The sequence below is a fragment of the Gilliamella apicola genome (assembly GCF_003202915.1).
GTDB lineage: Bacteria > Pseudomonadota > Gammaproteobacteria > Enterobacterales > Orbaceae > Gilliamella > Gilliamella apicola_Q.
The window spans coordinates 1-57,671 of the sequence record NZ_QGLP01000005.1 but is presented as its reverse complement, the minus strand read 5'-3'; the positions used below and the strand labels follow the sequence as shown (position 1 = coordinate 57,671).

Annotated in this window: 67 protein-coding genes, 1 tRNA gene and 4 pseudogenes (1 of these 72 running past the window's edge); 18 read left to right on the top strand and 54 right to left on the bottom strand. The window is 33.4% G+C overall.

Going from position 1 to position 57,671, the window contains the following annotated elements; genetic code table 11:
• Positions 1-86, bottom strand: the start of a protein-coding gene (gene trhP / locus DKK79_RS06375; protein ID WP_110424042.1) for a prephenate-dependent tRNA uridine(34) hydroxylase TrhP. 1,252 nt of this gene lie to the left of the window's left edge; 86 of the gene's 1,338 nt are visible here — the first part of the coding sequence; it begins with the start codon at positions 84-86; its stop codon lies beyond the left edge, outside the window.
• Between the two features lie 427 nt (positions 87-513).
• Between trhP and DKK79_RS06370 the strand changes: the two genes are divergently transcribed.
• From DKK79_RS06370 to DKK79_RS06360, 3 genes are all read left to right on the top strand, one after another.
• On the top strand, positions 514-1,818 hold the full coding sequence (locus tag DKK79_RS06370) for a GntP family permease (protein ID WP_110423372.1): 1,305 nt from the start codon (positions 514-516) through the stop codon (positions 1,816-1,818).
• 17 nt (positions 1,819-1,835) lie between these two features.
• Positions 1,836-2,981, top strand: coding sequence for a glycerate kinase family protein (locus DKK79_RS06365; RefSeq protein WP_110423371.1), 1,146 nt, complete (start codon positions 1,836-1,838; stop codon positions 2,979-2,981).
• A gap of 215 nt (positions 2,982-3,196) precedes the next feature.
• Positions 3,197-4,345 carry a sugar diacid recognition domain-containing protein gene (locus tag DKK79_RS06360; protein WP_110423370.1) on the top strand — a complete coding sequence of 383 codons (1,149 nt, stop codon included), beginning with the start codon at positions 3,197-3,199 and terminating at the stop codon, positions 4,343-4,345.
• A gap of 16 nt (positions 4,346-4,361) precedes the next feature.
• On the opposite strand, the gene DKK79_RS06355 is transcribed toward DKK79_RS06360, so the two are convergent.
• Entirely contained in the window at positions 4,362-4,562 is a 201-nt protein-coding gene (locus DKK79_RS06355; RefSeq protein ID WP_110423369.1) for a thermostable hemolysin delta-VPH, read from the bottom strand.
• A gap of 921 nt (positions 4,563-5,483) precedes the next feature.
• Positions 5,484-5,557, bottom strand: a tRNA-Cys gene (locus tag DKK79_RS06350).
• A 20-nt stretch (positions 5,558-5,577) separates the two neighbouring features.
• On the opposite strand from DKK79_RS06350, the gene DKK79_RS14690 reads away from it, so the two are divergent.
• The 8 genes from DKK79_RS14690 to DKK79_RS06315 all read left to right on the top strand — a co-directional run bounded on the left by DKK79_RS14690 (position 5,578) and on the right by DKK79_RS06315 (position 11,150).
• The gene (locus DKK79_RS14690; RefSeq protein ID WP_258363438.1) at positions 5,578-5,706 is read left to right on the top strand and encodes a hypothetical protein; all 129 of its coding nucleotides are present in this window, start codon (positions 5,578-5,580) and stop codon (positions 5,704-5,706) included.
• Positions 5,707-5,944: 238 nt separating this feature from the next.
• Complete coding sequence (locus tag DKK79_RS06345; protein WP_110423368.1) at positions 5,945-6,241, top strand: DUF6694 family lipoprotein; 297 nt, start codon at positions 5,945-5,947, stop codon at positions 6,239-6,241.
• Between the two features lie 222 nt (positions 6,242-6,463).
• The gene (locus DKK79_RS06340) at positions 6,464-7,309 is read left to right on the top strand and encodes a MurR/RpiR family transcriptional regulator (RefSeq protein WP_110423367.1); all 846 of its coding nucleotides are present in this window, start codon (positions 6,464-6,466) and stop codon (positions 7,307-7,309) included.
• A gap of 210 nt (positions 7,310-7,519) precedes the next feature.
• Positions 7,520-7,951, top strand: a complete 432-nt coding sequence (locus DKK79_RS06335; RefSeq protein WP_110423366.1) for a PTS sugar transporter subunit IIA — start codon at positions 7,520-7,522, stop codon at positions 7,949-7,951.
• An 11-nt stretch (positions 7,952-7,962) separates the two neighbouring features.
• Positions 7,963-8,436: a PTS system mannose/fructose/N-acetylgalactosamine-transporter subunit IIB gene (locus DKK79_RS06330; protein ID WP_110423365.1), complete on the top strand. Its 474-nt coding sequence runs from the start codon at positions 7,963-7,965 to the stop codon at positions 8,434-8,436.
• Positions 8,437-8,473: 37 nt separating this feature from the next.
• Positions 8,474-9,265 carry a PTS mannose/fructose/sorbose/N-acetylgalactosamine transporter subunit IIC gene (locus tag DKK79_RS06325; RefSeq protein ID WP_110423364.1) on the top strand — a complete coding sequence of 264 codons (792 nt, stop codon included), beginning with the start codon at positions 8,474-8,476 and terminating at the stop codon, positions 9,263-9,265.
• Positions 9,262-10,077, top strand: a complete 816-nt coding sequence (locus DKK79_RS06320) for a PTS system mannose/fructose/sorbose family transporter subunit IID (RefSeq protein ID WP_110423363.1) — start codon at positions 9,262-9,264, stop codon at positions 10,075-10,077. The genes DKK79_RS06325 and DKK79_RS06320 overlap by 4 nt, the downstream gene beginning before the upstream one ends.
• 14 nt (positions 10,078-10,091) lie before the next feature.
• The gene (locus DKK79_RS06315; RefSeq protein ID WP_220019045.1) at positions 10,092-11,150 is read left to right on the top strand and encodes a tyrosine-protein phosphatase; all 1,059 of its coding nucleotides are present in this window, start codon (positions 10,092-10,094) and stop codon (positions 11,148-11,150) included.
• A 117-nt stretch (positions 11,151-11,267) separates the two neighbouring features.
• On the opposite strand, the gene DKK79_RS06310 is transcribed toward DKK79_RS06315, so the two are convergent.
• The 8 genes from DKK79_RS06310 to uvrA all read right to left on the bottom strand — a co-directional run bounded on the left by DKK79_RS06310 (position 11,268) and on the right by uvrA (position 19,077).
• On the bottom strand, positions 11,268-11,816 hold the full coding sequence (locus DKK79_RS06310) for a YiiX/YebB-like N1pC/P60 family cysteine hydrolase (RefSeq protein ID WP_181415250.1): 549 nt from the start codon (positions 11,814-11,816) through the stop codon (positions 11,268-11,270).
• Between the two features lie 145 nt (positions 11,817-11,961).
• Positions 11,962-12,372: a DUF4878 domain-containing protein gene (locus DKK79_RS06305; RefSeq protein ID WP_110423361.1), complete on the bottom strand. Its 411-nt coding sequence runs from the start codon at positions 12,370-12,372 to the stop codon at positions 11,962-11,964.
• 124 nt (positions 12,373-12,496) lie between these two features.
• Positions 12,497-12,910 carry a DUF4878 domain-containing protein gene (locus DKK79_RS06300; RefSeq protein ID WP_110423360.1) on the bottom strand — a complete coding sequence of 138 codons (414 nt, stop codon included), beginning with the start codon at positions 12,908-12,910 and terminating at the stop codon, positions 12,497-12,499.
• A gap of 245 nt (positions 12,911-13,155) precedes the next feature.
• Positions 13,156-13,863 carry a tRNA pseudouridine(65) synthase TruC gene (gene truC, locus DKK79_RS06295; protein WP_110423359.1) on the bottom strand — a complete coding sequence of 236 codons (708 nt, stop codon included), beginning with the start codon at positions 13,861-13,863 and terminating at the stop codon, positions 13,156-13,158.
• 19 nt (positions 13,864-13,882) lie between these two features.
• Positions 13,883-14,701: a pyridoxal phosphatase gene (locus DKK79_RS06290; RefSeq protein ID WP_110423358.1), complete on the bottom strand. Its 819-nt coding sequence runs from the start codon at positions 14,699-14,701 to the stop codon at positions 13,883-13,885.
• A gap of 80 nt (positions 14,702-14,781) precedes the next feature.
• Positions 14,782-15,387: a recombination mediator RecR gene (gene recR / locus DKK79_RS06285; protein WP_110423357.1), complete on the bottom strand. Its 606-nt coding sequence runs from the start codon at positions 15,385-15,387 to the stop codon at positions 14,782-14,784.
• A 210-nt stretch (positions 15,388-15,597) separates the two neighbouring features.
• Complete coding sequence (plsY, locus tag DKK79_RS06280; RefSeq protein ID WP_220019043.1) at positions 15,598-16,197, bottom strand: glycerol-3-phosphate 1-O-acyltransferase PlsY; 600 nt, start codon at positions 16,195-16,197, stop codon at positions 15,598-15,600.
• A gap of 45 nt (positions 16,198-16,242) precedes the next feature.
• The gene (gene uvrA, locus DKK79_RS06275; protein ID WP_110424039.1) at positions 16,243-19,077 is read right to left on the bottom strand and encodes an excinuclease ABC subunit UvrA; all 2,835 of its coding nucleotides are present in this window, start codon (positions 19,075-19,077) and stop codon (positions 16,243-16,245) included.
• A 316-nt stretch (positions 19,078-19,393) separates the two neighbouring features.
• On the opposite strand from uvrA, the gene DKK79_RS06270 reads away from it, so the two are divergent.
• Positions 19,394-20,131: a cyclase family protein gene (locus DKK79_RS06270; RefSeq protein ID WP_110423356.1), complete on the top strand. Its 738-nt coding sequence runs from the start codon at positions 19,394-19,396 to the stop codon at positions 20,129-20,131.
• A gap of 100 nt (positions 20,132-20,231) precedes the next feature.
• On the opposite strand, the gene DKK79_RS06265 is transcribed toward DKK79_RS06270, so the two are convergent.
• The 4 genes from DKK79_RS06265 to DKK79_RS06250 form a co-directional block, all read right to left on the bottom strand.
• Positions 20,232-21,170, bottom strand: a complete 939-nt coding sequence (locus DKK79_RS06265; RefSeq protein WP_110423355.1) for a sugar kinase — start codon at positions 21,168-21,170, stop codon at positions 20,232-20,234.
• A gap of 27 nt (positions 21,171-21,197) precedes the next feature.
• On the bottom strand, positions 21,198-21,668 hold the full coding sequence (locus tag DKK79_RS06260) for a YhcH/YjgK/YiaL family protein (protein ID WP_110423354.1): 471 nt from the start codon (positions 21,666-21,668) through the stop codon (positions 21,198-21,200).
• A gap of 852 nt (positions 21,669-22,520) precedes the next feature.
• Positions 22,521-23,063 carry a hypothetical protein gene (locus DKK79_RS06255; protein WP_110423353.1) on the bottom strand — a complete coding sequence of 181 codons (543 nt, stop codon included), beginning with the start codon at positions 23,061-23,063 and terminating at the stop codon, positions 22,521-22,523.
• A gap of 744 nt (positions 23,064-23,807) precedes the next feature.
• Positions 23,808-24,152 (bottom strand): MerR family transcriptional regulator, encoded by a 345-nt coding sequence (locus DKK79_RS06250; RefSeq protein WP_065612879.1) that lies wholly within the window; start codon positions 24,150-24,152, stop codon positions 23,808-23,810.
• A gap of 72 nt (positions 24,153-24,224) precedes the next feature.
• Between DKK79_RS06250 and DKK79_RS06245 the strand changes: the two genes are divergently transcribed.
• Positions 24,225-24,596 carry an EthD domain-containing protein gene (locus DKK79_RS06245; RefSeq protein WP_110423352.1) on the top strand — a complete coding sequence of 124 codons (372 nt, stop codon included), beginning with the start codon at positions 24,225-24,227 and terminating at the stop codon, positions 24,594-24,596.
• Positions 24,597-24,723: 127 nt separating this feature from the next.
• Here DKK79_RS06245 and guaA read toward each other — a convergent pair whose 3' ends face one another.
• The 3 genes from guaA to DKK79_RS06230 all read right to left on the bottom strand — a co-directional run bounded on the left by guaA (position 24,724) and on the right by DKK79_RS06230 (position 30,119).
• Entirely contained in the window at positions 24,724-26,307 is a 1,584-nt protein-coding gene (gene guaA / locus DKK79_RS06240; protein ID WP_110423351.1) for a glutamine-hydrolyzing GMP synthase, read from the bottom strand.
• Between the two features lie 387 nt (positions 26,308-26,694).
• On the bottom strand, positions 26,695-28,845 hold the full coding sequence (pta, locus tag DKK79_RS06235) for a phosphate acetyltransferase (RefSeq protein ID WP_110423350.1): 2,151 nt from the start codon (positions 28,843-28,845) through the stop codon (positions 26,695-26,697).
• A gap of 68 nt (positions 28,846-28,913) precedes the next feature.
• Positions 28,914-30,119 carry an acetate kinase gene (locus DKK79_RS06230; RefSeq protein WP_110423349.1) on the bottom strand — a complete coding sequence of 402 codons (1,206 nt, stop codon included), beginning with the start codon at positions 30,117-30,119 and terminating at the stop codon, positions 28,914-28,916.
• Between the two features lie 193 nt (positions 30,120-30,312).
• Here DKK79_RS06230 and yfbV point away from each other — a divergent pair, with 193 nt between their 5' ends.
• Together yfbV and priC are read left to right on the top strand one after the other, a co-directional pair.
• The gene (gene yfbV / locus DKK79_RS06225) at positions 30,313-30,756 is read left to right on the top strand and encodes a terminus macrodomain insulation protein YfbV (RefSeq protein WP_181415249.1); all 444 of its coding nucleotides are present in this window, start codon (positions 30,313-30,315) and stop codon (positions 30,754-30,756) included.
• A gap of 16 nt (positions 30,757-30,772) precedes the next feature.
• Positions 30,773-31,279: a primosomal replication protein PriC gene (gene priC, locus DKK79_RS06220; RefSeq protein ID WP_110423347.1), complete on the top strand. Its 507-nt coding sequence runs from the start codon at positions 30,773-30,775 to the stop codon at positions 31,277-31,279.
• A gap of 663 nt (positions 31,280-31,942) precedes the next feature.
• Here priC and DKK79_RS06215 read toward each other — a convergent pair.
• Positions 31,943-32,602: a zincin-like metallopeptidase domain-containing protein gene (locus tag DKK79_RS06215; RefSeq protein ID WP_110423346.1), complete on the bottom strand. Its 660-nt coding sequence runs from the start codon at positions 32,600-32,602 to the stop codon at positions 31,943-31,945.
• A gap of 16 nt (positions 32,603-32,618) precedes the next feature.
• Positions 32,619-32,903, bottom strand: a complete 285-nt coding sequence (locus DKK79_RS06210) for a hypothetical protein (protein WP_110423345.1) — start codon at positions 32,901-32,903, stop codon at positions 32,619-32,621.
• A gap of 482 nt (positions 32,904-33,385) precedes the next feature.
• Between DKK79_RS06210 and DKK79_RS06205 the strand changes: the two genes are divergently transcribed.
• Entirely contained in the window at positions 33,386-33,760 is a 375-nt protein-coding gene (locus DKK79_RS06205) for a hypothetical protein (RefSeq protein ID WP_110423344.1), read from the top strand.
• A 454-nt stretch (positions 33,761-34,214) separates the two neighbouring features.
• Here the strand turns inward: DKK79_RS06205 and DKK79_RS14905 are convergent, their stop codons facing one another.
• From DKK79_RS14905 to DKK79_RS06175, 6 genes are all read right to left on the bottom strand, one after another.
• Positions 34,215-34,430 carry an EndoU domain-containing protein gene (locus tag DKK79_RS14905; protein ID WP_110423343.1) on the bottom strand — a complete coding sequence of 72 codons (216 nt, stop codon included), beginning with the start codon at positions 34,428-34,430 and terminating at the stop codon, positions 34,215-34,217.
• Positions 34,431-34,629: 199 nt separating this feature from the next.
• A complete protein-coding gene (locus DKK79_RS06195; RefSeq protein WP_110423342.1) occupies positions 34,630-35,073 on the bottom strand; it encodes a hypothetical protein in 444 nt (147 codons plus the stop codon).
• A gap of 1 nt (position 35,074) precedes the next feature.
• Positions 35,075-35,362 (bottom strand): hypothetical protein, encoded by a 288-nt coding sequence (locus tag DKK79_RS06190; RefSeq protein ID WP_110423341.1) that lies wholly within the window; start codon positions 35,360-35,362, stop codon positions 35,075-35,077.
• Between the two features lie 197 nt (positions 35,363-35,559).
• The gene (locus DKK79_RS06185) at positions 35,560-36,021 is read right to left on the bottom strand and encodes a hypothetical protein (protein ID WP_110423340.1); all 462 of its coding nucleotides are present in this window, start codon (positions 36,019-36,021) and stop codon (positions 35,560-35,562) included.
• Between the two features lie 35 nt (positions 36,022-36,056).
• Entirely contained in the window at positions 36,057-36,548 is a 492-nt protein-coding gene (locus DKK79_RS06180) for a hypothetical protein (protein ID WP_110423339.1), read from the bottom strand.
• A gap of 3 nt (positions 36,549-36,551) precedes the next feature.
• Positions 36,552-36,836 carry an EndoU domain-containing protein gene (locus DKK79_RS06175; RefSeq protein ID WP_110423338.1) on the bottom strand — a complete coding sequence of 95 codons (285 nt, stop codon included), beginning with the start codon at positions 36,834-36,836 and terminating at the stop codon, positions 36,552-36,554.
• Here DKK79_RS06175 and DKK79_RS14900 point away from each other — a divergent pair.
• Positions 36,827-36,952, top strand: a complete 126-nt coding sequence (locus DKK79_RS14900) for a SymE family type I addiction module toxin (protein WP_110424038.1) — start codon at positions 36,827-36,829, stop codon at positions 36,950-36,952. The two genes, DKK79_RS06175 and DKK79_RS14900, sit on opposite strands and share 10 nt — an antisense overlap.
• Positions 36,953-37,027: 75 nt before the next feature.
• On the opposite strand, the gene DKK79_RS06165 is transcribed toward DKK79_RS14900, so the two are convergent.
• The 13 genes and pseudogenes from DKK79_RS06165 to DKK79_RS14455 all read right to left on the bottom strand — a co-directional run bounded on the left by DKK79_RS06165 (position 37,028) and on the right by DKK79_RS14455 (position 45,461).
• The gene (locus tag DKK79_RS06165; protein ID WP_110423337.1) at positions 37,028-37,417 is read right to left on the bottom strand and encodes a contact-dependent growth inhibition system immunity protein; all 390 of its coding nucleotides are present in this window, start codon (positions 37,415-37,417) and stop codon (positions 37,028-37,030) included.
• 165 nt (positions 37,418-37,582) lie between these two features.
• A pseudogene (locus tag DKK79_RS14895) lies at positions 37,583-37,648 on the bottom strand (VENN motif pre-toxin domain-containing protein); the annotation flags it as partial.
• A 30-nt stretch (positions 37,649-37,678) separates the two neighbouring features.
• Positions 37,679-38,098: pseudogene (locus tag DKK79_RS06155) on the bottom strand (DUF2247 family protein); the annotation flags it as partial.
• Positions 38,099-38,447: 349 nt separating this feature from the next.
• Entirely contained in the window at positions 38,448-38,768 is a 321-nt protein-coding gene (locus tag DKK79_RS06150) for a hypothetical protein (RefSeq protein WP_110423336.1), read from the bottom strand.
• Between the two features lie 800 nt (positions 38,769-39,568).
• Entirely contained in the window at positions 39,569-40,174 is a 606-nt protein-coding gene (locus DKK79_RS06145; RefSeq protein ID WP_110423335.1) for a hypothetical protein, read from the bottom strand.
• A 331-nt stretch (positions 40,175-40,505) separates the two neighbouring features.
• Positions 40,506-40,886: a hypothetical protein gene (locus DKK79_RS14460; RefSeq protein ID WP_181415307.1), complete on the bottom strand. Its 381-nt coding sequence runs from the start codon at positions 40,884-40,886 to the stop codon at positions 40,506-40,508.
• 790 nt (positions 40,887-41,676) lie between these two features.
• A complete protein-coding gene (locus tag DKK79_RS06140; protein ID WP_110423334.1) occupies positions 41,677-41,940 on the bottom strand; it encodes a hypothetical protein in 264 nt (87 codons plus the stop codon).
• Between the two features lie 109 nt (positions 41,941-42,049).
• Positions 42,050-42,556, bottom strand: coding sequence for a hypothetical protein (locus tag DKK79_RS06135; RefSeq protein ID WP_181415248.1), 507 nt, complete (start codon positions 42,554-42,556; stop codon positions 42,050-42,052).
• The gene (locus DKK79_RS06130; protein ID WP_110423332.1) at positions 42,495-42,686 is read right to left on the bottom strand and encodes a hypothetical protein; all 192 of its coding nucleotides are present in this window, start codon (positions 42,684-42,686) and stop codon (positions 42,495-42,497) included. The genes DKK79_RS06135 and DKK79_RS06130 overlap by 62 nt, the downstream gene beginning before the upstream one ends.
• Entirely contained in the window at positions 42,667-43,158 is a 492-nt protein-coding gene (locus tag DKK79_RS06125; protein ID WP_110423331.1) for a DUF5376 family protein, read from the bottom strand. The genes DKK79_RS06130 and DKK79_RS06125 overlap by 20 nt, the downstream gene beginning before the upstream one ends.
• Before the next feature lie 626 nt (positions 43,159-43,784).
• The gene (locus tag DKK79_RS06120; protein WP_110423330.1) at positions 43,785-44,051 is read right to left on the bottom strand and encodes a hypothetical protein; all 267 of its coding nucleotides are present in this window, start codon (positions 44,049-44,051) and stop codon (positions 43,785-43,787) included.
• The gene (locus tag DKK79_RS06115) at positions 44,052-45,197 is read right to left on the bottom strand and encodes a CdiA C-terminal domain-containing protein (protein ID WP_146211993.1); all 1,146 of its coding nucleotides are present in this window, start codon (positions 45,195-45,197) and stop codon (positions 44,052-44,054) included.
• An 87-nt stretch (positions 45,198-45,284) separates the two neighbouring features.
• Complete coding sequence (locus tag DKK79_RS14455; protein WP_181415247.1) at positions 45,285-45,461, bottom strand: hypothetical protein; 177 nt, start codon at positions 45,459-45,461, stop codon at positions 45,285-45,287.
• 35 nt (positions 45,462-45,496) lie between these two features.
• On the opposite strand from DKK79_RS14455, the pseudogene DKK79_RS14890 reads away from it, so the two are divergent.
• Positions 45,497-45,592: pseudogene (locus DKK79_RS14890) on the top strand (SymE family type I addiction module toxin); the annotation flags it as partial.
• Between the two features lie 94 nt (positions 45,593-45,686).
• Here DKK79_RS14890 and DKK79_RS06105 read toward each other — a convergent pair.
• The 15 genes and pseudogenes from DKK79_RS06105 to DKK79_RS06035 all read right to left on the bottom strand — a co-directional run.
• Positions 45,687-46,163, bottom strand: a complete 477-nt coding sequence (locus DKK79_RS06105) for a hypothetical protein (protein WP_110423329.1) — start codon at positions 46,161-46,163, stop codon at positions 45,687-45,689.
• Between the two features lie 171 nt (positions 46,164-46,334).
• Complete coding sequence (locus tag DKK79_RS06100) at positions 46,335-46,514, bottom strand: hypothetical protein (protein ID WP_034884615.1); 180 nt, start codon at positions 46,512-46,514, stop codon at positions 46,335-46,337.
• Positions 46,505-47,002: a contact-dependent growth inhibition system immunity protein gene (locus DKK79_RS06095; protein WP_034884614.1), complete on the bottom strand. Its 498-nt coding sequence runs from the start codon at positions 47,000-47,002 to the stop codon at positions 46,505-46,507. The genes DKK79_RS06100 and DKK79_RS06095 overlap by 10 nt, the downstream gene beginning before the upstream one ends.
• 13 nt (positions 47,003-47,015) lie before the next feature.
• Positions 47,016-47,321, bottom strand: a complete 306-nt coding sequence (locus tag DKK79_RS06090; protein ID WP_110423328.1) for a hypothetical protein — start codon at positions 47,319-47,321, stop codon at positions 47,016-47,018.
• Positions 47,314-47,799, bottom strand: a complete 486-nt coding sequence (locus tag DKK79_RS06085; RefSeq protein ID WP_181415246.1) for a hypothetical protein — start codon at positions 47,797-47,799, stop codon at positions 47,314-47,316. Before DKK79_RS06085 ends, DKK79_RS06090 begins: the two co-directional genes overlap by 8 nt.
• Before the next feature lie 256 nt (positions 47,800-48,055).
• Positions 48,056-48,406, bottom strand: a complete 351-nt coding sequence (locus tag DKK79_RS06080; protein ID WP_110423326.1) for a DUF596 domain-containing protein — start codon at positions 48,404-48,406, stop codon at positions 48,056-48,058.
• A gap of 401 nt (positions 48,407-48,807) precedes the next feature.
• Positions 48,808-49,233, bottom strand: coding sequence for a hypothetical protein (locus DKK79_RS06075; RefSeq protein ID WP_110423325.1), 426 nt, complete (start codon positions 49,231-49,233; stop codon positions 48,808-48,810).
• A gap of 3 nt (positions 49,234-49,236) precedes the next feature.
• Positions 49,237-49,608 (bottom strand): annotated as a pseudogene (locus tag DKK79_RS06070) (EndoU domain-containing protein); the annotation flags it as partial.
• 15 nt (positions 49,609-49,623) lie between these two features.
• Positions 49,624-50,640 (bottom strand): VENN motif pre-toxin domain-containing protein, encoded by a 1,017-nt coding sequence (locus tag DKK79_RS06065; RefSeq protein WP_110423323.1) that lies wholly within the window; start codon positions 50,638-50,640, stop codon positions 49,624-49,626.
• A gap of 463 nt (positions 50,641-51,103) precedes the next feature.
• A complete protein-coding gene (locus tag DKK79_RS06060) occupies positions 51,104-51,508 on the bottom strand; it encodes an Imm7 family immunity protein (protein WP_034884919.1) in 405 nt (134 codons plus the stop codon).
• Between the two features lie 12 nt (positions 51,509-51,520).
• Positions 51,521-52,771, bottom strand: coding sequence for a restriction endonuclease fold toxin (locus tag DKK79_RS14770; RefSeq protein ID WP_110423322.1), 1,251 nt, complete (start codon positions 52,769-52,771; stop codon positions 51,521-51,523).
• 186 nt (positions 52,772-52,957) lie between these two features.
• Complete coding sequence (locus DKK79_RS06050; RefSeq protein ID WP_110423321.1) at positions 52,958-53,341, bottom strand: DUF596 domain-containing protein; 384 nt, start codon at positions 53,339-53,341, stop codon at positions 52,958-52,960.
• A gap of 9 nt (positions 53,342-53,350) precedes the next feature.
• Positions 53,351-54,496 (bottom strand): VENN motif pre-toxin domain-containing protein, encoded by a 1,146-nt coding sequence (locus DKK79_RS06045; protein ID WP_110423320.1) that lies wholly within the window; start codon positions 54,494-54,496, stop codon positions 53,351-53,353.
• A gap of 807 nt (positions 54,497-55,303) precedes the next feature.
• Positions 55,304-55,801: a contact-dependent growth inhibition system immunity protein gene (locus tag DKK79_RS06040; protein WP_034884614.1), complete on the bottom strand. Its 498-nt coding sequence runs from the start codon at positions 55,799-55,801 to the stop codon at positions 55,304-55,306.
• The coding region (locus DKK79_RS06035; RefSeq protein WP_181415245.1) for an endonuclease toxin domain-containing protein at positions 55,801-57,671 on the bottom strand (1,871 nt) is incomplete at its 5' end. The genes DKK79_RS06040 and DKK79_RS06035, both read right to left, overlap by 1 nt.

Genomic DNA, 57,671 nt, shown 5'->3' with positions numbered 1-57,671 from the left:
ACCGCATCGGCACCATAAGCGAATGCGTAACGCATATTTTTAAGCGAACCAGCAGGTGAAAGTAATTCTGGTTTTGGATATAACATTGTCATTAAAAAATGCCTCTGATTTCAAGTCAGTATTACCGATAAAGTAATAGGTTAAGCAAAATAGGATGGGCATTTTACGCTTTAGCTATAAGATTGGCAAATTAATTGTAGTTGCTATGAAGAATAATAAAATCTCAATGACAAACAAGAAACAATAATTGGTTGAATATAAAGTATAAAGTTATGTCATAATTTTAAATAAAATAGCGAAATTTTTTTAAATCGAACAAAAACATAAACAATAAAATATAGATGAAACACTATAAATTTGTGACTAAGATCACATAGAATTATTATAACGCCCAATATTTTTTAGTTTTTATTACTTATATTTGTGCAAAACCACATAGCATAACCAACAAATTCAATAATAAAATTAGTGCAACTTTTTTTAATAGTCATAAAAAACATGAGGAATATTTAAATGACTGAACTCATTAGTTGGTATGGAGCGATTATAGGACTTTTCCTTGCTATTTTTTTAATTCTACGCGGGATAAATCCTGTCTATTCGTTATTTTTTGGCGCGATAATTGGTGCTTTTATTGGTGGTGCGAATCTAGTACAAACTGTTACCATTTTAACTAACGGCACACAAAGTATTATGGGTACCGTAATAAGAGTATTAGCGGCAGGTATTCTAGCTGGTGTAATGATGGAATCTGGTGCTGCGGAAACCATCGCACAAGCTGTGGTAAAAAAATTAGGTGAAAAGAAAGCTTTACTCGCTTTAGCATTAGCTACAGGTATTATCACTGCATCAGGGGTATTTATTCCAGTTGCGGTATTAATTGTTGCCCCAATTGCGCTTTCTGTAGGTAATAAAATGGGTATTTCTCGATTAGCCTTATTATTAGCACTTTCTGGTGGTGGTAAAGCGGGAAATATTATCTCCCCTAACCCTAATACTATCGCGGTTGCCAATGGTTTCAATTTAAGTTTGAGTGACGTGATGATAGCCGGTTTTATTCCTGCGTTGTTTGGTTTAATTGCTACGGTTGTAATTGCTTCATTAATCAAAAACAAAGGTGATAAAGTAACGGCTCAAGAAGTGATTGCTTTACAAAAAAACGATACTGAACAAAAAAATAACAACCCTTCTTTAGGCAAAGCTGTTGTTGCGCCTGTAACGGCAATTTTACTATTAATGATCAATCCTATAGGCAATATTTTTCATATTGAAGCATTAGCTAATTTAAAACTTGATGCTTTATATGTACTTCCTGTTGCGGGGATCATCGGAATGCTAGCCATGGGACAACATCGTAACATTGCTATGTATACCAAATCGGGAATTGAAAAAATGACACCAACTGTACTCATCTTGGTCGGTGCGGGTGCTATTGCTGGTTTAATTGGTGCATCAAACTTGGCAACTCAAGTTATCAATATTATTGGTTCCATGGGTATCTCTGGCTATTACTTATCACCAATTTCCGGTGTCTTAATGGCAGCAGCCACAGCTTCAACCTCTACTGGTGTTATTTTAGCAACCGGAACTTTTGGTTCAACCATTATGGACATGGGTATACCTGCTATTAGTGCAGCTGTTATGATGCATACCGGTGCAACTGTTATTGATTCATTACCACAAGGAAATTACTTTCATGTCACTGGTGGCAGTATGAATATGACAATTAAGCAACGTATGAAACTTATTCCATATGAAGCTATGGTTGGTGGAACAATGACACTCGTTGCCACAATTTTCTATCAATTTATTATGTAATATTAAGAGTAATTTTTATGAAACAGAAAACATTTGTACTTGCACCTGATTCGTTCAAAGAAAGCTTAACAGCTAAAGAAGTCTGTCAGGCAATGGAATCAGGATTAAAAAAAGTTTTTCCCGATGCAAAATATATTCATGTCCCGATGGCTGACGGTGGTGAAGGTACAACACAATCATTGGTTGATGCCACTAACGGTAAATTATATGCTTGTGAAGTTACAGGTCCGCTTGGCAATAAGGTAACAGCCTATTATGGAATTTTGGGTGATAACACAACTGCGGTTATTGAAATGGCATCTGCAAGTGGTATTCACCTTGTTCCTAAAGAACAACGTAATCCACTAATTACAACAACCTTTGGTACTGGGGAGCTAATTCTCGACTGCTTAAAACGTGGTATTAAAAAAATCATCTTAGGCATTGGTGGTAGTGCCACTAATGATGGCGGAGCTGGCATGGCACAAGCTTTAGGGGTAAAACTTTACGATAAAAATAATCAATTACTTCCTAAAGGCGGTGGTGTTTTAGGAGATTTAGCTAAAATTGATACATCGGAAATCAACCCTCAATTGGATAAAGTAGAATTTATTGTTGCTAGTGATGTAACCAATCCACTATGTGGCGAAAAAGGTGCTTCAAGAGTATTTGGTCCACAAAAAGGAGCAACTCCTGAGATGGTTGAACAACTAGACGCCAACTTACAACATTATGCCTCAATCATAAAGACTCAGCTAAATAAAGATGTCGCAATGATTCCTGGTGCAGGTGCTGCTGGTGGATTGGGTGCCGGATTAATGGCTTTTACCAATAGTAAAATGGAAAAAGGCATTGATATAGTTATCAAGTATAGTAATTTAGAAAATCAATTAATTGGTGCTGATTTCTGTTTTACCGGTGAAGGTGGAATTGACTTTCAAACTAAATTTGGGAAAACGCCTTATGGTGTTGCACAAACAGCTAAAAAGCATAATGTTCCGGTTATTGCATTAGCAGGAATGATTGGTGAAAACATCGAGGAACTTTATCCTGAAGGTATTAACACCATTTTTGGTATTATTCCTTCATTAGCTAAGATTGAAGATTTATTAGCAGATGGCTTTAAAAATATTGAACGCACCAGTGAGAATATTGGACGTCTAATTAATATCACTCAACTTTAACATTTTCAGACAACTAACAAGTAAGAGAATGGGGAAATAAAGAGGCTATTTTTTATTTCCCCAATTATTATAAACACCAATAATTTTTGCCATTAAAATAATCTATTCAAAATTAGCTATAATTGAAATGCTCAGACGACTTCGATAAAGATCCTAGCAATAAAAATCAATAAGCTATAAAATATAAGTCATTAAAAATAAAAAAGTTTATCACTATGAAAGTTCAAAGCATTTCTCCAACACTTGCTCAATATATTGTTGATAAAACCATGCAAATCATCAATTGTAATGTGAATATAATGAATAACCATGGAGAAATTATCGGTAGCGGTGATTTAGAACGAATTGGCGAATTACATGAAGGTGCTGTATTAGCTATATCGCAAGGCAGAGTTGTTACCATTGACAATCCAACGGCTAAAAAACTCAAAGGTGTTAAACCAGGTGTTAATTTTCCGCTAAAACTTAAAGATGAAATTGTTGGTGTTATTGGTGTGACGGGGGAACCCAACAAAATCATTCAATTTGCAGAATTAGTAAGTATGACAGCCGAGATGATGATGGAACAAGCATTATTACTCAATCAGCTCTCTCAAGATAATCGTTTAAAAGAAGAATTTATATTATCGATAATTCAATCGGACAATACAATGGCAAACATAACTGAGTGGAGTCGAAAATTAAATATTGACTTATCTTTACCATATGTAACTGTAATTATTGAAATCGAGAGTGGCCAGTTAGGAATTCAAACCGCAATGAGTGAATTGCAACAAATTCAAAATGAACTTGAAACGATAACCAAATTAGTAGCCATAAAATCACTAACCGAAATTGTGATATTACTTCCAGCCTTAAATAAGTTTAATCGATGGGATTTAGCAGAGCATAAGACAAAACTTGAAAAACTAGTTGGTCAAACAAAACTACTTAGTAAATTTGTTATAAAAATATCTTTAGGAAATTACTTTCATCAAGGTAACGACGCCATAGCAAGATCTTATCAAACCGCCAAAACAGCATTGGAAATCGGTAAAAAAAGATTTCCACATTGCCGTAATTATTATTATCAGGACCTAATTTTACCGGTTTTATTGGATGGTTTAAACCAAGATTGGCAAGCGGAAGAGTTACTTTCACCATTAAATAAATTAAAAGCATCTGATACAAATGGCTTACTGCAAAATACTCTCGAAACTTGGTTTATTCATAATCTACATAACAATAATACTGCAAAAGCCCTGTTCATACATCGCAATACACTTGAGTATCGATTAAACAATATTGCCAAAGTAACGGGATTAGATTTATCAAAATTCGATGATCGTGTACTGCTTTATATTGCATTACAACTCGATAAATAGCTTTATATATTAGATATTAATCCATTTCATCATCTAATCCAATAAGCGGCAAATATTCTTGCCAGCGATATTCCCTTATAGGCATTGGATTAACATTCTCAAAATATAAAACTAACGCAGGCTTGATACCGTTCCAGTTATCAACAAACTCATATCGAACAAGCAACCCCTCTTTTATCAAATTTTTGGCTTTAGCATGATAATTAAAATAACCCATGTTTACATAATCCTAACTATTAAGCAACGTTATAAGAAGTTATAATTCAATCAATTCCTAAAGCAAATGGTGAACTATAATTTTGATTGAAATCCAGACGATAATTTTAATTAATAAAGCAAAAAATCGAAATCAATGGCACAATAATTAATCAAAAAGATTTAGTAAAAAATAAATACATTTCCTGATGTTGAATATATGAATAACATTAGTCATTTCTGATCGTTGGTATGATAATCAAAGCGATCATGTAAACTAATTTTGAAAATTGATTATGCGTATTGCCCAATTATCCTGATGGGTATCAGTGAAAATCAACTTTGAGATAAGCCGTTCATTATTTATCTCAATCACCCTACTTACTCTTGGTAACTTATCTTTTATAATTACATTATATATATAAAATCATGTTAATCATGTGGAAAAGTATAAGCAAAACAGTAAGATAATGCTCTTGGGGAATTAAAGCTTTATTAAATGCCTTTAATCACCATTAAATTTGCTTTATCTAAAAAATAATCATCAAAAAAAGTAACTAAACGTAATAGGCTTGAAATATCAATTCGAAAAAAATTAAACCTTTCGATAAATTAAAGTTATGAAGACACCATTATTTCGATTCTCTTTGTAAGAGGATATTATCTAGTTGTGATGCCAAATACTTGATTTTTCACAGATAATTTAGTGAAACGGAAGCTGCTGTAGATAAATTTATAAAATTAACTAGTAAGAAATGTTCAAAAGCTTCAAAAGTATTCATCCTATACTTAATGAGTTAATAGCGCTTTAAAAAATATTAACGTATGACAAACCGACTAACCTTATGTAAATAGATAAAAAAATTAAGAAAACTTAATACTCTAAATGTTAAAAAAATCGAATTGATAAGACTATAAGACAGTGGTGAATCTGATAATATAATGGAGGCGCGTCCCGGAGTCGAACCGAGGTAGACGGATTTGCAATCCGCAGCATGGCCACTCTGCCAACGCGCCGTAGAGGTCTATCTGAATAGGTGGCAAATATTAGCATTGGCACACCTTATCGTCAAGGTTTAATAGCTTATAATTACAGCAGTCGGGTAGATTATTTCACTTGTGCTAAACATAGAACAGTAATTAAACACGCCAAAGAGTATATTTAAAGCAGTATTATATAAAAATTGAAAATTTGTTTTTAAGTTTTAAAAATCGATTTATTCGAAAAAACATTGCTTGTTAATTTCCTAAAATAAAATAATTCCAAATAGAATTATTTTGATTATATTTAGCTTTTTCTATAGTTTTTATTTTTGTTGAGAAATGGATTTATTACTTGATAATCATTTGTATTTAGTATAAAAATAGCGCTACCTATTAACCATATATTATTAAGGAAAGGAAATGTTCAAGAAATTATTAGCGGTATCATTATTAAGTTTTGTTCTAGTGGGTTGTGGTGACGATGCTCCTAAACTGGACTTATCAACAAAAGAAGCTTATGCAACTTCTGCACAAAAAGCCGGTGAAAAATTAAGCGACGCGGATAAAATTGCTTTCGCACGTGCAATGGTCAAAGTAACTGCTATTGCAGCAACTAACCAAGCGAATGCTGGCGATGAAAACAAAATCTTTGATGAAATCAAAAGCAAACTTAACGGTAAAACAGCTAAAGAAATTATCAGTGAATTCGATAAATAATTTTCTTGGTTAACCGATAAAACCCGCTTAAGCGGGTTTTATATGAATAAATCTAGCTATATTTTACCTTTTCTTTTTATTACTTCCTTTCTTTTATAAATGATAATCACCCCTGATTTTAATTATGATAATTTTATTAATTACATAATTTATATTTTTTTTTTAATTTTCTAGTCAAATTTTATATACTTACTTCACTAAAAGTGTTTTTTGAGGTGTGCAATGATTGAATTAAAACTCAGAGAAGTGAAAAAAGATTTATCAACTAAAGAGTTAAAAGTATCAGAGTATATTATTGCCAATACTCAAGCGCTAAAAAATATGAGCATACAAACCTTAGCCAAGCTCAATCATGTTAGCACAAGCACTATCTTACGACTCTGTAATAAGTTGGGTTATAAAGGTTTTAGTGATTTTAAAGTCGATCTTATTGGATCAATTCCTCAAAAACTAAGTACTGAAATTCTTCAAGATGATATTAATCTCAATGATTCTCTTGAAGATGTTAACAGTAAAGTTCAAGCTATGGAAAAATCCTCAATAGACGAAACTCACTCTATTGTTAATGTGAACGCATTAAATAGTGCCATTGAATTAATCATCCAAAGCAATAAAATTGTGATATTTGGAGTGGGTAGTAGCGGCTTAGTTGGTAAAGAACTTGAATATCAACTAATTAAAATTAAGAAAGATGTAAATTGCCATTTTGATTCGCATATGTCGCGGAATTTAATCAGTACATTAGACAATAATGATCTTGTTATTATTATTTCCCATTCGGGTGAAACACCTGATTGTGTTGAATTACTTAAACTCGCTGAGCAATCATTTGTCCCCTCAATTGCGATTACTAAAATGGGACAAAGTCAAGTCTCCTCATTAGCCTCTATTGTCTTACATACCACCTCAATGGAACATGCATCGAGATTAATTCCTATACGATCTAAAATATCACAAATATCGGTAGTGAATATGTTACTCACTAACTTATTCATTCGAAAATATGACGAAAGATTGTTACAACAAACTCAAAATCGTGAAAAACGAAAATATCCTCGAAATAACTAAAAAAACACAGTTTAATAAACAAACATATCAAATAATCCCATCATATTAGAGGTTTACTATTTTCTACCTTTCACTTAATAAATTTGATCTTGTTCACAAAATTATAAAAATTTAATAAAAAATAGATGACTATTTTTAATTGAGGATGTAATTTTATTACTAAGCAAAGCAAATTATTTAGTAATAAAATTACATTATAAGGAAATTTTTATGTCAAATCCTTTACCTATCATTTTAGCTAGTCATGGTCCATTTGCTCAAGGCGCACTTGAGTGCGTACAGATGCTTATGGGCGAACAAAAAAATATCCATATTATTTCAGTTTTAGTTGATAGCAATATCGATATGTTACGCCAAAAAATGCAAAGTAGTTACAGTCAACTCAATCAAGGCAATGGAGTAATTATTTTGGTTGATATTATGGGAGGAACTCCCTGCAATCTTGCTAGTGAATTATTAATATCCCATGACGATGTATTGTTATTTTGTGGATTTAATATTCCTGTATTACTTGAAGTTTTAAATAGTCGAGAAGGAACATTGAATGATGTAAAACAAGCTATTGAAGATATTTTCCCTCAAAGCTGTATAGATGTTAAGCAATTATTAAATGTTCAACATGAAAAATCTAATGAGTTGTAAGGAGAACAGCAATGCCAATTAATGTAGCACGAATCGATGATCGCTTAATTCATGGGCAAGTTATTACTACTTGGGTAAAAAACTATGATATAGAGCAAGTATTAGTTATCAACAATAAAGTCGCTAATGACAAAGTTCAACAATCAGTATTAACCATGTCGGCACCACCGGGATTAAAAGTATTAGTATTTGGAGTACAAGAATTTATCGAAATTCTCAAAAAGACAACTATCAAAAAAAGAACGATGTTACTTTTCACCAATAGCATTGATGTTGACGCATTAGTTGATGGTGGATTGTCGCTCGAAAAACTTAATGTTGGTGGTATGCGAATGCAAGATGGCCGCCATCAATTATCCAGAGCGGTTTCAGTTACACCTGAGGAAGAACAGGCATTTAGGAATCTAATTGCAAAAAATGTCGTAGTTGAAATTCAAATGGTGCCTAAAGACCCAATTATCGATCTTAAAACACTACTCAGTTAATTATTATTTCTTTATTTCATAATTTGGAGGTTAACATATGTTAACACAAGCTATTCTTGTCGCCATTTGGGCGGGAATTTGTTCACTCGATGACGTCGGCCCCCAAATGCTACGTCGACCTCTGTTGACTGGTACTGTAGCGGGGATAATTATGGGTGATGTGGTTCAAGGATTAGCCATTGGTGCAACACTTGAACTAATGTGGATGGGCGTTGGCAATGTTGGTGCCTATTCTGCCCCAGATATTGTTGCTGGCGCAATTATTGGCGTTTCATTAGGAATTTCAACAGATGGTGGCGTTGCAACAGGCGTTGCTCTAGCCTTACCGGTTTCAATTCTTTGTCAACAGTTACTCATACTTTGGCGATCATTTGCCTGTTTCTTAAATCCATGGGCAGAAAAAAGTATACAAAATGGTAATTATAAAGGACTTGTTAAAGTACACTATTTTTCAACGCCTATTTGGTTTTTGATTAGAGCCGTCCCATGTTTCTTAGCAATTTATTTTGGTAGTGATCTGATTAAAACAATTTTAGACGCGATTCCAAAGAATATTATTGACGGTATGGGTGTCGCTTCGAAATTAATTCCTGCAGTCGGTATCTGTATTTTATTACTGATGCTTTTAAAAGGATCTATGTGGTTCTTCTTTTTACTCGGATTTGTTTTAACGAGTTACCTAAAACTACCGATCATACCAGTTACCTTTGTTGCACTTGCCTTTGCTGTTTTATATGACATGGCATTTACCGCTGGTAAAAATAATAATCAAACTAACACTGAAAAACCTATACAAAATGACAGCATTGAAGAGGAATATGACCTATGAGCAATGAAAAGAAAATTACGAAAAAAGATCTTAATAGTGTCTTTTGGAAAATTCAAACTATCCCATTTTCATTCAATTATGAAAAATTACAAACTATTGGATTTGCACATTGTATGATTCCAATTCTCGACCGTCTTTATAAAGACGCGGATAAAGAAACACGTGTTAAGGCAATGCAACGTCATTTTGAGTTTTTTAATACTCAGGTTAATGCTGGTGCTTTAGTCCTTGGTGTTACTGCTGCTGTCGAAGAGAAGACAAGCGAAGAAGAAAAAGATGCCGTCATTTCATTAAAAGCTGGATTAATGGGTCCGTTTGCTGGATTGGGTGATAGTTTACTGAAATTCACGTGGATGCCGATATGCGGAAGTATTGGCGCAGCCTTTGCATTGCAAGGTAATATTATTGGCCCAATATTAATGTTTTTGATCTACAATTTTGTGAATATTTTTACAAAATATTTCTTTGTTCACTATGGATATAACAAAGGAATTGATCTTATTGAACAATCCAAAAATTCAAATATTATTCAAAGAATTAGTAATGTAGCCAATGTCGTGGGGGTGATGGTATTGGGATCGCTGATTGCTTCAACGGTAAAAGTCTCAACGCCTTATTTGATCGAAGTTGGAGAGCAATCGATAAAAGTTCAAGAGATGTTTGATAAGGTAATGCCGAATTTGTTAACACTTCTTTTTACCTTAGCTGTATTTTTCTTAGTTAGAAAATTCCAAGGTAAGTACACGGTATCACTAATTATCGCGGTTATGGTGATCGGTGTCATTCTTTCATCATTCGGTATATTACACTAAGCAGGAAGATAGCTATGATAGAAAAAAATAATCAAATATCTGTAGTTCGCAATAATCAAAGAAAATTGGAGGTAACTTTCAGTAATGATCAGCCTGCTGATTTATATTGGACAACCGAAGCTAATGCCCATACTAATAATAAAACGTTAATTGGAAAGGCATTAAACTCACCGGTAATATTTGATGATCCATTAAACGCCAAAAGTCGAATTTATCTTATATTGCATATTCATGGTCAATCGCCATATCTATTTGCAGAAAGGACATTACCAATCACAGGACTAAATAATTTCCGTGATTTTGGTGGGTATGTTGGTGCCAAAGGGAAACGGATAAAATGGGGACTGTTATACCGCTCCAATCATCTTCATGGGCTAAAACCCGATGCACAACAATATATACAAGCGTTGAATATCAAAACGATAATTGATTACCGTAGTGAAAACGAGATAAAAACCAACCCTAATGAAACAATAGGCGAAAAACAAACCTTTAATTTTGATGCATCAGCACAAACAGCTGAACTTGCTGCGCAATTTGCCGCCGATCCGAGTAATGAAGATCAAGCATTGATTGAAAGTGTCTTGCGCGATATTCCAAAAGAATTAGTTAATGGCGATGGAATACAAGTCCTTGAACAGTATCGTAACTTTGTACTGAGTGAAAAATCGAAAACAGCTTATCGACAAATGTTAAAAGTCGTTTTGGACTCCAACAATAGTCCAAGCCTACAACACTGTCGAGGAGGAAAAGATAGGACTGGTTATGGTGTAATGCTAATTCAAATTATGTTAGGTGTATCTGAATCTGATATTATTTATGATTATATGCTAACCCATGATAATCGTTTAGAACGGAATAAAATCAAAATGGCTGCTTATCGTGAAATTACAGATAATGAAGATGTTTTAGGTTATTTACTAAGTTTAATCGATACCCGAGAAAGCTTTATTAATGAAATTTTTGATACGATGAGAAAAATAGCGGGCTCGCCGAGCAATTATATTAAGCAAGAACTTGGCTTCACTGACCAAGATTTCGAAAAAATACAGTCTATATATCTAGAAGCTTAACCATCAAATAAAAGATCTAAAAGCGTAATTGTAAAATTGCGCTTTTTTATTATAAAAATAACTCTTTTAAATAGTGTTTAAGTACTGCTCCCTGTTGGTAATATCAAGTGATATGAACTATGGCGTTTTATCTGGATAAACATAAATCCAAGTGATATTTGGATAATTTGCAAAGGCACCAGGAAATAAATAGTCACCACTTAACAGTGGAAATTTAGCATGTTTCCATTCTGGATTAAAATCAGGTTGATATTTGACAATGGTGTCATATAACAAAGTTGTACAATATAAATGTTCTTGTTCGCGAGAAGCAAGTATAAATTCCTCGCCTTGTTTGGTTAATAGCTCTTCAATAATCTGTTTTTTTTGCTTATCTGATAGGAAATTCGGCCTAGCAACCGCATACATTTGCGCTAAATCGGGGTCAGTAAACTCTGTTAATGTAGAAATGATTACTTGATTAGGCTTATTTTCATCATCATTGGTTGTTGCATGAATTATCTTAATTTCAGGCTCCACGGAAACGATCATGCCAATATGGGAAAAAACACTACCATCAAGTTTTTTAACAATAAAACTATCGGTTTGAACACCATTACGGAAAATCCAATCACCAACTTGAATTAGTGAAAATTTTTCTTTATAAGAAGCATCCGAATTTGGCAATTCTAGTGCATAAACTGGATTTTTTATAAAAAGTAAAAAAATAAAAAAATAATGGAAAAGTTTCATAAAAATTTAAAGTTGTTATCTATAACCTAAAAAGGTAAAAATTAGTTTTCCTTTCTAGGTCATAGTATAATCACATGAATTATTTTATATTAATAAACCATTTATCATCAACTTTTATTAAAGATAATGCTGAGTTAGTCTTAGTACCATTTTTAAATATAACTGTTGTTTTAACATTCGCTAACGTTTTATCACTATTATATTCAATTGGTGATAATTCTACTCTGTCAAAGCCATCGTTTTGTTTAGCAGTTGCAACGGCTTGGTCGGTAACACTTTTCATTTTACTCTTCATTAAAACCTTGATATCTACACCTTTAGTTTTTAATTCATCAGGAATGTATAAAGCATCAAGAAGGCCATCAACATCACCACTATAACCAGCTTTAATGAATTTTTCAGCTACCGCTTCTGGTGTATCATTTGAAGAACAAGCTGTAACAACTAACGCCAACATAAATACACTTAAAAATTTAAATAACACTTTCATATTCTATTTCCCTACTTAATAATTTACTTATTGTATTCTTTACTTTTAACTGAACAACAGCAAATAATAAAAAACATTTTGATTTAATACATGATTAAAAAACCACTAATATATAATATTAGAACTAATAACCTAATTCAATAAACCAATTACCATCAACTTTAATTAATTTAAGTTTTTCGTTTTTATTCTTACTGTCTTTAAAAATAACATTTATTTCAACCACAGCACGAGTTTTATCATCATTAAGATATTTTGTTGGCTGATATTCAACTTTATCCACGCCACCATGATTCTCAGCATAGGCTTTCGCTTTGATTACACTATCTTGTAATTTACCTTTGACCATCATGCTAATCTGAGAAGATTTCTCACTATCAGGAACATCTATCATCTTCATTATGGAATCGGCATCACCACTATACATGGCATTTACATATTTTTCTGCAACTTTTTCTGGTGAACTTTCACCTGATGAACAGGCAACAGCAAGTAAAGTAAAAAAAAGAATTCCTATATACTGAGTTAATCGTTTCATTGATGTTCCTAAATGATTTTTTGAGTTCAATCCTATTAATTTCTAACAGTGTTAATATTAATCTAAAAACAGTACGAATAAAGTTCTGTAATTATTGTGTAATTGAATAACTAATTGTAGTAAAAGGTTATATCACTTAATTGAATAATGCAATACTAACGAGATTTTATTGAATTGAATAATTGAGATTTATTATAAATAATATTTCGGAAAATATTTAAGAACTAACAATAAGCCAATTCAATTTATTTGAAGCCCTTCAATATTTTCAACCAATCATCACTTAGTTTTGCATGAATAGTGATGGGTTTAAGGGTAATAGGATGGATTATTTTGACGCTGCTAGCATGCAACATAAGACGCTTAACATCAAAATAATGACTAAAAGCACGATTTTGATGAAGATCACCATGTTTGCTATCACCAATGATAGGATGGAAAATATGTTTAAGGTGACGACGTAATTGATGCTTTCGCCCTGTTTGTGGTTTTAATTCAACAAAGCTATATCTTGCTGTTTTATATTTTCCCACTTCGATAGGTAACTCTATTTTGCTAAGACCTTTATAAAAGGTTATGGCTTCTTGAGCAGGTTTATCTTTATTGGCAAACTTATCTGCAATCTTATCCAATTCTTCAACTAATGGATAATCGATGACGGCTTCACCATCAACATAACCACGTACAATGGCATGATAAGTTTTCTCAATTTTATTTGATGCAAATTGTTCCGACAACAGCCTTGCTATCTCACTAGATAAGGCAAAAATGAGTACACCTGAGGTTGGTCTATCTAAGCGATGGATGGGATAGACATGCTGACCAATTTGATCTCGCAACGTTTGCATGACCACGACAGTTTCATGTTTATCAAGCCAGCTCCGGTGCACTAACCACCCTTCTGGCTTGTTGATTACGATTAAATCATTGTCTTGATAGAGAACTTCAAACATTATCTTAAAATTAACTTAATTAAAAAAATATTTTCTCAAGTTCTGCGGCAATACTTGGGCTATTGTTATCACCAATTGAATAACTCGCATTTTCTTTGACCTCTTCCTCGGCGTTACCCATAGCGATACCTAATCCAGCAATAGTTAACATGCTAATATCATTAAAGCTATCCCCAAAAGCAACGATTTCGCTTAATTTGATATTTTCATGTTCGGCCCAATGCTTTAATCCATTGCCTTTAGTATTTCCTTTTACCGCCACATCAGCACGATTTGACCATGACCATTCACAAGAAAATTCATCAAGCGCATCAACCGCTTTTGAGAATTGTTTTAATGCTGGAATATCATGACTACTTGTCGCAAATTTAAAAATTAAATTAGCCTGTTCAATAAGTTTTTCGAAGTCATCAACTTTTTTCACTTCCGGTTGTAAAAATTCAGGTAAAGATTTTATCCATTGGAAAAAACCGGCTAAATGATCATCAAGAACTTCATAAGTCATAAATTTGTCGGTATAAATTAAAGTATGGATGCGATGTTGATTAACTAAATTTAACAGTGTATGAGCTTGCTGTTTAGTCATTGGTTTTGCGGCAAAGCTTTGTTGTTTTTCAAAATCGTATAAATAAGTTCCATTACAACAAATCGCAGGTGTTGATAATTTCAATTGGTAGTAATACGGATAAATAGCGGTATGATGGCGACCCGATACCAAAATGACTTTTATTCCTTTATCACTAATTTTTTTTATCATATCGACTGTTTCAGGTAGGACTAAACGGTTACTACCAAGTAAAGTACCATCCATATCAAAGGCGACTGCTTTATATTTCATAAAATCTTTTTTCCCATTTTTTAATATATATTGATATTTAACAACCCTGTTGGATTATAAATCGTAATTAATAATAAAAGCTAAAAATCTATCTTCTGGCGACCAATAAATGAATGCGATAATGTAGTACCATCCACCATTTCAAGCTCACCGCCAACAGGAACACCATGCGCGATACGAGTAGCTACAATGTTAAATTCACTGCACATTTGAGCAATATAATTGGCAGTAGCGTCACCTTCAATCGTTGGATTGGTGGCTAAAATAACTTCACTTATTGATTCTGATTCTAGTCGCCTTTTTAATAAATCCAAACCAATGTCATTCGGACCGATACCATCGAGTGGCGATAGATGACCAAGTAAAACGAAATAACGACCACTATACTGCCCAGTTTGTTCAATAGCAAAAATATCTGCTGGCGATTCAACCACACAGATTTGATCATTACTTTGTCGTCGAACATTCGCGCAGATATTGCAGATCTCTTGCTCAGTGAAAGTTCGACACTCTTTACAATGACCTATGTTAATCATTGCTTCATTTAACTCTTGAGCTAAATGAAGCCCTGCTTGACGGTTACGTTGTAATAAATGGTAAGCCATTCGTTGAGCCGATTTGGGACCAACCCCTGGTAGACAGCGAAATGCACTAATAAGTGATTCTAAAAGCGGACTGATTTGCATGAATTATTTTGTTACCACATAGTTATACTAATTAAATAATAATACCCTGTTTCAATTGTCTATAAAACAAAAAATATTCTATTACTTCAATTTAAAATTGCTTAGATTTTGCAAAATTTCAATCAAAATTAATTAGTTTAGTTTTTCGAGTTTTTATCGCTAAGATTTTAGTGATAGAAAAATTAGGATCTATTAAAACTAGCATTTAATTTATTTTTTACTGCGATGATAAAAACTTTTTGACTCCTCTCCTTTCAACAATCTCATAATATTGCTGCTATGACGAACAATAATTAAACATGAAAGCATTGTCACTGGTAATGTCAATTCTGGTTTAAATAACCATACATATAAAGGCGCAAAAAGAAAACCTACTATCGCTGCAACGGAAGAATACCCCGTTATCATTAACACTAAAAACCACGTCAAAAGAAAACAACCCGTAAAATCAAGCCCAATAGGCGCCATCATTCCTAATGCAGTTGCAACACCTTTTCCACCACGAAAATGAAAAAAACATGGGAAAATGTGTCCAAGACAAGCTGAAATACCAATAATACCTAAAAAGAACGGTGATATTCCAAACCGATAAGCAATATAGACCGGAATAGCACCTTTTAACATATCAAAGATTAAAACAAAAACAGCAGGTAATCGTCCATTTATCCTTAATACATTAGTTGCGCCAGGATTATGTGAACCGTATAAAGAAGGATTATTTAACTTCATTAAATGGCAAATAATCATAGCGCCAGAAAGTGAACCACAAAGATAAGCGATAATGATCATTAATATAATTTGTAATGCCAAATCCTTTCTCCTAAGGTTTACTAGATTTAAATATATCAGTAGTTATTATTTTTGCTTTTCCAATAATGGTTTCAAATATTGACCAGTATAGGATCTTTTCGAATTAGCCACATCTTCTGGTGTACCTTCAGCGATAATTTCACCACCACCACTTCCTCCTTCTGGACCTAAATCGACAATCCAATCGGCGGTTTTGACAACATCTAAATTATGTTCGATAACTACAATGGTATTACCTTTATCCCGCAATGAGTGTAATTGAGCAAGCAATTGTTTAACGTCAGCAAAATGTAACCCAGTGGTTGGTTCATCTAAAATATAAAGCGTACTACCAGTATCTCGCTTAGATAACTCTTTTGCAAGTTTTACTCGTTGTGCTTCACCACCAGATAGTGTTGTTGCTGACTGACCAATTGTGATATAAGCAAGACCTACATCAATTAATGTCTGTAACTTACGGGAAATCATTGGTACTGCGTCAAAAAATTCTCGCCCCTCTTCAACCGTCATATTTAGAATTTCATTAATCGACTTACCTTTATATTTGATTTCTAATGTTTCACGATTATATCGAGCCCCATGACACTGATCACAAGGTACATAAATATCAGGTAGAAAGTGCATTTCAACTTTAATTAAACCATCGCCTTGGCAAGCTTCACAACGTCCACCTTTAACATTAAAGCTAAAACGACCAGGATTATATCCTCTCGCCCTTGCTTCAGGCACCCCGGCATAAAGTTCACGAATCGATGTGAAAAACCCAGTGTAAGTTGCTGGATTTGAACGTGGTGTCCGCCCTATAGGGCTCTGATCTATCGCAATAACTTTATCGAAAAAGTCCAATCCTTTAATTGATTTATATGGCGCAATTTCGGTTTTTTCTGCACCATTTAATTCGTTTTGAGCTAAAGGATATAAGGTGTCATTAATTAAGGTTGATTTACCTGAACCAGATACACCGGTAATACAAGTAAATAGTCCCACTGGAATATTTAAAGTTACATCTTTAAGATTATTACCAGTCGCACCAATTAACGATAGCATTCTTTTCTTATCAACTTTATGACGCTCTGCTGGGATCTCGATTTTCTCTTTTCCTGAAAGATATTTACCGGTTAATGAATTATTGCATGCCATAATCTGCTTTGGTGTACCTTGAGCGACAACCTCACCTCCATGAACACCTGCTCCTGGACCAATATCAATAACATAATCAGCTGCCATGATCGCCTCTTCATCATGTTCAACAACGATGACGGTATTACCTAAATCTCGTAAGTGAGTAAGCGTATCAATCAAGCGACTATTATCCCGTTGATGTAAACCAATTGATGGTTCATCAAGCACATACATCACCCCAACAAGCCCTGCACCAATTTGGCTAGCCAGTCGAATTCGCTGCGCCTCGCCTCCAGATAAAGTTTCAGCAGAACGTGACAGGGTTAAATAATTCAATCCAACATTGATTAAAAATTGTAGACGATCATTAATTTCTTTTAAAATCTTTTCAGCTATTTGAGCACGTTGTCCAGTTAAAGTGAGTTTATCAAAGAAATCTTTAGCTTGTTGAGTACTTAAATCGCTGATGGTTGGTAAGTTAGTATCATTAATAAATACATGTCGTGCAGTTCTACATAAACGTGAACCTTCACAACATGGACAAGGACGATTACTGATATACTTAGCTAACTCTTCGCGAATAGTTTGCGAATCAGTTTCTTTATAACGACGACTAAGATTATTGATAATCCCTTCAAAAGGATGATTACGTTTAACAACATCACCACGATCATTGGTATAAACGAACTGTATTTCTTCGTCACCAGAACCATTTAAGAGAATATCTTTTACTTTTTCAGATAATTTTTGATATGGCTTATCGATATCAAACTTATAATGGTTAGCCAACGATTTTAACATTTGAAAATAGTAAAAATTACGCCTATCCCATCCTTTAATTGCTCCGGCTGCCAATGAGACTTCAGGCATCTGAACAACGCGTTTCGGATCAAAATATTGTTGTACACCTAATCCGTCACATTCAGGACAAGCACCAGCAGGATTATTGAATGAGAATAATCTTGGCTCAAGTTCAGAAATGCTATAACCACATAATGGGCAAGCAAAGTTGGCAGAAAACAGATGCTCTTCTGCTTTGGGATCATCCAAATTAGCGACTTTAACAATACCATTGGTGATGGAAAGTACGGTTTCAATAGACTCCGCCAAACGCAATTTTAAATCATCACGGATTCGAAAACGGTCAACAACCACTTCAATGGTGTGTTTTTTTTGAAGTTCAAGTATTGGTGGATCAGAAAGGTCATAAACATCACCATCAACTCGAACACGAATATAACCACTTGCAGCAAGCTGCTCAAATAATTTAACAAACTCACCTTTACGCTCAGTGACAACCGGTGCAAGTAACATATAACGGTTTTCAGATGGCAACGCCATAATACTATCAACCATTTGAGACACAGTTTGTGCTGCTAACGGTAAATTATGATTTGGACAACGCGGTTCACCGATACGAGCAAATAAAAGTCGTAAATAGTCATAAATTTCAGTGATGGTACCCACTGTTGAACGGGGATTATGTGACGTGGATTTTTGCTCAATCGAAATAGCAGGCGATAATCCTTCAATATGATCGACATCAGGTTTTTCCATGAGTGACAAAAATTGACGAGCATAGGCCGACAACGACTCAACGTATCGTCTTTGTCCTTCTGCATATAAGGTATCAAATGCTAATGATGATTTACCTGAACCAGAAAGACCTGTAATTACAACCAATTTATCTCTAGGTATAATTACATTTATATTCTTTAAATTGTGTGTTCTTGCACCACGAATATCGATATCTTTAATTGACATAGATCTCTTCTTTTGTGTGTTTATAGATGAATGAAACAAAAATTAACTGTATATTATGCCAGTGTTTATTGATTAAATATACAACTATTTAGTTTAATAGTGTCGGTTAGCAGAATTTCAATGATAAAAAACAAAAATCTTAATTAAAAAGCACCAATAAAGAATTTTTCTTGTTTAAAAAATCTTTTCCTCAACTTTTTCTTAATTGATTAAAACCAAAGGTTATATTTTTATAACTCAAAATTATTGGTTAACTTAATCTTTTCATCTTACAATAAAAAAGAGTTTTTTTTAAATATAAGGAATAATTTTGAATAACCAAGTATTACAAGCATTAACTTTGTTAAAGTCGAAAAAATGGATAGATTTGACTCATGCATTTGATCACAATTCGCCCCACTTTTTCATGTTTAAACCTGCTGAAATAAAAACACTATTCGACCATAGCGATGGCTTTTTAGCACAAAACTTTAGTTTTGCCGGTCAATATGGTACTCATTTGGATGCGCCAATTCATTTTGTTCCTAATACTCGCTATTTGCATGAACTGGAGTTGCAAGAGCTTGTATTACCATTAATCGTAATCGACCAATCTGAACGAGCCAAGCTAGATCCTAATTTTTCGTTTTCTAAAGATGACGTATTAGCTTTCGAACAGCAGCATGGACAAATTGAAGCTGGTAGTTTTGTGGCGTTACGCACAGATTGGAGTAAGAAATGGCCATCTCAATCTGCAATGGAAAACAAAGATGCCGTTGGAAATAATCAAATTCCAGGCTGGGGACTTGATGCATTGAAATTTTTATTCGAAGAGCGAAAAATTAAAGCTATTGGTCATGAAACTTTTGATACTGATTCAGCAAAAGCGTTCCGAGAAAACAATGCGTTAAAAGGCGAATACTATGTTTTAGAGCAAGACACTTATCAAGTTGAGTTAATGACGAATTTAGATCAATTGCCAGCTAAAGGAGCCGTGATCTTTAATATTGTTGCCAAACCGAATAATGCTTCAGGTTTTCCTGTACGCTCTTTTGCCATACTGCCATAATAATTATTAGGCTCTAATATCAAGATTGAATTTTTTGAGTGACTATATCAAAATACAATAATTTGAGATAAAAAAACGGTCAATAATGACCGTTTTTTTATTAACCTTCGATTAATTTTGGTGTAGCATCTAACGGAATAATAGCGCCACGATATTGAATCACGGTACCAGCAACTAGGTGACCTTGGCTTGCTGATTGTGAAGGATTTTGACCACTCAAACGCGCAGCTAAATAACCTGCACTAAATGAATCTCCTGCAGCAGTCGTATCTATAACATCTTCTTTGGCAATTTTGTTAGCTGGTACTTCAAAACGTCCTTCCAAAGAGTCAATAATACAACTATCGCTACCACGTTTAATCACAACTTCGCTAACACCAAATTTCTTAGTGCGCTCAATAACTTGTTCATAAGGTAATTTACCCCATAATAAGTCTTCATCATCGAGAGTTAAAAACGCAATATCAGTAAAAGATAAAATATCAGAATAAACGCTACGCGCTAAATCTAAGCTACTCCATAAACGTGGACGGAAGTTATTATCAAAAATCACTTTACCGCCATTGGCTTTAACTTGTTTTAATAAATCTAATAATTTAATAATACTTTCTGCATCTAAAATCGCGATACTAATACCACTTAAATAGACATAATCACATTTAGCGATTTGCTCAGTAACTTGGGCTGTTTCAGCTGTTTTTAACCAAAATTTAGCCGCTGCATCATTACGCCAATAATAAAAAGAGCGCTCACCTTGATCATCAGTCACAATCGAATAAAGTCCAGGCATTTTATCCGACATTTTTTGTACTAAATCAGTTGAAACATGCTCTTTTTGCCAGCTATCAAGCATCTCTTGACTAAAAGGATCGGTTCCTAAACCAGTTACATAGTGAATAGAAAAATCTTTATTTTTTAATAAACGAGATAAATAAACTGACGTATTTAATGTATCTCCTCCAAAACTACGGGTTGTTGAATCTTGTTTTATCGAAAGTTCAATCATACATTCGCCAATAACAGCGATTTTTGTTGTCATAGTGCTACCTAAAATCCTTACTTCTACTTATAAATAATCTAATGCGATTTTTACCACAACTTTCCGAACATTTGCAATCTTATTGTCAACTGCACAAAGCGGTTTGTGTACTTCATTCGGTAAAAATACAATAAAATCGTCTTGCTGTAATACTAACATAGTTTCTTCGTCAGGTGTTTTAATGAAAGCAATATCATTTTCAGCTATTTTATCATCTAATACTTGAGTATGCGGAGGCAGAGTAGAAACAGCCATCCCTTCTTGACCATCTAAAACAATCTGCACATCGATATACTTCTTATGATACTCAGGATTGGCTTGATGAATATATCTTAATGAATTATCAGACACGACAAAGAACATATTATCACCATCAATATCATAACGACCTGCTGGTGTATTGTTATTAACATTATCTTTCACATATTCAATTGATTGTTTAATCTTGGTAGGCAAATAAGGAATTAAATCCAAATGATTAATATTACCTAAAATCATACTTTACGGTCCTTAACAGATAAATTGATGCAATAACTATTTTTATACTCTTCTATATATAACTTTGAAAGCATAAAATCTTTAGGCAAGAGTATATACTCAAGCGATGTTTTTTTGTAGATCATTTGTTAATAAGTATAACGTCATTTTATAATTTTTATGAGATGTTAAAATTTATAATGATAATAAAAACAACAAATAAAAACTTTTATTATAAATTTAGCAATTCAATCATTAAAAAAGCTAACATCAAAAAGCAATATATGTATCTATTTGTCAACTGATTGGAGTCATTAATTATTTTAGTCGATATTCTTCAATTGAAACTGACCGATCTTCAGGGATTAAACAATGTTCAAATCCTAGAAAAAATATTTAAAGAAGATACTGTAAGAAGATTGATCTCTTATTTACTATGGAAAATTCTTTTGAGGAAATTTAAAGAAATTAAATATTGTGTAGATTAGACTTTTCAATAAAAAGCGCATAGCAGCTGCTTTAGATATTTCGATTTAGGCTTATCATTGAACAACATTTTAAACTATTTCTCTTTTGCAATTTTATTCAATGACAATAATAAAATTTATCTAGATTGTTCTTCTATTTCAAGATTAGTAGAAACTGATAATTTATAACCATTAGAAAGATTTTCATTTTTATCTGTTGTAAATTAGACCACAGTATTATCACCTTTTTTATTTATCAAAAATAATAACCTTATAAAACGGGTATTAATTAGTTCAGCCCATCCATTATTTTCATTTTCAAAAAATTAACTATATGATGATATTACACAAGAATTTCATTTCAACATATTAGGCTTTTTCGTTAGGATAATATTTAGAATATTCCTCATAATTTATCTAAATAAGCACAGCCTTCAAAAACTTGCCCCTTATAGTTTATAAAAATTTCATATATTGAATCAGGTTCAGCAATATTGAGATCACATTTAGATCTTTTATCAAGATTTCGGACTAATCCAATCACACCATCTTTTGAGTGAAAAAAAGCAACAAAATCATATGTTAAATTAGAGTTTTTTATATCGATTTTTATTGCTATGTTCTCTTCTTTCAAATGAAGAAACTGTAATCTATTTTTGGTTATTTTGGCATTCCAAAATGGTTCATAGCCACTTGCATAAAACCCGATTAAATTATTGGTAAGTTTATTCCAAAATTCTGTTGGTGATAGCATACCTATCTGTTGCATTTGTTCTACTTTGGCTTTATCTATCCAATCTATCGCTCCTGTTTTTAAATCCATAAAACTCTGTTCATTATCTTGTGTGCTTCCTAAATATAAATATTCTTTATTTGCTGAGTCAATAAATAACTCTTGAGCTAATAGTAATTTAGGAAAAATTAAAAAAAATAAAAATAAAAATCTCATAAAACAACCTTGTTTTTTATCGAGTTAGCGATCATATTCCAACACTGGGGGAATATAGTTATTCATCCTTTGCAAAAAATATATGAGATTCCGGTAAGTACCAACAACGTTCATGATTAAATTGTGAATGATTATTTATAAGCATTTTTTTATTTTCTCAAGTTTGATTGGTATTTTAGAAATATCTAATTCTTAAAAAATCACATTGGTAATTATTTGTTTTTAAAATTTAATTTTTAGTCATAATCTCAAAAACTAACCGACAAACATCCGTTAAATTATTTTTGTAATGCTTTATTATGCCCTAATAAAATTAATTATAAATAATACACATTAATTAATGAGCAATAAAAATCGACTATTGTACCTCAGATGAATAAATGTTTTCCGATGAATCAAGAGTATACGAGATTACAATTAACTTCATCATGTTTATTCTAATTTCAGACTAATTAGGCTCCATCAATTTTGCCAGCAGAATTTATCGACTCATTGAAGAAATATAGATTCTTTTGTAATACCAAACCAGAATCAACCGAACCAATCATTTTTCAAAACAGACAAAACCAATATATTTAATAGATGCCAGTTTCAACATTATCTATAAAAAGTTATGGAATTCATATTAGATAACTTTTCTTAGCTAGGGATTAATTATTTTTATGTTTAAAAGATTTATGCAATGACTTATTCTATTTTAGCATTTAGCTATTAAAAACCTATTCTGACGGTGAAAAATGAATTTTAATTTTCTTCTAACAAGGTTAATAAATGATTGCGGCTTTGTTGTAAAAGTTGGATTTGTTCATCTAGTTTTAACAAAGTTTCATTCAACCCCATTTTGAATTCTTTACAAGGCGAAAACTTTTTATTTTGATGTTGCCAACAAGGGAGGATCTTACGAATCACTTTTAATGTTAATCCTGCATTATTTAACTTATGAATTAGTTTAACTCGGTCAATGTCCTCTATTTCAAACTGTCGATAACCTGAAACAGTACGTTTTGGTGAAAGAAGTCCTGCTTCTTCATAGTATCTAAGCATCCTTATACTAATTTGACTAAGTTTGGATAATTCACCAATTTTCATAATACCTCCTATTGACTCTAACAGCACTGTCATACTTTACCATATAGTTTTATTTATTAAAGGAGATATTAAATGATCAAATTAATTACGTTAGTTAAACGCAAAAAGACATTAAGTTATCAAGAATTTGATGATTATTGGCGTAACCACCATGCGGCTTTAGTTAATTCACAAAAAGAAGCACTAGGAATTATTCATTATGTCCAAAGCGTACCATTACAAGATAAAAAACCGGGAAATGCCATGCGCAATAGTAGAGGTGCGCCAATTTTTGATTTTGATGGAATGGCAGAAATTTACTGGCAAAGTAAAGAAAAAATGTTAACTATCAGAACTTCACCTGAAGCCCAAAGAGCCATCCAATTATTATTAGATGATGAAAATCAGTTTATCGATCACTCACAATCGTTAATCTGGTATGCAACAGAGCGAACGATTATTTAAATGCACATGCTTTACTATAATTCGTTGTTATCATTTTAAATTCTAATAATTTTATTCTGATTAAAAAAGCCATTCTGAAATGAATGGCTTTTACATAGATTAACAGAAATTAATAACTGTAAAGGATTTACTCCCACTCAATAGTCGCTGGCGGTTTGCCGCTGATATCATAGACTACTCGTGATATACCATTAACTTCGTTAATGATACGGTTTGATACTCTTCCTAAAAAGTCGTATGGAAGATGCGCCCAATGGGCGGTCATAAAGTCGATGGTTTCTACGGCACGTAACGAGACAACCCAATCATAGCGACGACCATCGCCCATAACACCAACTGAACGTACCGGTAGGAATACGGTAAATGCTTGGCTAACTTTGTGGTATAGTTCCGCTTTGTAAAGTTCTTCGATAAAGATAGCATCCGCTTGTCGCAGTAAATCACAGTACTCTTTTTTCACTTCACCTAATACGCGTACGCCTAAACCTGGTCCAGGGAATGGATGACGATATAGCATATCGTATGGTAAACCGAGTTCTAAACCAACTTTACGTACTTCATCTTTGAATAATTCACGTAATGGTTCAACTAAGCCCATTTTCATATCTTCTGGTAAACCACCGACATTATGATGAGATTTGATGACATGCGCTTTACCTGTGTCAGCGGCTGCTGATTCAATAACATCGGGATAAATAGTCCCTTGAGCAAGCCATTTTACATCTTTAAGTTTTGCTGCTTCTTCATCAAAAACTGCAACAAATTCACGACCAATGATTTTACGTTTTGCTTCAGGATCTGCTTCACCTTTTAATGCCGTCATAAAACGCTCTTCAGCATTAACAGCGATAATATTTAATCCAAATTTATCACCAAACATCTCCATTACTTGCTGTGCTTCATTTAAACGTAATAAACCATGATCCACAAAAACACAGGTTAACTGATCGCCGATGGCTTGATGTAATAAAAGTGCGGTAACAGATGAATCAACTCCACCAGAAAGACCTAATAAGACTTTATCTTGACCAACTTTCTCTTTAATACGAGCCACTGCATCAGTAATAATTGAAGAAGGTGTCCACAATTTTTCACAATGACAAATATCGATAACAAAGCGTTGTAATAGTTCAAATCCTTTAACGGTATGAGTAACTTCAGGATGAAACTGTACACCATAAAATTGTTTTTCATCATTTGCCATGATTGCAAATGGACAGGTTTCTGTTTGACCGATTAAGTTAAAACTGTCTGGTAATGAGGTTACTTTATCACCATGACTCATCCAAACATCAAGTTGATTAATACCTTGATCATTAATGCTATCTAAAATTCCGTCTGTCAATTTTGATTTTGCAACAATATCTACTTTAGCATAACCAAACTCACGTTGATTAGATGCAGTAACGACCCCGCCCTTACCTAACTGAATCGCCATTGTTTGCATACCATAGCAAATACCTAATACCGGCACTCCTGCGTTAAACACATATTCAGGTGCACGAGGGCTATTTTGCTCGATAGTACTTTCCGGACCACCCGATAAAATGATACCTTTAGGATTAAATTGTTTAATTTTTTCTTCCGAAACATCCCATGGCCAAAGTTCACAATACACACCGATTTCACGAACTCTTCGAGCAATTAATTGCGTTACTTGTGAACCAAAATCCAAAATCAAAATACGCTGTTGGTGGATGTCTTTATTCATCAATTTTAATTCCTAAAATATAAGCCAATATAAAAATTGGTGGCTATTGTATCATCTAATCATTACGCTTAAATAGCGTAGCAGTATTTTTTTTGAATATTCATTGTTTCTGATAAAAGATTTATGACTTAACATACAAAAAGAACGTGATAGCAGAGATAATAAAAAAGAAAGCAAGTTTATGGTTTAGTGTGAAATAGAGACTACATATAGATAATATAAGTTAAAGTATACTACATTGAATTGGAGCATAACTCAGCGTTAAATAATAGATGACATGATCTTTTTTATTAATTTTGTCACTTGTAAATAATAAAATTTATGGGAGAGGTAAAAATGAGAGGTTTTTAAAAAACCCCTCATAAATAAATAGGAAGATAAAATTAACTATTTACCAACATTTTGTTCTTGAGCTGATTGAATCGCTGTTAATGCAATAGTATAAACGATATCGTCAACTAACGCACCACGAGACAAGTCATTAACAGGTTTACGCATACCTTGTAACATTGGACCAATAGAAACAAGATCAGCTGATCGTTGTACGGCTTTGTAAGTGGTATTACCAGTATTTAAGTCAGGGAAGATAAACACTGTTGCTTTACCTGCTACTTGTGAATTTGGTGCTTTAGATTTAGCCACATCAGGCATAACTGCTGCATCATATTGTAATGGACCATCAATCATTAGATCTGGGCGTTTTTCTTGAGCAATACGAGTCGCTTCTTTCACTTTTTCGACATCAGCACCTTGTCCAGAACTACCTGTTGAATATGAGATCATCGCAACACGTGGTTCAATACCAAAGGCAATAGCTGTATCTGCTGATTGAATAGCGATTTCAGCAAGCTCTTGTGCATTCGGATCTGGATTAATCGCGCAGTCACCGTAGATATACACTTGGTCTGGCATCAACATAAAGAACACTGATGACACAAGTGAACTGCCTGGTGCTGTTTTGATTAATTGTAGAGGAGGACGGATAGTATTAGCCGTAGTATGCACTGCACCAGATACTAAACCATCAACTTCATTTGCTTCAAGCATCATTGTACCAAGTACCACGTTATCCGCTAATTGTTCACGCGCAATAACTTCGGTCATACCTTTGTTTTTACGTAACTCAACCAATCGAGGTACATATTTATCGCGAATGCGTTCTGGATCAACGATTTCAACTCCCGCCCCTAAGGTAACGCCTTGAGACGCAGCAACTTTTCGTACTTCATCAGGATTACCAATTAATACACATTTAGCAATTTGACGTTCAGCACAAATTGCAGCGGCTTTAATTGTTCTAGGTTCATCACCTTCAGGTAATACCACTACTTTTTTCGCATTACGTGCAAGTTCAGTTAATTGATAACGGAATGCAGGAGGAGATAAACGATGAGCAGAACTAACTATTTCTTTTAAAGATTTAACCCAACTTACATCAATATGGTCGGCAACAAAGTTTTGAGTATTATCCATACGCTCTTTATCATCGACAGGAATTTCTAAATTAAATTGTTGTAAGTTGATTGAAGTTTGGAAAGTGTTAGTTTTAACTGTAAATACCGGTAAACCTGTATCAAATGCTGGTTGACATAATTTAGACACATTTTCGTCAATATCATAACCACCGGTTAGTAATACACCACCAATCGCCACACCATTCATGGCAGCTAAACAAATTGTTACTAATACATCAGCACGATCGGCAGAAGTTACAAGTAACGCGTTAGGTTGGAGGTGATTAATGATATTTGGAACACTACGTGAACAAAAAGAAACATGCTTAATACGACGGTTTTTAATGCCACCTTCATTGATGATTTTAGCTTGCAAATGGTTAGCAATATCATAGGTACGACAAGCACTTAAATCGATATTCCAAGGAATACAACCAAGTACCGGTAATGGACTGTGTTCATTTAAATCTTTAATTGTGATTTTTTTACCGTCAAAATTAGGGGTATGATAAATTTCAACCACATCTGGACGAGCAAGATTTTGCTCTTCAACTGGTGCATTTACTTTATTGACGATCACACCAATGATCTTATCATTTTTGATGCCACCAAAATTAGATCGGGCAATCTCAATACGATCTTTTAACTGCTCTGGGCTATCTTTACCCATATTTACAACAAAAATAATTTCTGCACCTAGCGTTTTGGCGATATTATTATTTAATTCATTCGCAAATGGGTAATCAGTGGTAGGAACAATACCTTCAACCAAAACAACATCAGCACCCTTAGTATTTTCTGCGTAAAGTGCGACAATTTCTTCCATTAATACATCTTGTTGATTTAAACCTAATAAGTTTTCTACATGACTCATTTTTAAAGGTTTTAAAGTTGGAATTGATGTATTGTTGCTAACTAAAGTTGTAGTATTGTCTGGAGCATCACCACCAGCTCTCGGTTGTGCGATAGGTTTAAATACATTTAAGTTAATACCTTGACGTTCCATTGCTCGAATAACACCAAGACTTACACCTGTTAATCCAACATTAGTACCAGTTGGAATCAGCATAATGGTACGAGACATAATATGTTTCCTCTTAATTCTTTATTAAATCCAAAAACAAACCGCCTTAACGGCGGTTTTAAAAATTCTTAAGCGGTTAAGCGTGCAGCATCTTGTGCAATAACAAGTTCTTCGTTAGTTGGGATAACCATTGCAATAGCTGAACCATCTTTAGTGATGACACCGCCGTTACCAAAACGTGCTGCTAAATTGCGTTCTTGATCAATCTCAAAACCTAGTATACTTAATTTTTCTAAAGTTTTACGGCGAATCATTTCCGCATTTTCACCAATACCACCAGTAAACACAATTGCATCTAAACGACCATCTAATAGCATTGCATAACCACCGATATATTTTACTAATCGATGAACAAACACTTCTAAGGCATTTTTAGCATTTTCATCTTTATCGTAATTATCGGTTACATAACGACAGTCACTGCTAACACCAGTTAAACCTAGTAAACCAGATTTTTTATTTAATAAGTTATTAATATCAGCAACAGACATATTTAAATTATCATGTAAGAAGAACATAATAGCAGGATCGATATCACCACTACGTGTTCCCATAACAAGACCTTCAAGCGGCGTTAAACCCATAGAAGTTTCAACACATTTACCGTTTTTCACGGCTGTAATTGACGCACCATTACCTAAATGACAAGTGATCACATTTGTTTGATCAACAGGCTTATTTAGTAATCTTGCTGCTTCGCGACTTACATAATAATGGCTAGTACCATGTGCACCATAACGACGAACACCATACTTAGTATATAATTCATTAGGAATGGCATATAAATATGCTTCTTTAGGCATCGTAGTATGGAAAGCAGTATCAAAAACGGCAACATTTTTATTTTTTAAATGTGGAAATGCAGCAAAAGCTTCACGAATACCGATTAAATGTGCTGGATTATGTAAAGGTGCGAAAGCAGCAGCATCTTCAATACCTTTTAAAACGGAATCATCAATCACAACTGATTGGGTATACTTTTCACCGCCATGAACAATACGGTGCCCAATTGCTTTTATACTGTCTAATAATTCTGGTTTTTGTGGAAAAATGTTATTAACAATAAATCTAATCGCTTCGCTATGAGCCGCACCAGCACCTAAAGAAGCTTCTTTCTTTTCACCATCCAATTTCCATTTTATACGAGCATCAGGAAGGTGAAAACATTCAGCTAAGCCAGATAAAAATTCATCGCCATTTTCAGGGTTTATGATCGCAAATTTTAAAGATGAACTTCCACAATTCAGAACGAGAGCGTTATTACTTGATGACATAGTAATTCCTATAAATTGAATAAAAAGATTTATACCAATCAAAATTGGTAACTCTACACATGACTAAATAATCTATGTGTTATATAAGGCGACTTCTGATATCTTGAATTTTGATATAAAATAAAGAGAGCCCCCAATTTGAATGGCACTATTTTAAGACAATAAAATGTGAATGTCGAGGAATCCAAACCAGATGAATTTAGTTAAAATTTTTAAACAAGGACAAACATATATGGATATTTGCCCGAAAGATAAGGGACTATCCTATTCATTTCCTGAATTAAAAATTATAAGCTACATCAAAATGGCAAAAAAAATTTTACCGCCAATCATCATCGGTTTAATTCTTTGGCAATATTATTTACCCGCTCAATTAGTGGTGACAATTATCACCATTTTATTTACTTTAAGCTTACCTATCCAAGGGATCTTATGGTTAGGTTATCGCTCTCAATCACCTTTACCACTCAATTTAGTTGACAACTATAACCGAATTAAATTGCAACTAATTGAAAAAAAAATATTAAGCCCAAATAAAAATCCAAATGAAAAATTAACTTTTGAATCGTTAATGAAACTTATAAACATATCTAAAATTCATTTAGGTAATTATTTTGGACAAGATAACGATAATTAATAAACAAGATAGATCCATGCAAATATTTTTGGATAAATTAAAAAATCAAATAAACGAACTTGAACAACAGATCAACTTAGCCGATCAACAATCCTATCAAGAGCATTATTTTGATCAACATCTGTTTAATATCTGTAAGATTGAAACTAACCTTCAATTCTATTTGGATAAAATTAAACAAACCTATCAAGCACTTTGTGAGGCAACACGCTTACAAAAACTTACTCAAATTGAATTTTTATCTGAAAAACTTATTAACCAAATCACTGCCCTAACACGTGAACTTGCCACGGTACATCTACGTAAACCAATTCCTGAGCATATTATTCAAGAAACATTAGTAGAAAAACACTCAAGACATTTAGATTATTTACGACGATTACAAGAGATGAAGTATGAATTTGAACTTTCACCAAAATTAATCGATCACGCTAGATTAGCTGCCCTTGACAATCGAATATATCGCTGCCAACAAGCGATAACAAGAATTGAGTTAGAAATGGAAAATAGTCTACCGGATTAATTTAATAAATTAATTGATCTTACAAAACAATAGCCATCCATCATTATGAAAAAAGAAAGCTGTTCTTTGCTCTAGACAAACTAAAAAAACTATCATCACAAATATCTTTAAATTTATCTAGCTAGTTATTCTCAATTCGGTGACAATTATTGTTTTAATGTTTATCCAGATGTTTGATTTCATTAGCACACTTTTGCCATTTTCCCTTAGCTAGAATTTGCCAACGTTCTATTCAGTTGTTAGAAACAAAATTATCAATAAAAAAACTTAAAGGATCCATAATTTATTTCATTAAGCAATATGATAGTTATTTGCAATATATCATTCGCATTATTTTTGTCGTTAATGAATTTAATCATTGAGTTAGTTTAGCTGAATTGATCTTTCGAACTAGGTATAATTTGGCTACTTTTTGCCGAGGATCAACATATAAGCAACTGCCACCATTAAAACTCCATACTGGTGACTGTTTGCTTTGATATTGCTACATTTTCACTAGATTGCAGTTCTTTTAATTATTCCCTTAAGTTCTCTGGAAAATTGTCAAATATTAAATTATAGACTTTATCCGTTTCATTCAAAGCATTTCCTAACTCACTTTTCTACTCCAGCATATCATCATCAAATTTAGCTAAACTATATTTAATATATGCTGAACTCTTATCATATTTTGAATAACGCACACAGTTTGATTGCTGTCAGTTCGGCAACCAATGCTTCTTTTCTTGCAAAAACTACTGTTTCCGCTAGAGTAGTCGGAGTTCGATTTAATTGTTTAGCCGTTGAATGTCCAAATTCATGAAACAAGTCATTATAATAACCTTCCGCGGTATCATATTGTGAAGGATGTGGCATATGAATAGAGTGATTGAGAGGATTATAACGAGGGCTAGAACAACTATTGTGCAATATTGTAATCTTTTGTGCTTTCATAACTTCTTCAGCAGCATCATTTCTAACCCAACTCGGAGTAGGTTTTACATCAATAGGTAAAGTGTCAAAAGAGGCCTTATCTAGCTGCTCAACATTATAAAATTTAACATTTCTATAATGAGTATCATTTTGATATAAATCACTTTCGATAAAATTTGCTATTTCATCGGGTTTTAACTGTAATCCTTTAGCCTTTATTTCCTCCTCAGTTAACCAACACGTTTCGTTAAATCCTCTTCGATGACCATATATATATAAATCATTAGCTTCATAGATTTCATTGGTATACGGGTTTTTAGGATAATTGACATTAGTTTGGTTAAAATTAGGAGTAGGCAGAGATTCATCCGCTAATTGAATTTTTTCATATAGTTCATCAACTTCGTTCATAGTATCAATATCCTTTTTACATCTCTATAAGCCATGTATATTCTAGATTGTTTTTAGTACGTTCTCTCACAAAACCAAGTGCAATAACCCTTTCATAATAGGCATGAATTTTTAACCAATCTTCATCGTAAAAACAGAGATCATTTTTATACTTTTCATAAATATAATCAGTTAGTGCTTTAAGCTCTTGCAGATAGTGAGTATGCTGCTCTTGAGTGATTAAATTGACCTCTAAGGCATATTCAAATTCATTTTTCATTGTACTTTCAATAATATACATCCTTTCTCTTTGGTCTCGCATTTCTTCTCCTTTTAAAAGATTAATGTCTAAAATTAAAATATTTTTTTATCTTATGCAATCAGTTTTATTGATTATGATTTATGCAGTGGTAAAAAGTTAATTGAGGTGATAGCTAAGTGGTCGTTAATTTTCATGCTCACAACTCATTGTAAGTCTAAGGAGAATTTATTGGAATAACGGCATAGCTAGGAGTTTTTTAGGTTAAATCTTTATATTATTCATAATTCTAATACAAAAAAATGGCATTAACCGATAAAGTTCTGTTTGGATATATTTAAACCTACTATAATCATATTTTTTGTTATTCTGCCTATAATGGATATCGCTACAACAAGATAAAAATAGCAATAGCTAAATACCATTATAGCGAGCTTTTTTTGGTGAAATTCATTACCCAAGTTAATTAATATGGTGCGATAATTGCTGCGCACGTAAAATACCTAAACGCTTTAAAGTTTAATTATGTAATGGAATAAGTAATAATGATTAGTAATCTTAAAGTAGACTCTTCTGGAAGAAACATATCTTGGATGCATTCTAATTTAACCATAAGCAAAAGTTTTAAAATGAAAGTTTTTCAAGTGGTAGAAATTAAATTTTTAAATCAAATATTAATCATATCTGACTGTAAAGAAAACGGTGAAAAGAATATGTTCATATATAATGAAAATGGATATTGTATTGCCAATCCTAAAATGCCCTCATCCGAATTTTATGGTGTTTATAGTATTTGGTATAGAGATAATAATAAATTGCAAACGGTTGTATTATTGAGTAATGATAATACGAGTTATGAAAAAAAATGTGAGTTTAATCTTGAGAATTATGTTTTTTCAAATTTTTCAGAAACTAAATGATAGTTAATTCTAACCATAATGAATTAAACTGCTTCTCTCCTAATAAAATCTAATTCAATTAAATCATACTATGATGCGTAATGATTTAATAACATTGTTGATATTTTAATTTAGAAATCTATAGTCATCAAATCACAATTAAAGCTCAACATTAATAACCCGAATCTTTCGCTTATTATTAATTGAATAATATAAGTAATCCATACAACAAAATTAAGGTAGTTACGCGAAGAATACGAAAAGCGTTGTCAAATCAAGGTATAATCGTAGATAGCTAGATTTAGTGTCGGAAAACACAAAACAGCTGAGTTTGTTATGCTAGCATTAAGCCAAATTAAAGCACCATTATCCTCAATCGCACTATTTCATTCAGACCGAGGAAAAGAATTTGATAATCAATTACTCGATATTACCACTTTTAATCACATCGATTTCCACCCCATTAACTGTTTTTCTATAAAGAGTCACTCCTGTTAAAGGTATAAGGCATTATGACAATATGATTTGTATTCACAATTTGATTAATAGAATCGATAATATTCTTATCAGACCAATTATCAGGAAATAGAGTACTTGTTTTTATTTTTGACAAATTTCCATCTTCAAACTGTGTTGTATATTGTACAGTTCTAGTTTCACCAGGATTTACCTTATTGTTTCTACTGCATATTTAGGATTAACATCACTTATAGTTGGAGAATGCCCTCCAAAAAGAGTGTTCATAATTGCATTACTCGCTAGCTTTCTGCTAACTGCACCAGATTTTGCATGAGCAATTAAGTTGCCGGCAATATCATCGGTTTTCCATTACATAGTTGGTTATCACCTTAACCTTGACAAAGGCATTCCCTTTTCAGGTTTTTTTCCATTTAAAGATTATTTGCAATATATTTTGTTAGATCATTTAGGTCATCAAATGCTAGAGAACCAAATTCTGGTTCATACTCTGATAAATATTCTTCAGGCAACAGCCCTTTATCTCCTGCTAATGATGCTATTTCTGTAATTCGAAATGGTCTAATAACCCAGTTTGTTCCTGGTAAATTTTCCCGTTTATGTCCATGAAGTTCCCACTTAATAAAACCCGAATAGTTCCTTATAAGAAGTTTCAATTTATTAATAATTTCTTCTGACTCATTTTCAAACCGAAATGCTACATATGGAGGAACATTTGAACAGTCTTTTGTTTCTAATTGATTATTGACGCTTACTTGTGGATATCGTTGATTATAACGCCTCCATTCAAGAGGACTAACCTCTTCGATTATATTTAGCAGATTCCCTTCACGGTCAGGTATTTTATATGTAGACATTTTATTTCTTTCCTTTTAAACCATATAATTTATCAGAAATCATAACCCCATCAGGATTGATCACTTTAATATGTTTCTCCCAATCACCATTTGGTATTGGTTGCGATGACAAACGAGGGTCATAAATGTACTTACCATCGGTATAAACTTGGTGATAATATTGACCGGATTCAATTCTTCCATTCTCAAAAACATTTAATTGAACTCTCTTTTTAGACCTTACTTCAATAATCTTTCCTTTCCCATCGGCAACATCTAAAAGTTTTTCTGTAATTTCAGAAAAATCCATTCCTGAAAATCTTATCAATAATAACTTTTAAAAGTACTATCAAAAGCAATAAGCTAAATAAACTTGGATTCACTACATGACAATTTGTCACCATTACTACTGAAAATGTAAGTTAACTGTCCAATTTGCGAACTAGGTCGCTGAGTGGGTAAATAGTTAGTTCAGTTCAGCGATAGAAATCGCATAGTTAGAGAAATTTAGTTCCTTATGACTAAAATTGGCTCATCAAAATTGTCCAATTTATCAATATTAATATAAGAAATCTCTTCTTTTCGTATAGTGTGTAATTTAATTATAATATCTAAATCAGATTCAAAAAAATCATAACTAATAATAAGTTCAAATTTTGAATCAAAAAATACTTCATTTAATCTTTTAAGTACTTCAAAAGCAAATTTAGGGGCAAATAGATTTAAATGTTCATCGATATAATTGCTTAATCTTATTTTATTGTACCAACACTCTATTTCTGTTTTATCAAAAAAATTGCTATTTTTATTGATAGAATCTTGTAGTTGTAGTTTCTTAAAAAAAACACAACCCTCAGAATGCTTAACAAAACCATCATTAATCAATTCCATTAATGTAGACGGAAGAGCTAAATTACTTTCTAAATCTATTAAATAATTATTTTTAAAAGCTTGGTTATATTTAATCATTTTTCACAATGTTTTGTCTGGTCTGCTCATCCTCGTTATTCAAGATAGAAAACTTGATGACTTCCTTCTAAACTATTATAGAGATCAACCGCCTCTTGCCCTTCGGCAATAAACTCTACATCTATCGGAGCGGGTGGATTATTAGGATCTTCATTGTTCCCTTCTAAAAAGGCTTTATATTGTTCCAGAATATATAAAAGCTGTTCCCTAGTAAGGATCACCTGTTGCTCTTCAACATATTCAGTACCAATAAAAACGTAATCGCCGGTAATTAATACCCAATGAGCATTACCAACACCAAACATGCCGTCCGGTGCTCGACTATTTGCTAAATCGGTTAGATTATTAATCCAGATATTGACTGAGTTAACTGAGTATTGGATTTCATCTAATAGCAAAGATGCAATCTCACATACACCGTAACCTTGTTTAGGTGTGTATCGAATATTTTCCTCTGGCAATCTTCCTGATGGACGGAAATTTTCATAAAAATCCGTCCAATATAAATATATTTTTCTATTTTTCATACATTATTTACCTTTATTATAAATCGGCCACGCTGTTGCACCTGTACCACCAGTTTTTTTATAGAAACCTTGCATTTTTATTCCACTTGAAGATATTCCGCTCCACCTGTCATTATATTTAGGATGTGGTTTTGAATTTTCAAAAGCACTTTTTATTTCCTTTTCAGTTTGACGTTTAGACCAATGCTTAGGGAAGAATGTTGTTTCACCCTGCTTTTCATACCACTTACCTGTAGCAGGATCTCTGACCGATATATACCCTTTCGTGACACCATCTACTGTCCACATATCCGCTTGCACTACATCTTAAAGGTAATTGGTTAGAACAAACTAGGGTTACTATCGAACAATCTATCACCATTAGCGCTAAAAAAGGCCAGTTGATTTTCGAGCTTGCGAGGTAAATCGCATAGTTGATAGATAGTTAACTCAGTTCTGTGATAGAGATCGCAGAACTGGGGTTAGGTTAGATATTCTTATTACATTGATGAAAAGCTATTTATTTTTTGAATATCACTTAATAACTCACTACTTAATAATGATTTATCTATTTTATTTATAATCATATTAATCTCATTAAAATTAAATGAACATTTTTCTATATCACCTTTAGTTAAAGTGGCTAATGATGAGATTAATTGACCATCATATGAGTCTCCGGCTAAAGGATCTGAAGAAAGAATATTTAAAGCATAAGGTAGAATTTCATAAATAAAAACTTGTTGTCTTATTAATCGTGCAATATCTCCAACTAATAGTTTAGATAATGGAACATCGATGATTTCATTAAACCATTCATCAAGATAAGACATATTTTGTTTTTTATATTCAATATTTTTTTTATTTAATAACGATCTTAAAGTTATCATATTCCACGTCCTTTTATTGCGGATTCGATTCGTTCAAATGCCTCTAATGCTTTTTGTCTGGCAGCTTGAGCTGATGGATTATTTACATCTTCGGTTAACTCGCTAGATCTGCGCTTACTGCACCAACACCACCAGATAATGCTGAGTTAGCTTGCAACTCAGCGACTACCGCGCCAAGGCTAGTTGAGATAGTGCGCTAGTGGTTTGTTTTTCATCTTCGGTTAATTCGTTGGTATCTTTTTAAGGCGGATAGGCTATCATTTAGTATTTAATAAATGAACTTTTCTTTGAAATTAAATAATTTTCCCAGTTTGAATATAATCGATTAATATTTTCTTTGTACGTGTGTTTACTTGGATCATAATCATCAGTACTCGGCATATATCTTACAAAAGATTCTATTTCTTCAGGGTAATCAAAATTTTCATAAATTTCCTCAACTTTTCCTAAAGGATCATCTAATTTCTCTCGTTTATTAAATAAATCTAATAGAATAATATATAACCATTTATCAGTATGATAAAAACGCTCTTCTTTAATTATATTTTTAAGTAATTTTTCAATCTTAAAGGTTGTCGTTTTATCTATCATTGATAATTCAATTACTGATTCATCATAATTTGATTCTTCAATTACTTTTTTATTTGCATAATTGACCACATCTTTCCATCCCAAAAAATGGTGCTCATAGCCTCATAATAAGTCTTGCCAATTAAGTTTAATATCATTTTTAGTTATATTATAGTTCATAATTATTACCTGTTTATTAAAGGGTGGATTTTGCCTCGCGAAGGTGATTGGCAGCTCTCTGATGAAATGATGCATATTAGATAAAGCATAATCAACCGTTTAATGTTAATTATTTATCACAAATTTTTTTACTATAATTTGTTCATCCAATGATTGTTATTTCATAAATACGATATCATCTGAGCATTTGACAAAACTCAGGCTTATCTCCACTAAGCCTAAGCAATAAAAAGAAAAAACAAAGATCTCCCCTCCTTTGGGTGAGAATCTTAATGAACAACTATGTTGTATATGGATAATTTATATAACAATTCACACAAACTAAGGATAAATCTACCCAACCTTGCATCTTTAAATAAAATACCTCATTATCTAGATCTAGGTTCTTTAATATCTCAAGTTCACCTATATATGCAGGTAAAATATCATCTTCATCAATGTTGTTTTGATATTGTAATGTGATAATGTTATTTATATTAATGGTGCAAACCTCTTCGCCATTATCCATATTTAAAATTTCAATAATAGCTTCATTTTTATCTAATTTAACAGAAAAAAAAGATAAATTAACGTCAACCAATTTTAAATAATTATCTTTCATATATTATTTATCCTTATTGATAAAATGATCAGTTGAATGATTTTGATCTTTCAATCTATTAAATTTATATAAAAATTAGAAGCTCATTAACTAAATATCAGTTCCTAAAGGACTGAATATGCTTTCTTATTAAATTTAATTCTTTGTGCTGAAACATCTTTAATGGCATTTTGAAGATTAGATAACATTGTTTGAATTCTTTCGCAAGTACTATGTGACAATCTAATCTATTAAATGTTATATATTAGTTCATATGTTTTATTGAAATTTGATTAACTCAAATAGATTGACCATTAGTTGTCAATTCAAAAGACTTAAGAATCGATTTTCTTGGCATAGTGGATTTCGTTGCTTTAATCGAATCTTATATAGTGTCTGTAATTTGATTATTAACTGCAGTGCTCGATCCCTTTCCTGTATTAGTTTTTTTGAAAAAAGATATGTGCTACAAAAAATAATTAGACTTTCACTGCTTTGTTAATAGTTAATTAATCGAAATAGATCTAGTTTGCCATGAATAATATGATTATTGGTAACCATATGCGTTATATTGTTCACAACCATTACTAACCAAATCCCCTTAAGTTACATTATAATCGAGGCTAAAGATTATAACGCTTCGTGTTTAAGATTACGTTCCAGAGGTTTAAAGCTTAATAAACTACCGACTGATTTAATACGGAATTTCTCATTAAAAAATGATATCTATAAAAAAAACAAATTGATAACGTATTATTTCCTTATTTTCAGCTATGACCTAGACAACTTAAACTTCCAGTTTTTAGGATAGGAGTTAATATTTAATTCTTATACATTCTCGGAAAGTATTCGTTTATTTTATCATTATCAAGCAATCTATCAGTAGTAAAATCAACCGTGTCAGAAGTGGCTATCCCATGTCGAAGTTCTTCTGGAAAATCCTCAATCGAGGCATATATGGTTGGTATTAAATATCTAAAATAATCGCCCATTTTGGTTACTCCCTCATAACCTATCGGGTAATCTTCTCCTTCGATACTACCTTCAATTCCATGATATACAAACAATCCCTTTCTTGATGGTAAATTACATTCAACTGTTTTTTGTTGATAATTAGAACGTTCTTGTATAAGTTGTTCAATATCTTTTCTCGTCGATAAATAATCAAATCTTAAACCGGAATAGAGATCTAATATAGTACAACCACTTTTATTATTAGGATAGTTCTTAAATATTTCCGATTCTTCCCACATATAATCAGTTAATTGATCTAATAATAATTCTACATTATTGATTGATAAAAGAGCTTTAGGTAAATCACCAAAACAATTATTTACCATCACCGCAATTCGACCAAATTTATCCATAGCGAACCAAGTAAATATTATTCCAAATTCGGGTTTCCAATCTATATTTAAATTACTCATCTTTATTTACCCCTTCGACCATGTTATCTGACAATTTTTGCAAGGCTTTTACTCGTTTTACAAAAATAATTGAGAAGTCTATATCGTTTTATTATCGTTTTGAGCTATATGATGGCAAAATTATTGATTTGAGAGCACATCTTTCCATATGACATTTTAAATTTTTCAATTCAAGTTGATAAAACTGCTTTATATTTTATCACAAGCTAAATTATCAAATTCTAAAAAACCTTATTATAATTTTATTCACAGATGATTTCATAAAGTGTATTAGGTGGATTTTGATATTTTGCAAAATCAGCATGAATAACTTCTCGCATTTCAGCGAACTTTATTTTTTTATAGTTTCTATTTGATTGCACTGAGTCATTGAGACAACCATTTTTGACGTATTTGTAATATTGATCATGTCAATTAATGTATTAATAAGAATATCTAAACGCTCTTTAGGGTCAGTAGGGAAACCAATATCAGCATCTGAAGCATACTCACTATAATCTATTAGGTATTCGGCATTAATAGAATTTGGACCGTCAGCAATATCAAATATAAACGATTCATTATTTGGCATTAAGTTCGGTGGATAATTGAATAGTTCTCTTTTATTAATTTCTCGAATATTAAGGCTGCTAGATTTTATGTAATTATTAAATGTACTTTCATAATCTAATTTAGTATTAAGTAATATATAACCATAAACGTCGTTTGACATAATATCTCCTATTTTTATCTTGAATCCAAGACCCTATTGGCTTACCATTTTATCAATTGTTCTATAATAGTCTTTATATTTTAATACGTTAAAATTCTCATAATGTTAAGTAATCCATCTAACCCCATCTGCCTTAAACTCTATCACCACACCTCTCGCTAGTATCTTTACCGGCATCTTTATGAATAGTGCGCTCGAGCTCTTTTACCTGCTCTCCTAACTCTTTTAAGCTAGTAACAATGTTTAATCTGGTCTGCTCATCCTCTTTATTAAAGATTGGTTTGAGTTTGCTATGGGCATTTTCGGTATCATGACTGAGTTCATTAATATCTTGTGTTTGTTTATCTTGGTCACGAATGATTAACTCACCGTCACTAATTGCCGCATGCGTGATATTCGAGACTTCATCGTTGTGGTCATAAATGATTGGTTACAAACCCAACGTCTAGCAATTCAACCTTAAACCGCAACTGACAATTAAAAGTCGTTCGCTGGAAACCTTTGGCTTTACTAACTATTAGCGGGTAATCATTAATGTCCAACAAGGATTGTTGATTATCAGTAATTGAGGGGTTGAGCTAAGAGATAAAACAAGCTCCACACTGGTTGGGTGGGGATTAATTCTATTCCTCATCATCATCAATCACTGGTATACAAGACGATCAGAAAGGAGCTTTTTCTTTTCTAACTTTGCCTCTTGCTAAAACAACAATTTTAAATTTATTATGAAATTAGAGCTATTGATTCTCTTTCATTATTAAGTCTATTTTTTCAAGTCGTCTTAATACGTTTATTCTGTTTCTTTTATGTAGGAGTTATAAGAGCCGTCATCATTTCTTAACCAGAGGCGCTGGCAATGCGTACAATATAATATATCTTTTTTAGAGCTATCTATTTTTTTAATAAAATCATCCACATCAATAATATTATTATTTACGTCCAAAATACCAATAATTTCACTTATCTTAATTTCAGGAATCATGGAATATTCGTATTCATTATCTTCAGAAGACAAACTCATAATAAATCCACATCTACATGCAAACTTTGACATTATTTATTCCTTATGCTAGGTCGATCAAATCTGATAACTTGTCCTTTAGAATTTTGAAAGAACACTGTATTGATGTTATTGGTTGTCGGTTTTTCCCAAGTTCTAGATGCTATACTTTGCATATCCTTAACTGATAAATTAACTTGAAGAATAACTGCCGTCGTTTGTTTATTTTTTCTTCAATGCGTCTAAGCATTGATTTTTCAGTTATAACTTTAGGTGTTATAACATCAACTTTGCCAATGCCACTAACCCAAAGGTCGTGAGTTCTAACATTTTTAATCTCTTTGTCAGATGCAGTGGCCTTATAAGTAACATCATATCCCAAATCAGCAAATTTTTGACCAGCTCTGATTTCATTTGCATCTGGTTTTGCTAAGGGTTCATAAGTTACTTTACCTTCAAGAATTATAGGTAAATTACCATTTCCAGTTTGTACAGCCTTATCTACTTGGCTTGCCGTCCCCTTTACGGCGTTCCCCAAGCCTTTCTCATTTACTTCATGCTCATCAAAATTACTGTTTTTATTAGCCTGTTGATTTGCTGCATGGTTATTATTTATAAATTGATACGGCTGAGTCAACGCCTTTACTAAAGTCATTGCCCATTTTGCCATCTTTTGAGTCTTTACCGGCATCTTTATGAATAGTGCGTTCGAGCTCTTTTACCTGCTCTCCTAACTCTTTTAAGCTAGTGACAATGTTTAGTCTGGTCTGCTCATCCTCGTTATTCAAGATAGAGAACATGATGACTTCCTTCTAAACTATTATAGAGATCAACCGCCTCTTGCCCCTCGGCAATAAACTCTACATCTATCGGAGCAGGTGGATTATTAGGATCTCTATAGTTCCCTTCTAAAAAAGCTTTATATTGTTCCAGAACATATAAAAGCTGTTCCCTATTGAGGATCACCTGTTGCCTTTCAACATATTCAGTACCAATAAAAACGTAATCGCCGGTAATCAATACCCAATGAGCATTACCAACACCAAACATGCCGTCTGGTGCTCGACTATTCGCTAAATCGGTTAGATTATTAATCCAGATATTGACTGAGTTAACTGAGTATTGGATTTCATCTGATAGCAAAGATGCAATCTCACATACACCGTAACCCTGTTTAGGTGTATATCGAATATTTTCCTCAGGCAACCTTCCTGATGGGTAGAATCCATCATAAAAATCTATCCAATCAAAATATATTTTTCTATTTTTCATTATTATTTACCTTTATTATAAACCGGCCACGCTGTTGCGCCTGTACCATTTGGTATTTTATAGAAACCTTGCATTTCTATTCCACTTGAAGACGTTCCTGACCACATTTCATCATTTTTAGGATGTGGTTTTGAATTTTCAAAAGCACTTTTTATTTCCTTTTCAGTTTTATGCTTAAGTTAGATGATAAAGTTAATAAAGTAATGTTTATATTACCTAAATTTTAATTCTCTATTCTTAAGACCCTTCACTAGCCCCATCATTTGATGGGTTCCCTTTTATATCAACAGTCCAACGTGCTTCGTGTTTTGTCCACTAATTTAGTTTCTTGAGGTTTGTTTTGTAAAAATAATTGAGAAGTGTATACCGTCTTATTGATATTTGAATATGAATGAACTGGTCATAATTTGGCGGAGTTATGCGTAAAAAAGTTAACTATAACAAAGGATATTATCCTGCACTGATTACCTTTAAAATCCTCTTGTTGGGTAAATTCGGACTCAATTCAGACTACTGTTCATTACCACTTAATAATTGTTGAACAGGTCAAGTAGATTGCATAATCTATAAATAATTTAACCAGTTCTGCGAAACAGAACGCAGAACTGAGAAGTAACTCAAGAATGCTAATCTTCTTTTACATATGAATCAAAATAATTAGGATCTTTATCGCTCTCAATTAATATTCTTCCACATGAAGGGCATTTATATACTTCTTTGGATGCTTTATTATATAATTCAGAAAACTCATCCGCATATGAATCATTTCGTATTTCATCCCAAGCTTCAAGTATTTCTACAAAATTTTTTACAGGAATAAGATCATATAAAAAATCTTCTTGCATTGTGTGTACCGCCATTACATGCCCACATGAGCATCCAAGTTTAGACATTTATTTCCCTCCTTTATTAGGTCGATCATATCGATAAATCCGCCCTATAGAATTTTGAAAGAATAGGGTGTTAATATTATTAGTACTTGGTTTACCCCAAGTTCTGTTAACTATTTCTGTTATTTGACTTTTTGGTAGATCCGCTTGAATAATGATAGAATTTGTTTGATTATTCTTTTTCTCTATCATATTTAAAATAGTTTTTGTTCTAAGAATTTCTGGCGTATAAACATCAACTTTGCCAATTCCTTCAACATAAAAATCTGGAGTTTTTACGTGATTTAGATTAACTTCTTTTTTGGCAATGACATCATAACCCAAGCCTAAAAAACCAATACCTGCTTTCAATTCATCTGCATTTAGAGATGCTCCTTTTTCAATGGTCATGGAACCCATTTTTCCTGAATTTATATTGCCTATGGCATTAGGCTCTGGAGCAAGCCCCATTTGAGGATAATTACTCAGAATATCATCATTTATTATTCCTGTTGAATTACCCTTATGAATTGATTTAGAAACAACTACTGGTGTAAACGTTAAAACACCATCAGTAAGCTTCAATACAGTATCAGTTGTAAATTTACCGTCACGATAAATTTGACCAATCCCTTCGCCTAATGCATAGCTTCCTTGTAATGTATCAATAGAATTATAAATGAAACCTATACCACCTGGTAAAAAATTCATTACCGGACGACCAACTTCACGTTCCCATTCTGTTGCCTTCAGATATTGTTGCCAAGCATATTCACCTTGAAAATATTTTTCATCTTCACTTTGTGGTCGGCCCCCCAATATTCTGTCAAAAATTGATTTATCTTCGAAATAATTATCCATCCACTCAATTTTCTGCTCTTTGTAACCAAGATATGGATAATCATAATTATGAGCTCGATATCCCCAATTACCTGTTAATAAATCATTAATAGATTGCTTTGCGGCTTCTTTTCCACTCATCCCTTCAACTTGTTGATAATAACGTGTTAAAGAATACCTCAATTGTTGAGCTTCAGCATCAGTCAAAGAGTTCGGATCTTTATAGTATTTACCAATAAGGTAATCGCCTTTTTGATCTAACTCATCAAGCATAAACATCTCTATTTTTTCTGCCTGAGTTAAGAAACTCTCATCTCGTTTTTTTCTCAATTGCACTAAACGGCTTTGATCCTGATGCCCCAAGAAGTTATTCTCAACAATAATGCAGTAGTAACAAGCAGCAACTTGTTACCACTGCTAATCACAATAACTAGCAACTAAGGAGTAGTTATCATGACTAACGCCCATTCTACGGCAAAAACCACTAAAACCAAAGCCACCGATAAAACCCTGCGAGAGACGTCGCAACGTCATTACACTGTTGGTTACATCAGCTCCCGCCACGAAACCAAAGCCAAAGAGGCTCACATCCACTACAGCACCCCCCTGCACAGCATCTTAAAGACAATTGGCTGGAACAAGCCGGCTTTACAACCGGGCAATCGGTGACCGTTACCGCTAAAAAGAGGAAATTAATTATCGAACTTGGGAAGCAGATCGCATAGTTGATAAAAAATTAATTCAGTTCTGCGATGAAGACCGCAGAACTGAATTAAATTATATTTTTGAACTATCATTACCTAAATAAGTCATTCAACGTTATCTATGGTTAATGCTTTTTATATTCAACTTATTATAAAAAGTATATAAGGATTTTTCAAAGCATGTAGAGTCCTGATCTAAATGAGAATTTAAGAAATAACTAATATCAATTTGATCATTAATAGTCGCCTTAAAAATACCACTTGTATCATATAAATAATCACATTCAGCTTGTTGAGCTATTGATATAAGCATTGATAACTGAACTAAAAATAAGGCACTTTTTTTATCAAAACTAATTTCATTCAAGCTAAATTCATAAAGTTTTTTGTCACTATGATATTCCCAATATTCATCTGGCATATATAAAATATAGCCTCCGTATCCTAAAATATTAGTTTCAATAAATTTATATAGTTGATTTGAATCAGGGTTTAATCTACCAATCCTTTCATCGTTTTTATTTAAAAAAATAAGATTACACTCTATATTTTGAACACCTAAAAGGAAATTAAAAATTTTTTTTTGTTTCATTAGCAAGTTTTACAACATCAATAATTATTGGGTTCTCAAAAAATACACTTAGAGATTCGCTCATCTACCACCCCACTGGTTTACCATTCATTATAGAGTTATGTTCAATTGTAATTAATCCGTCTTTATTTCTTCATTTATTGGCACAAAATATTCATTAGTAAAAGCTACTTACGGCTGAGTGAAGTCGGATTCATTACAGATAAGTTCATCACGATTAACACTAAAAAGATAAGCTAATTTTCTACTTGCTAAGTAGATCACATTATTGATAAATAATTGCTCCATTTCTGCGATAAAAATCGCAGAAATGGCAAACAATAAAAAAAGATATTGAGGAATTAGCGACAACGACTAAATGCTAATCTTAGCCCTGCACCAATTTCTTCTGGTGAGCTATTAATAGGTAAAATGACTTTATTACTTTCGGTAAAATCGTCCCCCCCCCAACCTTCTAGCTTTTCATGAATAGAAGGAGAAATAGTTAAAACGCCATCTCTAATTTCAATTGAGCATTGCATCATCTTTTTAAATAACGCTCGTTTGGTTTTATAACCATATTTGTCCATTAAATTAGCAACCCAATTATTATAGCGTTGATTGACATTATCTCTATCAAAAAAAGTAGCTATCTCGCTTTGTGCTATTTTTCGGCTTTTAGACAAAGCTAATAGTGCCGCCTGACCTAATTCTTCGTTAGACGCATCTTTTGATAATAATAGATTTGCACCATCAGGATCTCTAGCTTGTCGATTATATCCAGAAAAAGTGCTAATATTGATAAAATCTTGATTTTCATACGCTCCAGCAGAAAACCTCTCTTGTTTTGTAAAATCCATTATTTCACCTCTGTTACAATAAGTTTAACACCTCGGCTTTTGCCATAATCAATAGCGTTGGATATATATGCCCAGTGTGCAGTTTTATCTGCTCCGCTAACCATGGCGCACTGGCGCCAGCTAGGCCGCCAGTTATATCGCCGGTAATAATTGATACGGCTGAGTCAACGCCTTTACTAAAGTCATTGCCCATTTTGCCATCTTGTGAGTCTTTACCTGCATCTTTATGAATAGTGCGTTCGAGCTCTTTAACCTGCTCTCCTAACTCTTTTAAGCTAGTAACAGTGTTTAATCTGTTCTGCTCATCCTCGTTATTCAAGATAGAAAACTTGATGACTTCCTTCTAAACTATTATAGAGATCAACCGCCTCTTGCCCTTCGGCAATAAACTCTACATCTATCGGAGCGGGTGGATTATTAGGATCTTCATAGTTCCCTTCTAAAAAGGCTTTATATTGTTCCAGAATATATAAAAGCTGTTCCCTAGTAAGGAGCACCTGTTGCTCTTCAACATATTCAGTACCAATAAAAACGTAATCACCGGTAATTAATACCCAATGAGCATTACCAACACCAAACATGCCGTCCGGTGCTCGACTATTCGCTAAATCGGTTAGATTATTAATCCAGATATTGACTGAGTTTATTGAATATTGAATATCAACTCTTAGCCAATCAGCTATTTCTCTTGCTCCAAAGCCAAATATCTTTTTGCTGTTAGGATGATTTACAAGTTTTCCACCTGTAGGAAGAAAACTTGAATTATCCCACCAGAATATAATTTTATCATTTAACATATTATTTTTTCCCATAAATAGGCCATGCTGTTGCTCCTGTTCCATCAGGTTTTTTATAAAACCCTTGCATTTTTAAACCACTTGAAGACGTTCCTTCCCACATTTCTGTGTTTGGTATTCTTTTGGAATTTTCAAAAGCACTTTTTATTTCCTTTTCAGTTTGACGTTTAAGTTAAATAATAAAGTTAATAAATAATTAATTTATTTCTGTAATTTCTATTGCAGAATTGAATAAAAAATTTTTTTATTAGTTAAATTAACAAAACTCTATTGTCCCATCTTTTTTTAACCAAGCGGGCTCAGCAGGACAATCATCAAAATAAAACCAAAGCCCATCCTCCATATTTTCTTCAGTATTAGGGAAGGCCATATAAAATTTTTGTATTTGCTTATCAATAGATCCTTTTAACAAAACCCCTTTTTTATGTAGCTTTAAATAACCATCTTTTAACAACTTGCTTAATACTTCAAAAAAATTTTTTTTATTTTCTTCATATGAATAGTTACTGACTTCACTAGAAGCAGGAAAACATTGCCCCCATAATAAATAGAAAGATCCAAATTCAGAATAAGTCTTTATACGATTATACTCTTGTGATGTTAGCATATTTATATTACCTAAATTTCAATTCTATATTTTTAAGACCATTCTCAAGTCTCATCATTTGAGGATTCCCTTTTATATCAACAGTCCAACGTGCTTCGTGTGTTGTCCACTAATTGACTATGGCTATGGCACTTTCTAAGCTGAAACCCAGCACATACAAAGCACCAATACAACAACCCATTGAATGCTTTTATACCATGGGCTACGCTCCGAACCTTGGTAAACCCAATCCAAGCCCACAGATGATCATTAAAGGGCGCTGGCTTGAATAACTTGGTTTTACCACCGGTAAACCCGTGGTGATTAAAATTAAGCAAAAAAAGTTGATTGTTAAACTTGCGAGAGATAGATCGCAGATATAAAAAATCCCAGTTTTTGGCTGGGATTTTTTGTTCTCATAATTAGTTATTACTTATTTTATTTTCTAAAGAACTCAAAACTGCCAACTCCACTTTATCTGCTTTTGGTTTCACTTTATCAATAGCATTTTTAATACTTATCATATAATTAGTAAAATCTATATTTGAAGATAAAATTGAATTAATTGCATCTAATGCTTTCATAGATAATTCTTTATTACTACGCTCTATAGCATAAGTTAAAATTGGTAAAACCATTATATTGGTTATATTATCTACTGATTCACAAAAACGAGCCAACCAATTATCAGATTTATTTATTATAGTATCCGTTAATGCCAACCAGTCTTTATTATCAAATTTATCTATAAGTTCACTAGCATGTAAGCTACCAATATCGTGCCAATAGTCATTAGCTTCAATATGATCAGAAAACAAACTAATATACTTATCAAATGAATCAAACATAACTTATTGCCCTTTAAATTGTTCAATTGTCATACAGCCTTTACCACAAGGATAACCTGATGTTATATTATCTCCAATCTTGATTACTTCAACTTTTACACCATCAATAGTAGATTGATGCAATGATGCACCATCAAACGCTCTCGTTGCCACTGATTTTGAACTCCCTGTGGTAGTAACTGCATTCATAATTTTTGTATCACTCCAACTTTCAGGGAAGAGCGTACTTGTTTTAATTTTAGAAAGGTTTCCGTCATCAAATTGAGTAAGAAATTTAACAATTCTAGTTCCATCCGAATTAACAGATATTACTTCAACAGCATATTGAGGATTAGAATCACTAGTTTGCCCACTATGGCCTCCTTTAATTCGATTTGTATTTTGACCATTTTATTTAACAACTCTTTGACCATATAAAATTTTCTGCCCCATTTCTAACGAAATGATTACTTGAACGTTTATTGGTTTCTTCGCAACATCAACACCAAATTGTTTTGTTAATGCTGGTGATGCTTTAATTGCACTAATACCGCCAAGCAAATACATCGCTGAAACATAACTCCCCGCCATGTGCCGAACTTCTTGTTCACTGTACCCAAAATTCCTAAATGCTTGAGTATGACCTTCTAATATATTATAAGCAGTTTGAGCTTCCAGTGATGTACCACTAAGCAAATGTTGTATTTCCATGTAACCAATTTGAGCATTTGGAGGATTTAAATAAGTTAAATGCTTATAAGTTTTTAAAGCATCGTAGGCTTTCTGGCGTTCTACACGGCATTCATCACTATTTACATCAATACACGCATTTATTAATGCATCACTTAAACTATCATCTTTAAGACGAAATTCAAGTAATTCCATTTTTTCTTCATCTGTTAATATACCTTTTCTTTCTTTGTATTCTAAACCTTTTTTGGTTTGATGCTCATCTGAGTTTAAATAATTATTCTCAACCGCATTTTTACTGCTACTAATAGCTGCACTGGCATCACCAAAATTACCACCGCCGGCAGCAACGGCAAGGCCGGATGCCAGTTGAGATAGTGCGCTGATGGTTTGTTTTTCATCTTCGGTTAACTCGCTGGCATCTTTACCACCATAAAGGGTGTTGATAATTGCTTTACTCGCTAGCTCTCCGCTTACTGCACCAACACCTCCTGATAATGCTGAGTTGCCTTGTAGTTCAGCCACTACCGCACCAAGTATTGCATGAGCAATTAAGTTGCCGGCAATATCATCGGTTTGCCATTTACCATCTTCACCCATATGCCCGGTGTGCAGTTTTATCTGCTCCGCTAACCATGGCGCACTGGCGCCAGCTAGGCCGCCGGTCATATCACCGGTGATAATGCCGGTAATAATCGATACTGCTGAGTCAACGCCTTTACTAAAGTCATTGCCCATTTTGCCATCTTTTGAGTCTTTATCGGCATCTTTATGAATAGTGCGTTCGAGCTCTTTTACCTGCTCTCCTAACTCTTTTAAGCTAGTAACAATGTTTAATCGGGTCTGCTCATCCTCTTTATTAAAGATTGGTTTGAGTTTGCTATGGGCATTTTCGGTATCATGACTGAGTTCATTAATATCTTGTGTTTGTTTATCTTGGTCACGAATGATTAACTCACCGTCACTGATTGCCGCATGGGTAATATTCGAAGCTTCATCGTTGTGGTCATAAATGTGGGGTTATAGCCTCAACGGCGGGCAACTCAACCTTAAAACAGTCGCTCGCTGGAAACCTTTGGCTTTACTAACTGTTAGCCGGTAATCATTAATATCCAACAAAGATTGTTGATTATCAGTAATTGAGGGGCTGAGCTAAGAGGTAAAATAAAATCCCCCACAGGTTAAGTAAGGGGGATTAATTCTATTCCTCATCATCCTCAATCACTGGTATACAAGGCGATAAGAACGTATCTTTTTCTTTTCTAACTTTCCCTCTTGCTAAAACCAAAACTTCAAATTCATTGCAAGCATCTAGTGATTCATCATTTCGAATATATAACAATCCATATGAACCAATAGCTATCCTTGCTATATATTCATAGAGGTTAAAAATCTCTATTACATCCTGAGATAAATGGTTAGTATTTCCACTAACCATTACTTGGTAAGAACCATTTACCTCATGAACATTGATAAATCCAGATGCATTTTGTACTTTATATTCTGTGATGTATGAAGATAATTTATTTAATATTAAACTCATTTCGCCATCATCACTTTCATATGTTGAATCACTTATAGATATCCAACCGTAATATTCAACCATTTAATTACCTTATTATTTTGGGTTAAGAGGTTTAGTATCGATAACAACTTTTACTCCGTAACGGTTACTATATTCATTAAGTTTATTAATTACGGATTGAGACGGTTGCCCCTCAAAGTGATAATATACTGATCTATTTGTATCTTTCGCAGCTTCAAAGGTAGCTTTCATTTGGACTCTAACACTCTTATTTAATTGCTGTAAAGCTGGCTTGGTTTGAGCAATGTACATATCACTGATGCAATCAAATTCCCTTCCATCATTTGCAAACCTAACTCTAGACACTCCACCTATCCTTTGAGCAAGTGCATCTGCTGCTGCATCAGGTTTATTTACTTTAACTAGCCCACCAGAATACTTGTTATTAGATTGAGTAGCAGCTCCAGTCCCCTTTCCAGCAGCATTACTAGCATTGCCTACAAGTTTATTAAAAATAACAGCAGATGCAAATGCCATTATTTTTTCTTTACTCGCACCATTATCATACAAGTTCAGAAGAGCATTTACATTAACAGGCGCTATTCCAGAATCAATAATATTGAGTTTTAGAAGCTTAGACTGTATCTCTTCATTACTAAGACCCTCTGCTTTCCAGTCCTCAATCATTATATCATATCGTATAGCACTCAGGTATGAATCACTTATTAATCCCATTGGAGTCCAAAAATGTCCTGAAAGATCATATATGTCACCTGCAAGATTAAATCCTGTATTATGTAATTTTTGTCCTTCTCCAGCTCCATACATCATGGCTTCGGCATAATAGGAGTTAAGGTATTCAAATTCTTCTCTACTTAATTGTCCTGTTTGATATAGTTGAGTTAATATTTCACCTGCTTTTCGCTCTTGTTCTCTAAATTCATTACGAACATCACGTTCACAGTCACTATTTCCATTACATTCCTCAAATTTAGCTTGTAGTTCATCTATATCACCAATACCGGCATCCTTTAATTTTTTATATAAAGCCTTACCTTTTTCGTCTAATTTTTCAACACCATATTTATTTGACAAAAAGTTATTCTCAACCGCATTTTTACTACTACTAATAGCCGCACTGGCATCACCAATATTACCACCGCCGGCAGCTACCGCAAGGCCGGACGCTAGTTGAGATAGTGCGTTGATGGTTTGTTTTTCTTCTTCGGTTAAATCTTTGACTTCTTTGCCATACAGTTGTTTTCCGATGATATCTGCCGCAATTTCACCAACCATAGCACCGGCTCCACCAGATAATTTTGAGTTGCCTTGCACTTCAGCCACTACTGCACCAAGTATTGCATGGGCAACTAACCTCGCGGTTTCGTTATCACCGGGTTGTATCTTTATCTATTCAGCTAGCCATGGTGCACTGGCGCTAGCTAGGCCGTCGGTGATAATTTAATTTGCTAAGTTTATTCCTTAATAGATATAGAATTTTGTTGTTGAGCTTATCTTGAAAAGCTTATATTAGGTCCATTCTAATGTCCCATCATTGTGAACCCATACAGCCCCGGCAGGACAAGAGTCATCATAGAACCAATAATCCTCCATCATGTGTTTAGGGTCATACATTCCATCCTCATTGTTAGGAAATGCATCATGAAATATTTTTAACTGCTCATCAATTGTACCGGTCAACATATGCCCTTTTTTTGCCAATTTAACACGTCCTTCCTTCAATAATCTTTTTACAAAATAAAAAAATATTTCTTTTCTTGTTTGAAAAGGAAATTGCTCTCCAGAAAATTTTAATGATGGAATCATATCAGGACTCATATAACTCCATAATGCTCCAAAAGATCTGAATTCAGACCAATCAACAATATTTTTATAATCATAATCATCTATCATAAATTTCTCCTATCTAAATTTAATTTCTGCACTTTTTCTTAATCCTCTATATAAATTTGTTAATGTAGGATTATTTCTAATATCAATAGTCCAACGAGCTCCTGTTTTGTCCACTGAGCTTGATACATTTCTTAATGTAATAGTTGTCCCATCTTGTAATTTAGCTGTATAAATACCATCTCTAGTTTTTGTTAAAGGTTGTCCCGCTAATTCTTCTGCATAATTATAGATTTGTCTATCCGTTAAATTTTGGCTTTCATAAATTCTTGTTGTATAACGATTACTTCCAGGTCCTTGTTGGATGGTTTGTCCATCAATTTTTAAATCAGTTTTATGATTATCCTTATCAAAAACATCTTTTAGTTCATCAAATCTTTCTTGTTGCCTTTGTTTCTGATTATTTTCATTCTTCTTATTATTGTCATCATCAGGTGGCTGTAAATTTGCACCACCGGTAGCAACCATTCCTCCTGAACTTGCAGTATTGTAATCATCAGATTTGCTATTTGATTTTTCTAAATCTCCATCTCTTCCATATAATATCCATTCTTTAACCGGTAGTTCTAACGAAGACAAATCCGCGCCTTGAAGACTTGAAGATAATTCCGGATTAACATTAGATAATACATCACCAACAATTACAGCTCCAATAATAGCCCCTGTACCACCAGTCAATAAAAATTGACTACGATTATTACAACTATCTAATTGACAAAGATATAAATTATTATTCTCAACCGCATTTTTACTGCTACTAATAGCCGCACTGGCATCACCCATATTACCACCGCCGGCAGCAACTGCAAGGCTTGATGCCAGTTGAGATAGTGCGCTGATGGTTTGTTTTTCTTCTTCGGTTAAATCTTTGACTTCTTTGCCATACAGTTGTTTGCGGATGATATCTGCCGCAACTTCACCCACCACTGCACCCGCTCCACCAGATAATGCTGAGTTGCCTTGTAGCTCAGCGACTACTGCACCAAGTATTGCATGGGCAACTAACCTCGCGGTTTCGTTATCACCGGCTTGTATCTTTATCTGCTCCGCTAACCATGGTGCGCTGGCGCCAGCTAAGCCGCCGGTCATATCGCCGGTGATAATGCCGGTAATAATTGATACGGCTGAGTCAACGCCTTTACTAAAGTCATTGCCCATTTTGCCATCTTGGGAGTCTTTACCGGCATCTTTATGAATAGTGCGTTCGAGCTCTTTTACCTGTTCGCCTAACTCTTTTAAGCTAGTAACAATGTTTAATCTGGTCTGCTCATCCTCTTTATTAAAGATTGGTTTGAGTTTGCTATGGGCATTTTCGGTATCATGACTGAGTTCATTAATATCTTGTGTTTGTTTATCTTGGTCACGAATGATTAACTCACCGTCACTGATTGCCGCATGGGTAATAACAACTATTCTAATTGGTTAATTATTTTTTTAGATAATGATTATTTTGAGTTGGTTTATTGAGATGTATTGGTAAAAATAATCGAAGAGTGTATACTGTTTCATGACTATTTGAACGCTATGATGAAAAAGGTGCTCATTTGATAGCACCTCTTTATATGTAGACATTTTGAAATTTTCAGCTCAAGTTAATAAGACAAACTTTATGTCTTATTCTTTGGTAGTGCTAGTAAAGATGAGCGTTACTTTTTTGTTTTGATTGAATATTCGATACTTTATCTCAAAACTAGTAACGCTCTTTTTAAATATTGATCAAATTAAGTCGGAACTTATATACTTATACCTAATTTCTTCATTTATTGGCATAAAATATTCATTAGCAAAAGCTACTTACGGCTGAGTGAAGTCGGATTCATTACAGATAAATTCATCACGATTAACACTAAAAAGGTAAGCTAATTTTTCAACTTACTAAGTAAAGCACATAATTAATAAATAATTGCTCCATTTCTGCGATAAAAATCGCAGAAATGGCAAACAATAAAAAAAGATATTGAGGAATTAGCGACAACGACTAAATGCTAATCTTAGCCCTGCACCAATTTCTTCTGGTGAGCTATTAATAGGTAAAATGACTTTATTACTTTCGGTAAAATCGTCCCCCCCCCAACCTTCTAGCTTTTCATGAATAGAAGGAGAAATAGTTAAAACGCCATCTCTAATTTCAATTGAGCATTGCATCATCTTTTTAAATAACGCTCGTTTGGTTTTATAACCATATTTGTCCATTAAATTAGCAACCCAATTATTATAGCGTTGATTGACATTATCTCTATCAAAAAAAGTAGCTATCTCGCTTTGTGCTATTTTTCGGCTTTTAGACAAAGCTAATAGTGCCGCCTGACCTAATTCTTCGTTAGACGCATCTTTTGATAATAATAGATTTGCACCATCAGGATCTCTAGCTTGTCGATTATATCCAGAAAAAGTGCTAATATTGATAAAATCTTGATTTTCATACGCTCCAGCAGAAAACCTCTCTTGTTTTGTAAAATCCATTATTTCACCTCTGTTACAATAAGTTTAACACCTCGGCTTTTGCCATAATCAATAGCGTTGGATATATGTTGCCATTGAGCCTTAGTAGTTACTGCCGGCACAGCCAAACGAATTTCCCGACTCATAATATCACTATTTGTTATTTTTACATCTTTTAACTTATATTCCTTAAAATTCGCAACCTCATCAATATAATTTTTAAGAGTATTATAAATTTGTTTTGGATTAGCTAATTTAGCAGCAGTTGTGGTATCTAATGTTTTTACGCTAACTGCTTTTTTGGCTATTTCATCATAATAATCAAATGTTTTAAAATTTTCCGGTAACCGTGAACCTGCAGGAAGTTCATTTCCAACAAAGTCCTCCCATGGCATACCTTGACCTTTTATTCCCTCTCCCCATTTGATGCCTGTTTGCTCCGTAGTTACAGATTTAGCAATATTATTTCCTTTTCCTGCATGTGGATCTACTTTTAATTTATTGCCAGCACGATCAAGCTCACTCTTTATTGCATCTAACTCTTTTGCAGTTAATTTATTACCAGAAGAAAGACTTGAAGAAGCTAAATCACCTAATTTTTTCGCTGATAGTAAACCTGTTATGGCATTAAATAACAAATCACCATCAGATTCCGAGATATTTAGTGCTTCCGCCAGTCCTTTCCCCGTTAGTGTTGTATAGCTTTTACCATTAATAATAACAGCACCGCCCGTCATGCCATTATCAACTGCAGACCAAGACAATAAGGCACTTGGTCCACAACCTATAACCGTTGTACATCCTGGTGATAAAGCAACGGCTAAACCACCTTCACCTAATGCACCTAAAACTTGTAATAACCCTAATAATCGGGTTTTCACACTGTATTTATTATCAATATAGGCAGCTGAATCTACAAACTCATCCCCACTTGTATACTCAAACAGCTTTTCAACGGTTTCATAAGTAATCGGATAAAAACCATTTACGTCAGGGACAATATTGGTTTTGATATACTCTTGTAAGGCAAGTGCTTCTCTATAAGCTTGTAACTCATCACTGCTACCTAACTCTTCTAGTTTTTGGTATACCGCTTTCATCGGATCATCATCAGCAAATTCAGCTGAACAGTGGACTAAAGCACAAGCTGCTGCTTGATAAAGTAACTTTTCTTGCTCATTGTCTTTAGCCAGTTCATTGATTCGCTTTTGTTCTTCAACCGTACTCAAACGATTATTTTCAACCGCATTTTTACTGCTACTAATAGCTGCACTGGCATCACCAATATTACCACCGCCGGCAGCAACGGCAAGGCCGGAGGCTAACTGCGATAATGCGCTGATGGTTTGTTTTTCTTCTTCGGTTAAATCTTTGACTTCTTTGCCATACAGTTGTTTGCGGATGATATCTGCTGCAACTTCACCAGCCACTGCACCAGCTCCACCAGATAATGCTGAGTTGCCTTGTAGTTCAGCCACTACCGCACCAAGTATTGCATGGGCAACTAACCTCGCGGTTTCGTTATCACCGGCTTGTATCTTTATCTGCTCAGCCAGCCATGGTGCACTGGCGCCAGCTAAGCCGCCGGTCATATCGCCGGTGATAATGCCGGTAATAATTGATACGGCTGAGTCAACGCCTTTACTAAAGTCATTGCCCATTTTGCCATCTTGCGAGTCTTTACCGGCATCTTTATGAATAGTGCGTTCGAGCTCTTTTACCTGCTCTCCTAACTCTTTTAAGCTAGTGACAATGTTTAATCTAGTCTGCTCATCCTCTTTATTAAAGATTGGTTTGAGTTTGCTATGGGCATTTTCGGTATCATGACTGAGTTCATTAATATCTTGTGTTTGTTTATCTTGGTCACGAATGATTAACTCACCGTCACTGA

Excerpts from the sequence above, each read along its gene's own strand:
- DKK79_RS06370 (WP_110423372.1), top strand. The coding sequence starts at position 514 with ATGACTGAACTCATTAGTTGGTATGGAGCGATTATAGGACTTTTCCTT.
- DKK79_RS06365 (WP_110423371.1), top strand. The coding sequence starts at position 1,836 with ATGAAACAGAAAACATTTGTACTTGCACCTGATTCGTTCAAAGAAAGC.
- DKK79_RS06360 (WP_110423370.1), top strand. The coding sequence starts at position 3,197 with ATGAAAGTTCAAAGCATTTCTCCAACACTTGCTCAATATATTGTTGAT.
- DKK79_RS06355 (WP_110423369.1), bottom strand. The coding sequence starts at position 4,562 with ATGGGTTATTTTAATTATCATGCTAAAGCCAAAAATTTGATAAAAGAG.
- DKK79_RS06345 (WP_110423368.1), top strand. The coding sequence starts at position 5,945 with ATGTTCAAGAAATTATTAGCGGTATCATTATTAAGTTTTGTTCTAGTG.
- DKK79_RS06340 (WP_110423367.1), top strand. The coding sequence starts at position 6,464 with ATGATTGAATTAAAACTCAGAGAAGTGAAAAAAGATTTATCAACTAAA.
- DKK79_RS06335 (WP_110423366.1), top strand. The coding sequence starts at position 7,520 with ATGTCAAATCCTTTACCTATCATTTTAGCTAGTCATGGTCCATTTGCT.
- DKK79_RS06330 (WP_110423365.1), top strand. The coding sequence starts at position 7,963 with ATGCCAATTAATGTAGCACGAATCGATGATCGCTTAATTCATGGGCAA.
- DKK79_RS06325 (WP_110423364.1), top strand. The coding sequence starts at position 8,474 with ATGTTAACACAAGCTATTCTTGTCGCCATTTGGGCGGGAATTTGTTCA.
- DKK79_RS06320 (WP_110423363.1), top strand. The coding sequence starts at position 9,262 with ATGAGCAATGAAAAGAAAATTACGAAAAAAGATCTTAATAGTGTCTTT.
- DKK79_RS06315 (WP_220019045.1), top strand. The coding sequence starts at position 10,092 with ATGATAGAAAAAAATAATCAAATATCTGTAGTTCGCAATAATCAAAGA.
- DKK79_RS06305 (WP_110423361.1), bottom strand. The coding sequence starts at position 12,372 with ATGAAAGTGTTATTTAAATTTTTAAGTGTATTTATGTTGGCGTTAGTT.
- DKK79_RS06300 (WP_110423360.1), bottom strand. The coding sequence starts at position 12,910 with ATGAAACGATTAACTCAGTATATAGGAATTCTTTTTTTTACTTTACTT.
- truC (WP_110423359.1), bottom strand. The coding sequence starts at position 13,863 with ATGTTTGAAGTTCTCTATCAAGACAATGATTTAATCGTAATCAACAAG.
- DKK79_RS06290 (WP_110423358.1), bottom strand. The coding sequence starts at position 14,701 with ATGAAATATAAAGCAGTCGCCTTTGATATGGATGGTACTTTACTTGGT.
- recR (WP_110423357.1), bottom strand. The coding sequence starts at position 15,387 with ATGCAAATCAGTCCGCTTTTAGAATCACTTATTAGTGCATTTCGCTGT.
- DKK79_RS06265 (WP_110423355.1), bottom strand. The coding sequence starts at position 21,170 with ATGACAACAAAAATCGCTGTTATTGGCGAATGTATGATTGAACTTTCG.
- DKK79_RS06260 (WP_110423354.1), bottom strand. The coding sequence starts at position 21,668 with ATGATTTTAGGTAATATTAATCATTTGGATTTAATTCCTTATTTGCCT.
- DKK79_RS06255 (WP_110423353.1), bottom strand. The coding sequence starts at position 23,063 with ATGAGATTTTTATTTTTATTTTTTTTAATTTTTCCTAAATTACTATTA.
- DKK79_RS06250 (WP_065612879.1), bottom strand. The coding sequence starts at position 24,152 with ATGAAAATTGGTGAATTATCCAAACTTAGTCAAATTAGTATAAGGATG.
- DKK79_RS06245 (WP_110423352.1), top strand. The coding sequence starts at position 24,225 with ATGATCAAATTAATTACGTTAGTTAAACGCAAAAAGACATTAAGTTAT.
- guaA (WP_110423351.1), bottom strand. The coding sequence starts at position 26,307 with ATGAATAAAGACATCCACCAACAGCGTATTTTGATTTTGGATTTTGGT.
- pta (WP_110423350.1), bottom strand. The coding sequence starts at position 28,845 with ATGTCTCGTACCATTATGCTGATTCCAACTGGTACTAATGTTGGATTA.
- DKK79_RS06230 (WP_110423349.1), bottom strand. The coding sequence starts at position 30,119 with ATGTCATCAAGTAATAACGCTCTCGTTCTGAATTGTGGAAGTTCATCT.
- yfbV (WP_181415249.1), top strand. The coding sequence starts at position 30,313 with ATGAATTTAGTTAAAATTTTTAAACAAGGACAAACATATATGGATATT.
- priC (WP_110423347.1), top strand. The coding sequence starts at position 30,773 with ATGCAAATATTTTTGGATAAATTAAAAAATCAAATAAACGAACTTGAA.
- DKK79_RS06215 (WP_110423346.1), bottom strand. The coding sequence starts at position 32,602 with ATGAACGAAGTTGATGAACTATATGAAAAAATTCAATTAGCGGATGAA.
- DKK79_RS06210 (WP_110423345.1), bottom strand. The coding sequence starts at position 32,903 with ATGCGAGACCAAAGAGAAAGGATGTATATTATTGAAAGTACAATGAAA.
- DKK79_RS06205 (WP_110423344.1), top strand. The coding sequence starts at position 33,386 with ATGATTAGTAATCTTAAAGTAGACTCTTCTGGAAGAAACATATCTTGG.
- DKK79_RS06195 (WP_110423342.1), bottom strand. The coding sequence starts at position 35,073 with ATGTCTACATATAAAATACCTGACCGTGAAGGGAATCTGCTAAATATA.
- DKK79_RS06190 (WP_110423341.1), bottom strand. The coding sequence starts at position 35,362 with ATGGATTTTTCTGAAATTACAGAAAAACTTTTAGATGTTGCCGATGGG.
- DKK79_RS06185 (WP_110423340.1), bottom strand. The coding sequence starts at position 36,021 with ATGATTAAATATAACCAAGCTTTTAAAAATAATTATTTAATAGATTTA.
- DKK79_RS06180 (WP_110423339.1), bottom strand. The coding sequence starts at position 36,548 with ATGAAAAATAGAAAAATATATTTATATTGGACGGATTTTTATGAAAAT.
- DKK79_RS06175 (WP_110423338.1), bottom strand. The coding sequence starts at position 36,836 with ATGTGGACAGTAGATGGTGTCACGAAAGGGTATATATCGGTCAGAGAT.
- DKK79_RS06165 (WP_110423337.1), bottom strand. The coding sequence starts at position 37,417 with ATGATAACTTTAAGATCGTTATTAAATAAAAAAAATATTGAATATAAA.
- DKK79_RS06150 (WP_110423336.1), bottom strand. The coding sequence starts at position 38,768 with ATGAAAGATAATTATTTAAAATTGGTTGACGTTAATTTATCTTTTTTT.
- DKK79_RS06145 (WP_110423335.1), bottom strand. The coding sequence starts at position 40,174 with ATGAGTAATTTAAATATAGATTGGAAACCCGAATTTGGAATAATATTT.
- DKK79_RS14460 (WP_181415307.1), bottom strand. The coding sequence starts at position 40,886 with ATGTCAAACGACGTTTATGGTTATATATTACTTAATACTAAATTAGAT.
- DKK79_RS06140 (WP_110423334.1), bottom strand. The coding sequence starts at position 41,940 with ATGTCAAAGTTTGCATGTAGATGTGGATTTATTATGAGTTTGTCTTCT.
- DKK79_RS06135 (WP_181415248.1), bottom strand. The coding sequence starts at position 42,556 with ATGGCAAAATGGGCAATGACTTTAGTAAAGGCGTTGACTCAGCCGTAT.
- DKK79_RS06130 (WP_110423332.1), bottom strand. The coding sequence starts at position 42,686 with ATGTTCTCTATCTTGAATAACGAGGATGAGCAGACCAGACTAAACATT.
- DKK79_RS06125 (WP_110423331.1), bottom strand. The coding sequence starts at position 43,158 with ATGAAAAATAGAAAAATATATTTTGATTGGATAGATTTTTATGATGGA.
- DKK79_RS06120 (WP_110423330.1), bottom strand. The coding sequence starts at position 44,051 with ATGTCTAAACTTGGATGCTCATGTGGGCATGTAATGGCGGTACACACA.
- DKK79_RS06105 (WP_110423329.1), bottom strand. The coding sequence starts at position 46,163 with ATGAAACAAAAAAAAATTTTTAATTTCCTTTTAGGTGTTCAAAATATA.
- DKK79_RS06095 (WP_034884614.1), bottom strand. The coding sequence starts at position 47,002 with ATGGATTTTACAAAACAAGAGAGGTTTTCTGCTGGAGCGTATGAAAAT.
- DKK79_RS06085 (WP_181415246.1), bottom strand. The coding sequence starts at position 47,799 with ATGTTAAATGATAAAATTATATTCTGGTGGGATAATTCAAGTTTTCTT.
- DKK79_RS06080 (WP_110423326.1), bottom strand. The coding sequence starts at position 48,406 with ATGCTAACATCACAAGAGTATAATCGTATAAAGACTTATTCTGAATTT.
- DKK79_RS06075 (WP_110423325.1), bottom strand. The coding sequence starts at position 49,233 with ATGTTTGATTCATTTGATAAGTATATTAGTTTGTTTTCTGATCATATT.
- DKK79_RS06065 (WP_110423323.1), bottom strand. The coding sequence starts at position 50,640 with ATGGGCAATGACTTTAGTAAAGGCGTTGACTCAGCAGTATCGATTATT.
- DKK79_RS06060 (WP_034884919.1), bottom strand. The coding sequence starts at position 51,508 with ATGGTTGAATATTACGGTTGGATATCTATAAGTGATTCAACATATGAA.
- DKK79_RS06050 (WP_110423321.1), bottom strand. The coding sequence starts at position 53,341 with ATGATAGATGATTATGATTATAAAAATATTGTTGATTGGTCTGAATTC.
- DKK79_RS06045 (WP_110423320.1), bottom strand. The coding sequence starts at position 54,496 with ATGGGCAATGACTTTAGTAAAGGCGTTGACTCAGCCGTATCAATTATT.
- DKK79_RS06040 (WP_034884614.1), bottom strand. The coding sequence starts at position 55,801 with ATGGATTTTACAAAACAAGAGAGGTTTTCTGCTGGAGCGTATGAAAAT.